General features: G+C 69.7%; 44 protein-coding genes (2 of these 44 running past the window's edge). 23 read left to right on the top strand and 21 right to left on the bottom strand.

The genetic code is table 11. The features are described 5' to 3' along the window. The 6 genes from ACFHYQ_RS07080 to ACFHYQ_RS07055 form a co-directional block, all read right to left on the bottom strand. Positions 1-34, bottom strand: partial view of a type IV secretion system protein gene (locus tag ACFHYQ_RS07080; RefSeq protein ID WP_394300265.1) — the beginning only. The gene continues 2,381 nt to the left of window position 1, outside the view; the window shows 34 of its 2,415 coding nt (coding positions 1-34); the start codon lies at positions 32-34; its stop codon lies beyond the left edge, outside the window. Then, on the bottom strand, positions 31-2,508 hold the full coding sequence (locus ACFHYQ_RS07075) for an ATP-binding protein (protein WP_394300264.1): 2,478 nt from the start codon (positions 2,506-2,508) through the stop codon (positions 31-33). The genes ACFHYQ_RS07080 and ACFHYQ_RS07075 overlap by 4 nt, the downstream gene beginning before the upstream one ends. A 3-nt stretch (positions 2,509-2,511) precedes the next feature. Further along, entirely contained in the window at positions 2,512-5,139 is a 2,628-nt protein-coding gene (locus ACFHYQ_RS07070; protein WP_394300263.1) for a TcpE family conjugal transfer membrane protein, read from the bottom strand. 29 nt (positions 5,140-5,168) lie between these two features. Then, positions 5,169-5,486 (bottom strand): hypothetical protein, encoded by a 318-nt coding sequence (locus ACFHYQ_RS07065; RefSeq protein ID WP_394300292.1) that lies wholly within the window; start codon positions 5,484-5,486, stop codon positions 5,169-5,171. Positions 5,487-5,551: 65 nt separating this feature from the next. Further along, entirely contained in the window at positions 5,552-6,568 is a 1,017-nt protein-coding gene (locus ACFHYQ_RS07060) for a conjugal transfer protein (protein WP_394300262.1), read from the bottom strand. A gap of 382 nt (positions 6,569-6,950) precedes the next feature. Next, positions 6,951-7,610 carry a hypothetical protein gene (locus ACFHYQ_RS07055; RefSeq protein ID WP_394300261.1) on the bottom strand — a complete coding sequence of 220 codons (660 nt, stop codon included), beginning with the start codon at positions 7,608-7,610 and terminating at the stop codon, positions 6,951-6,953. 629 nt (positions 7,611-8,239) lie between these two features. Here ACFHYQ_RS07055 and ACFHYQ_RS07050 point away from each other — a divergent pair. Beyond that, a complete protein-coding gene (locus ACFHYQ_RS07050) occupies positions 8,240-9,013 on the top strand; it encodes a lytic polysaccharide monooxygenase (RefSeq protein WP_394300260.1) in 774 nt (257 codons plus the stop codon). A 7-nt stretch (positions 9,014-9,020) separates the two neighbouring features. Here ACFHYQ_RS07050 and ACFHYQ_RS07045 read toward each other — a convergent pair whose 3' ends face one another. Continuing rightward, positions 9,021-9,770: a TetR/AcrR family transcriptional regulator gene (locus ACFHYQ_RS07045; protein WP_394300259.1), complete on the bottom strand. Its 750-nt coding sequence runs from the start codon at positions 9,768-9,770 to the stop codon at positions 9,021-9,023. A gap of 68 nt (positions 9,771-9,838) precedes the next feature. Between ACFHYQ_RS07045 and ACFHYQ_RS07040 the strand changes: the two genes are divergently transcribed. Then, positions 9,839-10,795, top strand: coding sequence for an NAD(P)-dependent alcohol dehydrogenase (locus ACFHYQ_RS07040; RefSeq protein ID WP_394300291.1), 957 nt, complete (start codon positions 9,839-9,841; stop codon positions 10,793-10,795). Positions 10,796-10,850: 55 nt separating this feature from the next. Here ACFHYQ_RS07040 and ACFHYQ_RS07035 read toward each other — a convergent pair whose 3' ends face one another. From ACFHYQ_RS07035 to ACFHYQ_RS07020, 4 genes are read right to left on the bottom strand one after another with little or no spacing between them, the layout of a single operon-like run. Further along, positions 10,851-12,794 carry a N,N-dimethylformamidase beta subunit family domain-containing protein gene (locus ACFHYQ_RS07035; RefSeq protein ID WP_394300258.1) on the bottom strand — a complete coding sequence of 648 codons (1,944 nt, stop codon included), beginning with the start codon at positions 12,792-12,794 and terminating at the stop codon, positions 10,851-10,853. Continuing rightward, positions 12,791-14,164 carry a condensation domain-containing protein gene (locus ACFHYQ_RS07030; protein WP_394300257.1) on the bottom strand — a complete coding sequence of 458 codons (1,374 nt, stop codon included), beginning with the start codon at positions 14,162-14,164 and terminating at the stop codon, positions 12,791-12,793. The genes ACFHYQ_RS07035 and ACFHYQ_RS07030 overlap by 4 nt, the downstream gene beginning before the upstream one ends. After that, positions 14,161-14,397 (bottom strand): acyl carrier protein, encoded by a 237-nt coding sequence (locus ACFHYQ_RS07025; protein WP_394300256.1) that lies wholly within the window; start codon positions 14,395-14,397, stop codon positions 14,161-14,163. The genes ACFHYQ_RS07030 and ACFHYQ_RS07025 overlap by 4 nt, the downstream gene beginning before the upstream one ends. Then, entirely contained in the window at positions 14,394-20,579 is a 6,186-nt protein-coding gene (locus tag ACFHYQ_RS07020; protein ID WP_394300255.1) for a non-ribosomal peptide synthetase, read from the bottom strand. The genes ACFHYQ_RS07025 and ACFHYQ_RS07020 overlap by 4 nt, the downstream gene beginning before the upstream one ends. A 315-nt stretch (positions 20,580-20,894) precedes the next feature. On the opposite strand from ACFHYQ_RS07020, the gene ACFHYQ_RS07015 reads away from it, so the two are divergent. The 7 genes from ACFHYQ_RS07015 to ACFHYQ_RS06985 are packed head-to-tail and all read left to right on the top strand — an operon-like array spanning position 20,895 to position 32,824. After that, complete coding sequence (locus ACFHYQ_RS07015) at positions 20,895-22,304, top strand: class I adenylate-forming enzyme family protein (RefSeq protein WP_394300254.1); 1,410 nt, start codon at positions 20,895-20,897, stop codon at positions 22,302-22,304. Further along, complete coding sequence (locus tag ACFHYQ_RS07010) at positions 22,301-23,863, top strand: condensation domain-containing protein (protein ID WP_394300253.1); 1,563 nt, start codon at positions 22,301-22,303, stop codon at positions 23,861-23,863. The genes ACFHYQ_RS07015 and ACFHYQ_RS07010 overlap by 4 nt, the downstream gene beginning before the upstream one ends. After that, a complete protein-coding gene (locus ACFHYQ_RS07005; RefSeq protein ID WP_394300252.1) occupies positions 23,860-24,834 on the top strand; it encodes a thiamine pyrophosphate-dependent dehydrogenase E1 component subunit alpha in 975 nt (324 codons plus the stop codon). The genes ACFHYQ_RS07010 and ACFHYQ_RS07005 overlap by 4 nt, the downstream gene beginning before the upstream one ends. Beyond that, complete coding sequence (locus ACFHYQ_RS07000) at positions 24,831-25,814, top strand: alpha-ketoacid dehydrogenase subunit beta (RefSeq protein WP_394300251.1); 984 nt, start codon at positions 24,831-24,833, stop codon at positions 25,812-25,814. The genes ACFHYQ_RS07005 and ACFHYQ_RS07000 overlap by 4 nt, the downstream gene beginning before the upstream one ends. Next, on the top strand, positions 25,807-26,961 hold the full coding sequence (locus ACFHYQ_RS06995; protein WP_394300250.1) for a 2-oxo acid dehydrogenase subunit E2: 1,155 nt from the start codon (positions 25,807-25,809) through the stop codon (positions 26,959-26,961). Before ACFHYQ_RS07000 ends, ACFHYQ_RS06995 begins: the two co-directional genes overlap by 8 nt. Then, positions 26,961-32,603, top strand: coding sequence for a non-ribosomal peptide synthetase/MFS transporter (locus tag ACFHYQ_RS06990; RefSeq protein WP_394300249.1), 5,643 nt, complete (start codon positions 26,961-26,963; stop codon positions 32,601-32,603). The genes ACFHYQ_RS06995 and ACFHYQ_RS06990 overlap by 1 nt, the downstream gene beginning before the upstream one ends. A gap of 2 nt (positions 32,604-32,605) precedes the next feature. Beyond that, complete coding sequence (locus tag ACFHYQ_RS06985) at positions 32,606-32,824, top strand: MbtH family protein (protein WP_394300248.1); 219 nt, start codon at positions 32,606-32,608, stop codon at positions 32,822-32,824. A gap of 90 nt (positions 32,825-32,914) precedes the next feature. Here ACFHYQ_RS06985 and ACFHYQ_RS06980 read toward each other — a convergent pair whose 3' ends face one another. The 3 genes from ACFHYQ_RS06980 to ACFHYQ_RS06970 are packed head-to-tail and all read right to left on the bottom strand — an operon-like array spanning position 32,915 to position 35,933. Then, positions 32,915-33,748, bottom strand: a complete 834-nt coding sequence (locus ACFHYQ_RS06980) for a carbohydrate ABC transporter permease (RefSeq protein WP_394300247.1) — start codon at positions 33,746-33,748, stop codon at positions 32,915-32,917. Next, complete coding sequence (locus ACFHYQ_RS06975; RefSeq protein WP_394300246.1) at positions 33,745-34,674, bottom strand: carbohydrate ABC transporter permease; 930 nt, start codon at positions 34,672-34,674, stop codon at positions 33,745-33,747. Before ACFHYQ_RS06975 ends, ACFHYQ_RS06980 begins: the two co-directional genes overlap by 4 nt. Then, the gene (locus ACFHYQ_RS06970; protein WP_394300245.1) at positions 34,671-35,933 is read right to left on the bottom strand and encodes an extracellular solute-binding protein; all 1,263 of its coding nucleotides are present in this window, start codon (positions 35,931-35,933) and stop codon (positions 34,671-34,673) included. The genes ACFHYQ_RS06975 and ACFHYQ_RS06970 overlap by 4 nt, the downstream gene beginning before the upstream one ends. 149 nt (positions 35,934-36,082) lie before the next feature. Here ACFHYQ_RS06970 and ACFHYQ_RS06965 point away from each other — a divergent pair, with 149 nt between their 5' ends. Continuing rightward, positions 36,083-36,862, top strand: a complete 780-nt coding sequence (locus ACFHYQ_RS06965) for an IclR family transcriptional regulator (RefSeq protein ID WP_394300244.1) — start codon at positions 36,083-36,085, stop codon at positions 36,860-36,862. Between the two features lie 39 nt (positions 36,863-36,901). Here the strand turns inward: ACFHYQ_RS06965 and ychF are convergent, their stop codons facing one another. Next, entirely contained in the window at positions 36,902-37,990 is a 1,089-nt protein-coding gene (gene ychF, locus ACFHYQ_RS06960; protein ID WP_394300243.1) for a redox-regulated ATPase YchF, read from the bottom strand. Between the two features lie 183 nt (positions 37,991-38,173). Between ychF and ACFHYQ_RS06955 the strand changes: the two genes are divergently transcribed. Both ACFHYQ_RS06955 and ACFHYQ_RS06950 read left to right on the top strand, forming a co-directional pair. Continuing rightward, the gene (locus ACFHYQ_RS06955) at positions 38,174-39,424 is read left to right on the top strand and encodes a DNA recombination protein RmuC (protein WP_394300290.1); all 1,251 of its coding nucleotides are present in this window, start codon (positions 38,174-38,176) and stop codon (positions 39,422-39,424) included. An 11-nt stretch (positions 39,425-39,435) separates the two neighbouring features. Continuing rightward, positions 39,436-39,984, top strand: coding sequence for a DUF6542 domain-containing protein (locus tag ACFHYQ_RS06950; protein ID WP_394300242.1), 549 nt, complete (start codon positions 39,436-39,438; stop codon positions 39,982-39,984). A 31-nt stretch (positions 39,985-40,015) separates the two neighbouring features. On the opposite strand, the gene ACFHYQ_RS06945 is transcribed toward ACFHYQ_RS06950, so the two are convergent. Beyond that, positions 40,016-40,981, bottom strand: a complete 966-nt coding sequence (locus tag ACFHYQ_RS06945; RefSeq protein WP_394300241.1) for a 4-hydroxy-3-methylbut-2-enyl diphosphate reductase — start codon at positions 40,979-40,981, stop codon at positions 40,016-40,018. Between the two features lie 214 nt (positions 40,982-41,195). Here ACFHYQ_RS06945 and ACFHYQ_RS06940 point away from each other — a divergent pair, with 214 nt between their 5' ends. Beyond that, complete coding sequence (locus ACFHYQ_RS06940; protein ID WP_394300240.1) at positions 41,196-42,032, top strand: DUF8129 domain-containing protein; 837 nt, start codon at positions 41,196-41,198, stop codon at positions 42,030-42,032. A gap of 116 nt (positions 42,033-42,148) precedes the next feature. Beyond that, positions 42,149-43,354 carry an exodeoxyribonuclease VII large subunit gene (xseA, locus tag ACFHYQ_RS06935; protein WP_394300239.1) on the top strand — a complete coding sequence of 402 codons (1,206 nt, stop codon included), beginning with the start codon at positions 42,149-42,151 and terminating at the stop codon, positions 43,352-43,354. 248 nt (positions 43,355-43,602) lie between these two features. On the opposite strand, the gene asnB is transcribed toward xseA, so the two are convergent. Continuing rightward, complete coding sequence (gene asnB / locus ACFHYQ_RS06930) at positions 43,603-45,447, bottom strand: asparagine synthase (glutamine-hydrolyzing) (protein WP_394300238.1); 1,845 nt, start codon at positions 45,445-45,447, stop codon at positions 43,603-43,605. 132 nt (positions 45,448-45,579) lie between these two features. Between asnB and ACFHYQ_RS06925 the strand changes: the two genes are divergently transcribed. Further along, complete coding sequence (locus ACFHYQ_RS06925) at positions 45,580-45,930, top strand: exodeoxyribonuclease VII small subunit (protein WP_394300237.1); 351 nt, start codon at positions 45,580-45,582, stop codon at positions 45,928-45,930. Positions 45,931-45,950: 20 nt separating this feature from the next. Here ACFHYQ_RS06925 and ACFHYQ_RS06920 read toward each other — a convergent pair whose 3' ends face one another. Beyond that, positions 45,951-46,502: a DUF4245 domain-containing protein gene (locus ACFHYQ_RS06920; protein WP_394300236.1), complete on the bottom strand. Its 552-nt coding sequence runs from the start codon at positions 46,500-46,502 to the stop codon at positions 45,951-45,953. A 105-nt stretch (positions 46,503-46,607) separates the two neighbouring features. Then, a complete protein-coding gene (locus tag ACFHYQ_RS06915; protein WP_394300235.1) occupies positions 46,608-47,246 on the bottom strand; it encodes a TetR/AcrR family transcriptional regulator in 639 nt (212 codons plus the stop codon). Between the two features lie 198 nt (positions 47,247-47,444). On the opposite strand from ACFHYQ_RS06915, the gene glpX reads away from it, so the two are divergent. Continuing rightward, positions 47,445-48,473, top strand: coding sequence for a class II fructose-bisphosphatase (glpX, locus tag ACFHYQ_RS06910; protein WP_204013367.1), 1,029 nt, complete (start codon positions 47,445-47,447; stop codon positions 48,471-48,473). 4 nt (positions 48,474-48,477) lie between these two features. On the opposite strand, the gene ACFHYQ_RS06905 is transcribed toward glpX, so the two are convergent. After that, positions 48,478-49,125 carry a DUF1707 SHOCT-like domain-containing protein gene (locus tag ACFHYQ_RS06905; RefSeq protein ID WP_394300234.1) on the bottom strand — a complete coding sequence of 216 codons (648 nt, stop codon included), beginning with the start codon at positions 49,123-49,125 and terminating at the stop codon, positions 48,478-48,480. Between the two features lie 102 nt (positions 49,126-49,227). Between ACFHYQ_RS06905 and ACFHYQ_RS06900 the strand changes: the two genes are divergently transcribed. After that, positions 49,228-49,545 carry an MFS transporter gene (locus ACFHYQ_RS06900; RefSeq protein ID WP_394300233.1) on the top strand — a complete coding sequence of 106 codons (318 nt, stop codon included), beginning with the start codon at positions 49,228-49,230 and terminating at the stop codon, positions 49,543-49,545. Here ACFHYQ_RS06900 and pdxR read toward each other — a convergent pair. Next, positions 49,472-50,956 carry a MocR-like pyridoxine biosynthesis transcription factor PdxR gene (pdxR, locus tag ACFHYQ_RS06895; RefSeq protein WP_394300232.1) on the bottom strand — a complete coding sequence of 495 codons (1,485 nt, stop codon included), beginning with the start codon at positions 50,954-50,956 and terminating at the stop codon, positions 49,472-49,474. The genes ACFHYQ_RS06900 and pdxR overlap by 74 nt on opposite strands. A 67-nt stretch (positions 50,957-51,023) precedes the next feature. On the opposite strand from pdxR, the gene ACFHYQ_RS06890 reads away from it, so the two are divergent. The 6 genes from ACFHYQ_RS06890 to ACFHYQ_RS06865 form a co-directional block, all read left to right on the top strand. Continuing rightward, a complete protein-coding gene (locus tag ACFHYQ_RS06890; RefSeq protein ID WP_394300231.1) occupies positions 51,024-52,004 on the top strand; it encodes a DMT family transporter in 981 nt (326 codons plus the stop codon). Between the two features lie 201 nt (positions 52,005-52,205). Continuing rightward, a complete protein-coding gene (locus tag ACFHYQ_RS06885) occupies positions 52,206-53,858 on the top strand; it encodes a fumarate hydratase (RefSeq protein WP_394300230.1) in 1,653 nt (550 codons plus the stop codon). A 98-nt stretch (positions 53,859-53,956) separates the two neighbouring features. Then, positions 53,957-55,348, top strand: a complete 1,392-nt coding sequence (locus ACFHYQ_RS06880) for a protein kinase domain-containing protein (RefSeq protein ID WP_394300229.1) — start codon at positions 53,957-53,959, stop codon at positions 55,346-55,348. A 54-nt stretch (positions 55,349-55,402) separates the two neighbouring features. Continuing rightward, positions 55,403-56,704: a serine/threonine-protein kinase gene (locus ACFHYQ_RS06875; RefSeq protein WP_394300228.1), complete on the top strand. Its 1,302-nt coding sequence runs from the start codon at positions 55,403-55,405 to the stop codon at positions 56,702-56,704. A 169-nt stretch (positions 56,705-56,873) separates the two neighbouring features. Then, positions 56,874-57,413, top strand: a complete 540-nt coding sequence (locus ACFHYQ_RS06870; RefSeq protein ID WP_204013354.1) for a flavoprotein — start codon at positions 56,874-56,876, stop codon at positions 57,411-57,413. Between the two features lie 10 nt (positions 57,414-57,423). Next, a protein-coding gene (locus ACFHYQ_RS06865) for a helix-turn-helix domain-containing protein (protein ID WP_394300227.1) crosses the window boundary here: on the top strand, positions 57,424-57,671 show its 5' portion. 967 nt of this gene lie beyond the right edge of the window; only the first 248 of its 1,215 coding nucleotides appear in the window; the start codon lies at positions 57,424-57,426; its stop codon lies beyond the right edge, outside the window.

Genomic DNA, 57,671 nt, shown 5'->3' with positions numbered 1-57,671 from the left:
CCAGCCTGCGCCGCCTGCGCCGCAATCGCTTCAAGACCGCACCTCCTGCGCGACCCCCGACCGACCGGAACCCCCGACATCGAGATCGTTTCCGTTCTCGCCTGGCTTTTCGTGCGTCGGATTCGTGTCCAGCCACCGCAGTAGCTCCGCCGAGATCAGGTCCACCCCGATGCGACCCGCCCGGCCGTCCAGATCACGGAACACGCACTCCCCGTTGCCCAGGGAGCGCAGCACCGCCTTGTGCTCCTCCGACGGGTCCACGCCGAGGAGCTCCATCACGTGCTCGACCTCCACCCGCTCGGTCGAGCGGAAAGCGAAGACCGACGACAGGCAGTTGGTGACCTGCTCGTTGAGCAGATCGCCCGCGTTCTGGGACACCAGGACGAGCGCCGTGTTGCGGGACCGGCCCATCCTGGAGACCTCGGGCACCAGCTTGGCGCCCTCCGGCGTGGACGTGATCGCCCAGGCCTCGTCAAGGAAGATCGCTTTGGGGGTGCGCCGGTCGAGCCCGTTCATCAGCCGCCGGGCGAACTGCGACACCAGGTAGAGCAGGGCCACCGACAACCGCTGCTCGTAGGAATAGTCGTCCCTCGGAGTCATGACGTCGGGCAGTGTGAGACCGCCGAGTGTGAACACCGTGGTCCAGCCCTCGGTGTCGATCTGCTCTCCGCCGGAGGGGTCGAAGCAGAGCCTGGCCAGATGCATCTCGGACATCGACCGCAGCACGGCCCCGAGGTTCTTCGACGCGGGGTCCTCCGACCTCTCCAGGTGGTCGACCACCTTGCCCAGCGACGGGTCGGGCTCGTTCGACACCGCGGCCACCGCCTGGATCATGACCGACTCGCGCTCCTCCGACATGCGCGGCAGCAGCAGCCGCAGCGTCTCGCTGGCCATCGTCTTCCTGGCCGCGATGTCGTCGCCGAACGAGAACGGATCGAGCAGGCCGGGTGCCGCCGACCCCAGCGGGATCATCCGCGCCTGGCGCCCGCTCCGCCGCAGGAGCCGTACGAGCGACTCCGCGTCGCCCTTCGGGTCGATCACCGCGACCGTCACACCGCGCAGCGCCATCTGGTAGATCAGCAGCAGCGCGAGCGTCGTCTTGCCGCCGCCCGGTTCGCCGGTGATCGCGATGGCCGTCGGGCGGTTGCGCGCCGCCGCGACCAGCGGATCGAAGTGCACGATGCCGCGCGCCCGCCCAAGGGTCTCGCCGATGTACGGCCCGGCCCATCCGGCGTTCGACTCGTCCACCCGGTCGCCGACCTCCACGGTCGCCGTCGCCATGCCGCCCGCGATCGTACGCAGCGGCTGCCGCTGGGCGTACGCGTTGACCCGCAGCCGCTCCCCGGGAAGGGCCTCGCAGAACAGCGAGAACTGGTCACCGGTGGAGTTGACCACGTCGATGCCGATGTCACGGTAGTGCTCCACGACGGCCTCGACCCGCTGGACGCAGATCTCCTCCGTCGGCGCGCTCACGCTCAGCCGGTGCCATCCGTACACGAAGGGCAGCCGCTCCTTGGTGATGCCGTGCTCCAGCATGCGGGCGGCGTCGATCTGCTCGGCCAGCGCGAGCGGCGCCTCCGCCCCGGCCTCGCGGATGTGGATGTCCATGTCGCGGGCGTGGGCCAGTTTGCGCGCCACGTCCTTGCTCGCCCGCACCGGCGGGATCAGCCGCATCCTGCTGGAGACCTCGACCGGGAAGGGCAACTGGTCGGCGAAGTGCAGCCACGGCTCCCCGTCGGGGAACGCCATGAGATCGGGGAACCGGGCGAACGACAGGTGCGCGACGAAGCTGTCACCCGCCGGCTGCTCAACGCGAAGCAGGGAGCGGCCGTTGTGGATCTGCCCCTCGACCAGCGACTCGATCTCGCCCCGGCCCCACCTGCGCCGCGGCGACGCCGACGGCGGCCGGTCGCCGAGCCCCCCGGAGGCGGCGTGCTGGAACAGCCAAGCGATCTCCGTAGAGGTGGCGTGGCGGGCGTAGAGGGCGCTGGAGGCAAGGGCCCGGCCGAGCCGCTGCGCCGCCTCGGTCCACCGCTCGATCTCGCGGGCCGGCACATGGTCGTCCTCGATCCCGAGCGCCCTCTCCCCGCGCTGGTAGAAGCCGAAGAGCTGGGCCAGCACGCCGGAGCCGAGCTGGGCGCCGCGCGGGCCGAGCCGTACGCCCAGGTAGACCTCCTTGCTCCAGAAGTCCTTGGCCCAGACGTGGCGATACATCTCCTCCAGGTACTCCCGCCAGCCCGGCCCCTCGTCGGAGGTCGTGTTGAGCGCCATCGCCCACTCGGCCGCCTGATAGGCCCGGTGCGCGATCCGCAGATGCACCTCGGCGTCGGGCATCCTGATCGCGGCGAGCGCGATCGTGATGTTGGTGGCGAGTGCCTCACGCTCCTCCGATGTGAGGAACTCGTAGCTCACCGTCGGCAGCCGGAAGTACGCCCATGCCGCCGACTCGGTGAGAAGGACGCGATCGTCGAAGTACCGCACCGCCAGGCGGCTTCGCGCCCTGCTCATCGCTCACTCACCCGCTTTCTCACCCGCGCGTTCTCGGACCCTGTGCGCGTCGCTCGGCCGGTTCGCGGCCAGGCTGCTCACGATCACTCCCGCAAGTGCAACGTACGCCCTGCGGCCCCCCGCGCGAAGGTTGTTGAGGTCAACAGGTCCCGGACGGCCGGGCGCGAGCTCGTCCTCCCAGGGCACGCGGACGATCGCCCGGCACCGGCCGCTGGCCACCGCCTCCGCCTGCTCCACCTCGGGCAGGCTGCGCCGGCTCACCCCGTTGATCACCATTACGCCCCGGCGCCGCAGGTCGGAGCAGCCGTGGCCGTCGAGCCACTCGTAGGTCATGGCGATCGCCTCCGGGGCGTCCGCGCTCGCGGGGGCCACCAGCACGAGCTGGTCGGTGTACGGCAGCAGCCGGGCCGCCAGCGCGGCGGCGGGGTCTATCACGGTGAGCCCGTAATGGCGATCGAGCACGGCCAGCGTCCGGCTCCAGTCGCCGAGCGACGCCCGGTCCGCCAGACGCTGCGCCGCCTGGTCGTCGATGTCCGCCCCGAGCACCTCCAGCCCCGACCCGCAGCGTGAGGTACGCGCGCCGAGGCCGAGGTAGCGGGTCAGCGATCCGGCGCCCTCGAGGAGTGAGCCCAGCCGCTCGGCGGGCTCGGCCGCGATCCGCTTGGTCATCGTGTCGTCGCCGCCGCTCGCGTCGAGGGCCAGCACGCGCTCTGCCCGGTAGCGGGCCAGCGAGTGTCCCAGCATCAGCGCCGTGGTCGTCTGTCCCGCACCACCCGTGCAGCCCAGCACCATGATCCGCTTGCTGTCGGCGAGCGGCGTACGGGCCCGTGCCTCGTCGATCTCCATCCCGTCTGTACGGCTTCCGCCCACGACGACCTGGGCTAGCCGCCGCCAGCCGCCAGCGGGGTCGCGGCCGACGACGGCCTCGACCCGGCGGAGCTTGGGCGGTTCCTCCCCCCTCGCCTTGGGCGGCTGGAGCTTCGGCGGCCGGATCGCCGTCCCCGGGACCTCCGGCCGCACCCGCGGCGGATGAGCGGCCTGCCCCGGCTGTACGGGCGGCGCGGGCTGTGCGGGTTGAACCGGCTGGATGGGTTGAACCGGCTGGACGGGCGGCTGCGTCGGCCCCGTCTCCCGCTTGGGCTGCTCGGGCCGCATGGGTTTCGGCGGCCGCCCCTTCCTGTGCTGCTCCCGGGCTCTGCGCTGCCAATCGTCGGAATCCCGCCGCCGGGCGGCCTTCGTGCCCGCTTCCCCACTGCTCGTGGGCTCCGGATCCCCCGTCCGCCGCGCTTCCGCGGTGTGCTCCACATCCCCGAGTTCGTCGCTCACGGCGGGCTTGCCGGGATCGGCCACCTCCTCGACGATGGCTCCGGTACCGCGACTCTCGGCGGCATGGCCCTCCGCGAGCCCGCCCTCTATGGGCCGGCTCTCTACAGGAGGGGCCTCGGCGGCGACGTGCTCCGCTGCCTCTTCCTGCCAGGCGGGTCCGTCCGGTCGCGGAGCCGGATCGGCCTGCCGTACGGCACGGCTCTCCGCCGACGCCGCGAGCCTGCGAAGGCGGCGGAGTGCCTCGGTCCCGATGGGCGGCACGTCCGAGACCGGCACGGTCGCCGCCACATCTGACGTCGAAACCTCCGAGACCTGGGCATCCGAAACCTGGGCGTCCGAAACCTGGGCATCCGAAACCTGGGCGTCCAGAGTCTGGGCTCCGGCGGAGGGCGGCGCTACCGACTCCGCCGCCTCCCGTGCCGTGGGCGTCGTCCCCGCCTCCGTGGTGGAGAACGCACGCTCACCACCCGACGCGACGCCCCTCCCGGACGCGGAAGCCGTACGCCATGAGACGGAGGACGGGACATCGGCGATGGGAGCGGCCGCCGCCGCGGCGGCGGCCACCGCCGGACGCACGATGCCCGACGGCACCTCGTCGGCCGACGGCATCGCGGCAGCCGACGAACCAGTGCCTGCCGACGAACCAGTGCCGACCGACGAACCAGTGCCGGCCGAATGGTCGACACCCCGGAAACCGCCGCGGGCAGGACGACCGGTGCCCTTGGCCACGGATCGGGCGGAATGGGCGAGCGCCGGAGGCTCGGCGGTCGGCAACGGCAACCCGGTCACCCGAGGGCGCTTCCCGACCGGCCCCGCCCCCGTGGCGGCGGCCTTGGCCTTCCCACTCGTCTTCCCCGCGGCCCTGACGGCGGCCCTCGCTGGGCCCCTCGCTGGGGCCTTGGCTGTGGTTTCGACGACGGTCGGAACGGCCTGCGGCGACGTGACCCGCCATACCCGGGCGGCGAAGGTGATCTCTTCGGGCTCGCCGATCGGAGCCATGCGGCACCAGGTGCGGGGCTCGGCCAGGTAGCGGAGCTGGGACTGCAGGAGCTCGGTGAGCCGTTTACCCTCGATCACCGGGCGGGTGGAGAGCCAGGTCAGCACGCCGGGCGGCACCAGGTAGACGACATGCCACGGAGGGCCGAACGGCAACCCGACCAGGGCGAGGAGGACACACCAGGGGACCAGCACGCCCACGAACACACCGATCCAGACGATGGGAAGCGGCATGGGCAGCCGAAGGTCGTACAGCTTGTACAGCCGCTTCTCAATGCGCCAAATATTGGTATATGTGGGCAGATCCACCCGATCCTCCTCTCCGCCCGATCACTCGGTCACTTGATGCCGAGTGCGCCCGCGATGGCCTTGGCCGTCACCTCGATGATGTTGGGCACATAGAAGATCACGCCGATTGCGATCGCCAAGATGATGAACTGCATAAATCTGGTGATCTCGCGGGTGAAGAGAAAGAAGATCGCCACTACGGAGACGACGGCGAGGAAGAGCGGGGCGAAGAAAGTCCGGAGGAAATCCGCCAGCCCCGCGGTGTTGATGCCCGTCGTCGGTTCGGGGGAAGGCGCGACGGCCAGATCGTGGACACTGCCACCGAAGCTACCGGAACCGACGATTCCATCGATGAAACTGTCCACCATGGTCTTCACAATCAATTCTCGCCCTCCCGGGGGTATGGATCAGCGATGACATGATCGGGCATGCGTCACCCCGCGGGCCGCTTCGCGCCCTGGACGTCCCTGACGAACCACTTGTCACCCTGCTTCTCGATGGTGAGCCGGTAGGCCTGCTCGAGTCCGCCCGGCTGTCGCGTCGGGTCGTCGATGGACGGGGTCTGCGTCGGAGCCGCACCACCCGAGGCGACCTCCCACACGACGACGGCGGTGACGTCCCTGCTGTTCGCCTCACCCGGCGGCACGATCACGTCCTTCAACTGGGTGAGTGTGAACTCCCCGTCGAAGCCCTCTATCGTCACCCCGTTGGCGACATAGCGCTGCAGATCCACCTGGTTGCCCGCGGCGTACGCCTTGAAGAAACCCTCAAGCTGGGGGCGCAGCTCGGCCTCGGCGGCGGAGTCGCGGTCGGGATCGGAGATCGGGGGCAGACCGGCCGGAGCCGCCTCCGGCAGCAACGCCGGCTTCTCCGACACGACGAACCCGGTGCCGTCGTAATAGACGGGCACGGAGAGCAGCCCGCGCCTGCTGCCGGACTGGTACGACACGGTGACGCGAGCGTTGTGCGCGTCGATCACGCTGATTCCGGCGAACTGGAACGCCCCGGCGGACATCCGTCCATATCCGTTCCAGCCGAACTGCTTGTCATCCTCGTCCTCGGGGAGGAACGACTTCAACCGCTCCGCTCGCTGCTGGGGATTGGCGGCGTCGTAGTTCATGTAGACGGCGGCGAACTGGTTGGCGAACGCGGACGCCTCGGTGACCGGGAATCCCAGGTCGCTCGGGCTACTGGTGGTCGTCGGGTCACCGCCCTGGCTCAGCCGTTCGAACGGGGCACGGACGCCGTTGACGACGATCACGATGATCAGAGCCCAGAGGACGACGCGGCCGATCCAGACGAGCCAGCGGCCTCCGCCGCCGCTCCACCCGCCTCCGCGCCGGGCGGAGACGCTCCGGCCGGTGGTCACCTCGTCAGGGCCCTCCGGAGGGTACGGCTCGGGGTCGCCAGCGATCCGCGGATCCTGCTGGACGTTTGACCTGCGAGCCATCACGCCTCCGCTCGCGCCGATCCCCCCGGCTGGCGCGGTTTCGTCTTACTCTCGATCCGGTTAAGCCAATTCAAGTAATCACCCTAGCGGTCCCGCCGATTCTTCCAGGTGAGCCACGCCCATGGTGCAAGCATCGCCGCGATCGAGCAAACCGGATCCGCGTCCCGCCGAGACGCCCCGCAATCAACCGATCCGCGGAAAAGCACGTTACGCCTGGCCAGCGGGGACATCGATTACCTAACCGCCACGTATTGGTTTCCCCGCAGCTCAGAGAGGTATCGAATGCGACGACGCAGGCGCGGGAACGTTCCGGAACCGCGAGTGGCCCCGCGCCGAAGCACGGGGCCACCTGAACGGACGGCCGGGTCCCTGGGTCGGGTCCCTAGCAGCAGTCGGACAGCCAGGACGCCTCCGCCATCCTGCTCTCGCTCCTCTGTGTCTCGCCTGTGATGCGACGCTCGGACTTCCGCACCTCACGGTTGATGCGTGCCTTGGCCACGTTCGCGTGGTGCTGGATGCGGGACTTCGCCTGGCTCGCCTCGGCCTCGACCTGCTCCTGGGCGCCGAGCGGGCTCTGCTCGCCGCGCTCGAACCGCGACGGCAGGAGTTCGCTCGAGAACCGCGCGCTGCGGTACTGGAACGAGATCGGCTCGCTCACGAACCGTTCGCTCTGGAAGTACCGCGGGCTTGAGAACTCGGGCTGGAAGCTGACCGAGACACTCATCGGCTCGGAGAGGACCGGCTGCGCGATCACGGGCTGCGAGATGACCCGCTGTGCGAGCACCGGCTGCGCGACGACCGGCTGTGAGATGACCTGCTGTGAGATGACCGGCATGGAGACCGTGGACACCTCGGACAGCTGGGACGCCGCCGAGAGCGGCAGCGCGATCTCGGAAGCCGAGTAGGACGACTCGGCGACTTCGGCGCAGTCTTCCCACCCGCTGGTCGCGGCGAAGGCGGGTCCGCTCAGCAGCGCGACGCCGCCGGCCGCCAGCGTAGAGGCGCAGAGAGCCAGGGCGAGTCGACTGGATTTCCGATGCATGTTCCCTCCTTTGGCCCGGGTCGGGCTCAGGCAGGTCAGGACGCCAGGTTTTCCTGGGCCCTGGAATGGCCGAGGAGTTTCCACCCCACTCTCCCGTCGCCATAATGGCGAAAATGATTGATCGGGACAAAAGGGGGTGAATTTCTCGGGCGCAATCACCCCCGAGCGGCCATATTCCGATCCTTAATCGTGCTGTCCCGGCGCGTCTAGGCCACTTGATGCAAGTGTTTCCACTGACATCCCAGGAAGTGACTTACCGTAGGCATGTCCCAAAGATCCTCCAGCACGCTCTTTCTGGGCTCTTGGCGGGCAGGGGAGACTGAGGTTGCTTTCGAGCCGCCGACCGATCAGACCTGCCGCCGGCGGCGGGGATACCGCGGCCGGCGGCGGCGAGGAACCCCGCATGGGCGGTGAGTGCGCTGCCCGGCGCCGCGTCCCCGAGGCGCCGCGCGCGCCCGTGCGACCTCGTGGGGGACGGGGCGAAAGAGCCGGCCCGACGGCAGACCCTCGTGACCGGCCATGAAGCCATCACGCTGACAGAGATCCATACCAGGGCCTGACAGAGGGTTTTTTGTTAGGAAACTTTCCTTTATATTGACCTCACTACCCCCCAGCGAAGGAAGCACGACATGCGCAAACTGTTCGCGCCCCTGGCGGGACTCGCCGTCGCCGCCACATCAGTGGTGGTCATGGCCTCACCCGCTTCGGCCCACGGCTACATCTCGGACCCGCCGAGCAGGCAGGCCTGGTGCGCCATGGGCAAGGTCCCCAACTGCGGGCAGATCATCTGGGAGCCGGCCAGCGTCGAAGGGCCCAAGGGTCAGCGCAACTGCAGCGCCGGCGATGCCCGGTGGTCTCCGCTCGACGACGACAGCAAGCCGTGGCCGGTCACCACGGTCGGCAACGTGGTGAACTTCCAGTGGCGGATCGAAGCCCGGCACTCCACCAGCACGTGGGACTACTACGTCGGCAACGAGCGGATCGCCCAGTTCAACGACCGCGGCAAGCTCCCCGGCTCCACCGTCTCGCACACGGTGGACCTGGGCGGCAGGACCGGCCGGATCAAGCTGCTCGCCATCTGGAACATCGCCGACACGGCGATGGCCTTCTACAACTGCGTCGACCTCCAGGTCGGCCCCGGCGGCCCGGGCACCCCCACGCCGACCCCGAGGCCGACTCCCACCCCGACCCCGACTCCGACCCCGAGCCCCACGCCGAGGCCGACCCCGACGCCCACGCCGACTCCTCCGACGACCCCCGGCGGCGCCTGGACCGCCGGCACGCCCTACAAGGCCGGCGACCTGGTCACCTACAGTGGCCGCACCTACCGGTGCGTCCAGGGGCACACCGCGCTGACCGGCTGGGAGCCGCCGAACGTCCCGGCGCTCTGGCAGGCCGTCTGACCTTTCCTCAATCGACCCGGTAGATCACCGAGTCACCGCCTGCGGGCGTCCCGTGTCCGCGCACAGCACGGGACGCCCGCTCGTGACTCAGCCTGTCGGGATGGTCCAGGCCGAGCGGGGGCGGCGGTGGCAGAGGATCGGCCGGGTCGGCGTGATCGGCCTGAAAGGACCGGAGCAGATAGGCGACGAGCCGGCGAGAGGCGGCCGGCGCAGTGTCTGTGGGACCGGCCGCGATGCCGCAGTTGGCCATGAGAACGAGCGTGAGGTCCGCCAGTTCGAAGTCGGCGCGCAGCCTCCCGGCCGCCTTGGCCCGCCGCGTCAACTCGGTCAGCCCGCGCTCGGCGCGCGTGCGCTCCCGTTCGTAGTCGATCGCGCCGGGGAAGGCCGTCAGAAACGCCGCGGTGAACCCCCGATCCACGACCTGCATGGCACAGACCCTCTCGATCACCGTACGGAAGCCCCGCCATGCGTCGGGGTCGGCGAGAGCGTCATCGAAGATCTTCGCGCATGCGGCGAACTGATCGGCGAACACTTCCGTGACCAGCGACTCCCGGGTGGGAAAGCGCCGGTAGAGCGTGGCCACACCGACCCCGGCCCGGCGGGCTATCGCGGCCATCGGCACGTCGATCCCGAGCTCGGCGAACGCCTCGCGGGCGGCTTGGAGGATGCGCTCGCGGTTGTGCCTCGCGTCCGCGCGCAGCCCCGTCGGTCCGGCGGGCGCGGCGGCATGCGACAACCGAGAGGAATTCGCTGGCATATTTCTCACATTAGCCTAAGTGGAAGCGCCTCTCCGTTTATGTGATTAGCCTGCAAGACATGAGTGAGATGCGCGCGGCGCTGTACGACAGGTACGGCCCGCCGGAGGTTCTGTACGAGGGAACGGTGCCGAAGCCGGTCGCCGGACCGGGCGAGGTGCTGGTGCGCGTCCATGCCACCAGCGTGAACGGAGGAGAACTCCTCGGCCGGGCGGGTCGGGTGCGGCTCGTGACGGGGCTGACGGGACGGGGTTTCCCGAAGCGCATCGGGATCGACTTCACCGGCGAAGTCGCCGCCCTGGGCTCTGCCATGCCCGGCCTCGCACTTGGCGACCGGGTATGGGGAGTGATGTCACGGACTTTCGGAAGCGCCGCCGAGTTCGTGGCCGTACGTCCCCGGCAGTTCGCCCTCGCCCCGGCCGGGCTCGACCTGGTCGAGGCCGCAGCCCTGCCCGTGGGCACAACAGCGATCACCGCGCTGCGGGACAAGGCCCGGCTCAAGCCGGGTGAGCGACTGCTCGTACGCGGTGCGAGCGGCGGAGTCGGCAATATCGCCGTCCAGCTCGGCCGGGCATACGGCGCGCGTGTCACCGCACTCGCCCGGGCCGCGAACCTCGACCTCGTACGGGAACTCGGCGCCGACGAAGCCTTCGACTACGCGACCACCGGCGCGGCCGACCTCGGCCCGTTCGATGTGGTTCTCGACACTGTCGGCACCGAGCTCAGCGCCTACCGACGGCTCCTGGCACCCGGAGGTCGCATGGTGTCCATCGCCTTCGACATCGACCACGCGGTCCCCTCAATCTCATACATCCTCGCGACCACCGCGTTCGGATCGCGACGCGTACGGTTCTTCAGCGGCCGCCCCACCCATCGGCTCTTCGCCGACCTGACCGAATATGTGGAGCGCGGAGCGCTGCGACCGGTCGTGGACGCGGTGCATCCGCTCGCTGATATCGCCACGGCGCATCGCGCACTGGAGGCGGGCGGCGTCCGCGGAAAACGCGTCATCCGAATCACCGGCTAGAGCGGTCATGGGCCGCTGATCGGCAGCCGACCCAGACAGGCGAGCATCACCCCGATCAGATTGGTCGCCAGCGGAGCGGAACGCCACGACCGGCGGCGATGAACAGCCCGGAATGGGCGGTGCACGTGCTGCCCGGCACCACGTCAGCGTGCGGCTCCCATCCGGTTCCAACTCCCACGATCCCGGCCTCTTCGTCCGCGCCCCCTTCGGCCGCGCCCCCTTCGGCCGTGCCCTCTTCGGCCGTGCCCCCTTCGAACGGGGCGGGGGGAAGCCGGGTCGACAGGCGCCCATCGGAGTCCAGGGCGAAAAGCCTGCCGTTCATCCCGCCGAGGGCGACCGCGCCGCCCGACGAACCGGCGGGCTCCCACGTACCGGTGCCGAAAACCTGTCGCCACAGCTCGCCAGATGAGGTGGCCGCCCAGAACGTGCAGTCGGCCACGGCCAGGCCGATCGCGGACTCGGGCGCGGGACCGGCCTCCCGCCACCGCGACTCCTCGAGACGGAGAAGCCTCCCCTCGGGCGTCACGCCGTACAGGCCGAGGGGCACGCCGTTGGCGGCCTCACGCGGCACGGCCAGTCCACGTACGCCGTCGGCCGGGCCGACCGGCTGCCAGGGCAGGTTCTGGCCGCACAACTCCCGTGCCAGCAGCATGCCGTCGGCGCTCACCGCGTACAGCGTCCGGCCGAGCACCGCGAGCGCCAGCAGGTCGGAGGTCGGGCCGATCACGTCCCAGTGTCTGCCGTCCGCGGACGACAGCCGATCGATCACGTTGCGGGTGATCCGGTCGACCACCGGGTCATCCATTCCGTTGCCCCAGTTCACCGTGGCCGCCGTGAAGACGGTCCCGAGGCCGCTGGTGAACACGCCCATGGTGGCCATGCCGCCCTGGCCGTACGAGTTCCAGTGCCGAAGGTCGGCGGTGGCGAGGACGACGAACGACGACGGGGTGCCGTCGCGTCCGGTCACCCGGGGCACCCCCGCCACCTCCGTGAATTCGGCGGCGTCCGTCTCATAGCCCAGGCAGCCCTGGCCGAACTTGTCGCCGTCGGTCAGCCCCGTCCCCTCGAACACCCAGTGGGCCGCGAAACGCGTGCTGTAGGACTCCTCCAGCATCCGCGGCATGTACGGTCCCCAGGCTCCGGCGCCCGCGCGGAAACTCACCCCGGTCAACGTGTTCTCCGGGCGATTCACCGGCGCCGCCGACCATTCGACGGTCGTCAGGCGCGGGTCGACCGCTGCCCCATCCGATGCGGTTCCGGCGGAGGCGGCCATCGGGTCGGAAACCGCGTCCCGGTAGCAGACCATGGTGCGGCCGCCGTCTTCGAACCTGATCTGCCACCAGCAGGTGTTGCCGGAGAAGAACGCGACGTTGCCGCCGCGCCGTACGAACTCCTCCACGGCGTCCCGCATCCCCATCGACCAGTACTCGTCGTGCCCGTTGACGATCAGCATGCGGTGCTGGGACAGCAGGTCCAGGCCGTCGTGCAGGTCGAGGTTGGAGCACCAGGCGACGTCGTAGCCGGTGCGGCGCAGCCAGCGCGTCAGCCCCTCCTCCCAGCGTTCCGGGGAAGGTCCGCCGCCGGGCCGGTCGAAGGTAACGCGCGCGGCCCGGGTGGCCGACTCGGTCCAGTAGATGCTCTGGCCGGGTTCACCGGCCCGGTTGTACGCCTGCCAGGTGGTGAACGGGACGCTCAGCAGCACCGGCGAGCTGGGAACCGCCTGCCGTACCACGAAGTAAACCTCGTTGTCCGGGCACGGCGCGTTCCCGGGCAGCGTGCGGGGCCACGGCACCTCGGGACCGAAGCGGGCGCGATACAGCGAACTGCGCCAATCGGCGGGGATGTCCAGTTCCCACCGTGGTGCGGACGCGATGCCTTCGAACACCACCCGGTCGTCGGTGGCGTCGGTCACCACCACAGGCGCCCCCCGGTCGAGGACGAAGCCGAGTGAGGCCCCCTGCGGGCAGGAGGTCGCGGTGGCGTAGGCCCGTACGATCATCGGACGGCCGCCCCGACGAGGAAGGACTCCAGCTCCAGCAGAAAGCGCTCGATGTCCGGCCGGGACAGATACCGTGTGTCGGCGGTGAGCGAGACTCCGTCCACGGTGAGGTGGACACAGAAGCGGCAGTTCAGCTTTTCCTGACTCATCGGCCACGACAGCGAAGTCCGGGCCAGTGCCGTCGTAATCTCGTCGGGGTCGCATGCGACGGGTCCGGGGTCGGCGAAGCGCATGTCGTTGAAGCAGCAGTACGGGCGGATCGACTCACCCCGCTCCAAGTCGATCGTCGTGGTGACCCGGTTCCGGTCGGCAGGGTCGTGGTAGGCGCTGCGATAAGCGCGCAGGGCGGCGGGTCCGGCGGCTCGCAGCAGATCGGTGAAGGACGCGCCTCCCGCGCCGCCGAGATCGAGGTCGAGCGTGAACAGACCCTCCTGCGACATCGTGGTGACGATGTCCGCGGTGCCACGTCGGACTCGGTTGGCGGAGATCGGCAGCATCGCACACGTCTCATGGCCGGTGAACCGGCCGACCAGTGCCGCCACGGCCGTCAGCAGCACAGTCGAGGTCGAGGCTCGGCGAACGTGAGCGATCGACCGGACCGCGAGCTCCAGAGCCGGGGAGCGCAGCAGCGCCCGCCAGATCGGCGGGTCCGCGGCGGAGCCGGTCGGTGCGGAGAACATCGTCGGGGGGATGCGCCGGAATTCCCGCTCCCAGTGCGCCGCGGCCGTCTCCGCCGCCTTCCGCCCCTCCGGGCCGGCCTGCCAGCGGGCGAGATCGAGCGGCTGCAGAGCACCGGGTCGCCGGATGGCGCCCCCTCCCCGGTCACCCCTGAGCAGCAGCATGCGCAGGTCGCGCAGCGCGATCTCGGCGCCGAACCCGTCGGCGGCCAGATGACAGAAGACCAACACCACGTGGGTGACTCGATCGCCGTCGAGGACCAGCGCCACCCGCAGGGGCCACTCACCGACGTAGTCGAACGGCCGCGCCGCCAGCTCGTCCAGCACCCGGTCCGGGTCGTCGTCGGTGATCACGACCGGCAGCCGTCCCCGCTCCGCCAGCCGCTGGTACGGCTCGCCGCCCGCTTTATCTGGCAGGACTTCACCGGGCAGGCCGGGCTCGCTCAGCCGGGTCCGCAGCGCGCCGTGCCGTTCGACCAGGGCGGCCAACGCCGTACTCGCCTCGGCGACGGTACGACGGGGGCCCGGCACCTTCAGCACGTGGCCGAAGTTGAAATAGTGATCGTCTGGAGCAGTGCGCACGATCGTCTCCCAGATGGCCCGCTGGCCCCAGGTGAGCGGCGCGGTGAGCGGCGCGGCGCCGGAGTCCGGCCCGGCGAACTCGATATCCAGGGTGTGGTCGGCAACGCTCATCGGGAAGCCAGGTACCCGGCCAACCGGTCGAAGTCGTCGAGCAGTTCCATACCGTCCTCGCTCAGATCGAACTCCACCCCGAACTCCGACTCGATCGCGTCGATCAGTCGCAGCAGTGCGATCGACGTGACGCCGAGCGCCGACAGCGGCACGGTCGCGGCCAGCACCTCATCCGGCGTGACGGCGCCGTCGGAGGACTGCGCGATGAGTTCAGCCAACCTTTTCTTGATCACGTCAACTCCCTGGCGAGGCGTTCCGCCTCTTCTTCGGACATCTGATCCAGCTCGGCGATCAGGAGCTCCTCAACCGCCCGTGCCAGCCCTTCGACCGTGGGTTGGGTGAACAGGGTGCGGATCGGCAGCTCCAGGCCGATCATGCCGCGTAACCGGGCGACGATCCGTACGGCGAGCAACGAGTGGCCTCCGAGCGCGAAGAACTCGTCATAAGCGCCGACCTTCTCGACGCCGAGCACCTCGCCGAAGACCTCGGCCACCAACGCCTCGGCGTCGGTGCGGGGCGCGACGTACGCCTCCCGGTGTGCCTCCGGAGCGGGCAGCGCGGCCCGGTCCACCTTGCCATTCGGGTTCAGCGGCAGCCGGTCCAGCCGCGCCCAGGCGGTCGGCACCATGTGCGGCGGAAGCGCCGCACCCGCGAACTCGGCCAGTTCGGTGAAGGCGGCAGGACCGGTGACGTAGCCGACCAGCGTGTCGCCGAGCGCGACGACCGCCGCCTCGCCCACCTCGGGGTGGGCGAGCAGCCGCGCTTCGATCTCGCCCGGCTCGATCCGGAATCCGCGCACCTTCACCTGGTCGTCGAGCCGGCCCAGAAACTCCAGCTGCCAGGGCTCCGGCTGCCCAGGCCCCGGCTGCCCAGCCGGCCGCCACCGCACCCGGTCGCCGGTCCGGTAGACGCGCTCGCCGTACCGGTCGACGAATCGGTCGGCGGTCAGCGCGGCGGCCGACTCGGTGTCGCCGAGGTAGCCCCGGGCCACACCGGTTCCACCGATTGCCAGTTCCCCCGCCGCGCCGGGCGGTGCGAGCCGTCCGGCCGCATCCAGGATGAGGACGCGGGTTCCGCCGATGGGCCTGCCGATCGGCGGACGTCCGGGTGAGCCGTCCAGCTCGGCGAGCGTAGCGATGATCGTCGCCTCGGTGGGGCCGTAGGTGTTGACGAGCCGCACCCGGCCGCCGAACCGCGCCTGCCATCGGGCCACCGCGGCCTCGTGCACCTGCTCCCCGCCGAGGATGACCAACCGCAGCTCCGGCGGCCAGGCGATCGAGTCGATCTGGTCGACCAGGTGGTGCCAGTAGGCGGTCGGCAGGTCCAGGACGGTGACGCCTTCGAGGTGGTCGGTGAGAGTGACCGCACCATCCGGCAGTAGCTCCAGGCAGGCCCCGGCTGCCAGCGTCGGATAGATCTCCTCGGCGTGCGTGTCGAAGCCGAGCGAGGCGAACTGCACCATCCGGTCCCCCGGCCCCAGGCCGTACTCCCGGCGCATCCACGCGACTCTGGCCGCGAGGTTGCGATGTTCGACGACGACACCCTTCGGCGTCCCGGTCGAGCCGGACGTGTAGAGCACGTACGCCGCGGCGTCGCCCCTGACCGGCACGGGTGTGGGGCTGCTCGCGGGGACGGCCTGGGCCGGGTACGCGACCGGCACAGCCGGCGGCAGACCGCCGTCGGCATCGGTGGAGGCCGGATCAGCGGCGGACAGCACGAGTACGGCTCCGCTGTCGGCGAGCATGAACGCCAGCCGCTCCCGTGGATATCCCGGGTCGAGCGGCAGATAGGCCGCCCCGACGCGCCAGACCGCGAGCAGCGCCGCGATCGCGTCCGGCGTCCTGCCGAGGTGGACCCCCACGATGTCGCCGACTGTGACGCCGTGCGCCTGGAGCAGCGCGGCCAGCTCATCGGCCCGCGCGTCCAATTCGCCGTAGTCGAGGCCACCTACCGCCCGCGCATGCCGATGTGCGCTTACCGCCGAGGCCACCAGTTCCGGCACGTACGGCTCGGCGGAGACATCGGGCCCTTGGCCGATCTCCAGGAGTCGTTCCTCCTCCGCCGTGGTGATCAGCCGCGGCGACGCGGAACAGTCCTGCCGCAGCACTCGCTCCAGCCCGTCGGCCATCACCTCGATGGTGCCCGGATCGAACAGCGCGGCATCGTAGGAGAGCACGACGAGTAGCTCTCGCTCGTCCTGCCAGGCCTCCAGCATCAGGTCGAACTTGACCTGGTCGAAGCCGTGCGCGAACGGCTCGGCCGTAAGCCCGGAGAAGTCCGTCGGGGTGGTGTCGGTGTCCTGGTTGTGCAAGATCGCCATCGTCTCGAAGGCGGGGATGCGCAGCCGTTCGAACGGGATGCCCTGGTGTTCGAAGGCCGACAGGACCGTGTCGCGGGTCCGCTCCAGCAGCTCGCCGAAGCTCGGGCCCCCGTCGGACGACCCGCCGGACGACCCCGCGGACAGGTCCGTTCGGATCAGCAGGACGTCGGCGAAGTAGCCGACCACCGTTTCGAGTTCGACCCGGTCCCTGCCTGAGGTGACGGTGGCGACGGTGATGTCGCTACGGCCGCTCCACGCGGCGAGCAACGTCTGATAGGCGGCCAGCAACGTCATGAACAGCGTCGCGCCGCGTTCCCTGCCCCGCTCGACCAGCTCTGCCACGTCGTCGGCGGGAAGCCGGAACGTGTGGAAGCCGCCCTTCCTGGCGGGCGGGGAGGTGCGCGGCCGATCAGCCGGCAGATCGAGCTGGGCGGCGCCGGCCAGCCGCTCACCCCAGTAGGCGGCCAGTTCGTCCAGCTCGTCCTGGCTCCGGTCGCGCTGCCATCGGGCCACATCGCCGAACTGCAGCGGCACCGGGCCGAGCCGTTCGCCGGAGTAGAGCCGGGCCAGCTCGTCCAGCATGACGTTCAGCGACCAGCCGTCGCCCAGGATGTGGTGGAGGACCACGCACAGCACGTGGTCGTCGGCGCCGAGCTCGATCAGCGTCACGCGCAGCGGCGGACTCGCGGCCAGGTCGAAGGGTGCGTTCGTCCGCTCGGCGACCAGCGCCTCGGCCTGCGCGACATCGGTGGCGGCGACGGCCTCGACCGGCACGGGCCCCGGTGGATCGATTTCCGCGACCGGAACGCCGTCTACCTCCGGGAACCTCGTGCGCAGGCTCTCGTGCCTGGCGACCAGCGCGGACAGGGCCTGGTCCAGGGTGGTGCGGTCCAAGGGGCCGCGCAACCGGCGGACGAGCCACATGTTGTACGACGCGTCGCCGGGGTCGAGCCGATGCAGGAACCAGAGCCGTTCCTGGCTGGGAGAGAGCAGCGCGGGCTCTCCGGCGGGGCGGGGGCGTGGTCCGTCGTCGCTCCCGGTCGAGGCCCGGTCCCACGCGGCGAACCCCGGCTCGGCGATGGTCTCGAGCACCTCGGCCAGCGCGGCGACGGTCGGACGGGTGAACAGTTCGCGCACCGGGATCCGTACCGGCAGCCTGGCGGTGACCATGGTGGCCAGCAGCGAATGCCCGCCGAGCGCGAAGAAGTCGTCTTCGGCGCCGATGTCCTCGATGCCGAGCACCTCGGCGAAGACGCCGGCCACCAGCCGCTCGGCCGGGGTGCGCGGCGGAGTGCCCCGCGTCCTGGTGGGCTCCGGGTGGGGCAGCGCCTTCCGGTCCACCTTGCCGTTCGGGGTGAGCGGTAGCGCGTCGAGCGTCACAACGGTCGCGGGGACCATGTAGCCGGGTAGCTGTCCGGCGACGTGTCGCCGGAGGTTCCACGGATCGCCGTCTCCGGTCGGAGCCTCGGCATCGGCGGGGACGACGAAGGCCGTCAACAGGTCGTCGTGTATGGCCACCACGGCCTGGCGCACGGCGGGATGGGCTTCGAGCACGGACTCGATCTCACCCGGTTCGATCCGGTGCCCGCGCAGCTTGACCTGGTTGTCCGTGCGGCCGATGAACTCCAGCGTGCCGTCCGCCGACCATCTGACGACGTCGCCGGTGCGGTAGACCCGTTCGCCGTCGTGTCGTACGAACCGTTCGGCGGTGAGGTCGGGGCGTCCGAGGTAGCCGGTCGCGACCCCGGCGCCACCGATGAGTAGTTCGCCGGGCACCCCGATCGGCACCCGCAAGCCTTCGGCATCGACGACGTGGATGGTGGTGTTGACGATCGGATGGCCGATCGTCACCCGCTCGGGGCGCTCGGGCACCTCCCAGGAGGTCGACCAGATCGTGGTCTCGGTGGGGCCGTACATGTTGATGAGCCTGTGTACCCGTGCCCGCAACTCGGTCGCGAGCGCGAGCGGGAGGGGCTCGCCGCCGACGAGGGCCACCACCGGCGGGAGGTCACCCGTGAGCAGCACCCGCCAGCCCGACGGGGTGGCCTGTACGTGGGTCACTCCCGTGTCTGCGATCAGCCTGGTGAGGGCCGCGTCGTCGCGCGCCGTGTCCGCGCCGGCGACGACCAGGCGGCCGCCGGTGACCAGCGGCAGGTAGAGCTCCAGCGCGGAGATGTCGAACGACAGCGAGGTGAGCGCGAGCCAGACGTCCGACGGCTTGGAGCCGACGAGGTCGCGCATCCCGAACAGGAAGTTGGCGAGCGCGCCGTGCGGCACCATCACCCCCTTCGGCCTTCCGGTGGAGCCGGAGGTGTAGAGCACGTAGGCGGTGTCGTCGGGCGACGGCCGCTCGACGGCTTCGATTCGGGCCGAGGCGACGCCCCCAAGCGGATCGGCGTCGGCCAGGTCGGCGTCGGTCAAGATCCGGGCCGCGTCCGAGTCCTCGATCATGTACTCGACCCGGGCCGCCGGGTAGTCGGGGTCCACCGGCAGGTAGGCCGCACCCGACATGGCGACGCCGAGCAGCGCGACGACCATCTCCGGTCCGCGCGACATGCGCACCGCGACCACGCGGCCGCGCCCGATGCCCTCCTCGCGCAGCCGTGCCGCCAGCCCGGCGGCCCGTCCGGCCAGATCAGCGTAGGTCAGATGATCGTAGTTCGGCTTCCACCCGGTCGGCGATGTGCCCTCGAAGACCACCGCCACCGCGTCGGGTGTGGCGGCGGCCCGGTTGAGCACCAGGTCGACCAGGGTGAGTTCGGGGAGCTCGACCGCGGTGTCGTTCCATCCGTCGAGCCGGGTGCGTTCGGGCCTGGCGAGCAGGTCGAGCCGCCCCACGGGCAGCGAAGGATCGGCGACGGCGGCGGCGAGGAGCACGAGGTAGCGCCCCATCATCAGCTCGACCGTCTCGTGGTCGAAGAGTTCCTCGCTGTAGATGGCGACGCCGAGCATGCCGTCGTCGTCCTCGTCGTAGAAGTCGAGCGACAGGTCCACTCTGGCGGAGTGCCAGCCGAGCGGGAACGGCTCGGCGTCCAGTCCGGGCACCGGGTCGGCCACATCGCCGTGGGTGTGCAGCGCGAACATGGTCTGGAACAGCGGGGTCCTGCTCGGGTCGCGGACCACGCCGAGCTCGCCGATCAACCGCTCGAACGACACATCCCGATGGGTGAGCGCACCCAGGACCGACCGGCGGGTACGATGGAGCAACTCCGCGAAGCTCGGCGAACCGGACAGGTCGCAGCGAAGCACCATGGTCGTCGACAGATAACCGATCATCTGCTCCAGCTCGGTGCTGTCGCGCCCGGCCGAGGGGGTGCCCACGCAGAAATCCAGCTGTCCACTGTGCCGGTGGAGCAGCACCTGATATGCCGCGAGCAGCAGCATGTACGGCGTGCAGCGCGCCCGGCGTGCCGACTCGGCCACCTTCGCGGCCAACTCGGGCGGGATACGGAACCGCACCTCACCGCCCGCCGTGCCACGCTGGGCGGGCCGAGACCGGTCGGTGGGCAGTTCGAGCACGGGAGCACCGGCCAGTCGCGACACCCACCAGTCCAGGTCGGCCCGGTGCGGATCAGCGGAGTCTTCGCACCCGAGCACGTGATCGCTGTACTGCGGCGGGAGCGCCCCGGGACGGGCCCGGCCCGCGTAGTGGTCGGCGACCTCGGCCCTGAGCACGTTGAGCGACCACCCGTCACCATTGATGTGGTGCAGCACGACGCAGAGTACGTGGTCGTCGGGGCCGAGCCGGACCAGCGTGATCCGGAATGGCGGCCGCTCGGCGAGGTCGAAGGCGGCGTTGGTCCGGGCGCCGACGATCCGTCTGGCCTCGTCCTCCGACCCCGCCGTGACCTGCTCGACGGTTATCGGAGTCGGAGGACCGACGACGGCCGCCGGTCGCCCGTCGACCTGGACGAACCGCGTGCGGAGCGCGTCATGTCTGGCGGCGACGGCGGTGAACGCGGCTTCGAGAGCCGGGATGTCAAGCCGGCCACGTAACCGGTACGCGTAGGCGGTGTTGTACGAGGAATCGGCCGGATCGAGCTGGTTGAGAAACCAAAGACGTTCCTGACCATGGGAAAGCGGACCTCTCTTCACGTACCTCTTCCCCTAAGCAGGTCGTTTTCGGAAAGACTCTTTACTGTTTTCGGGTGGCCGCAGTTTTCCACGGACCTTCGGCGGTTCGCAAGGATCGGGCGAGGAATGACTCCCCGGCCGGCCGACGCGGGAGACTTGCCGCACGCGGCGGGCTCGTGCCACACTGACGACCGATCATTAATAGGAAAGTTTCCTATTAGAGGTCGTGTCGGCAAGCGTGCACCCACATTGCCGCATGCCCTATGAGCTGGGAATTCTCGTCCCCGTTTAGGTACAGGCGCGTGCCCGCGCTCGACCATTTCCCGGGGGGGGTTGATGGTGAGCATAATTCTTCCCGGCCTGCTCAGAGAGCGGGCCGCCGCCGATCCCGATGAGATCGCGATGACCGTCCACGGTCGCGGCTCGCTGACCTTCGGCGAGTGGGAGCGCCGATCGTACGGCTTGGCCCGCGCGCTGCGAAGTCGGGGGGTGGAACCCGGCGATCGGGTGGGCCTCGTGTTCGGCAACGGCGCCTGGCTGGACTACTCGGTCGCGTTCTTCGGCGTGCTCCGGGCGGGGGCGGTGGCCGTACCGATCTCCGACCGGTCGCCGGACGCCGACGCGATGCTCGCGCACTGCGGCGCCGCCATGGTGCTGCGGCCGGGCGAGGTGCCGCCGTACACCGAGGACGGCGGGGGTGAGGACGACCTTCCTCCGGTGGGGGCCGGTGATCCGGCACAGATCCTCTACACGTCCGGCACCACGGGCCGCCCCAAAGGGGTGGCCGCCACCCACGCGAACCTGGCCTACGGCTGCGGAGGCCGCCGTAAGCCGTTCATGCACTCCAAGCACCTGGCCCACGCCTTCCCCATCGGGACCAACGCCGGGCAGTGGATGCTGGTCAACGCGGTGGACGCGCACCCCGAGGTGGTCACGCTGCCGCGTTTCACCCCCGGCAGGTTCGCCGCGCTGATCGAGCACTACCGGGCGGGCACGGTCTTCGTGGTCCCCGCCATGGCGATCGAGATGCTCGCGGCCGGAGCGCACACCGGCCACGACCTGTCGAGCGTGCTGCTGCTCGGCTCGGCGGCGGCGCCGCTGCCCGCGCGGGTCGCGAGCGATCTCGGCACCGCGTTCCCCAACGCGACGATCACGAACTACTACACCTCGACCGAGGCCGCGCCCGCGCAGACCGTCATGATTTTCGATCCGGACCGTCCATCCAGCGTGGGTCGCCCGGTCTCCGGAGGAGCCGTCCGGATCGCCACGGCGGACGGCGAGGCGCTGCCCCCCGGGGTCACCGGCGAGGTGTGGATGCGCTCACCTACCGTTACCCGCGCCTACTTCGGCGACGAGGCCGCCACCGGCGAGGTCTTCCGCGGCGGCTGGGTAAGGATGGGAGATCTCGGATACATCGACGACGACGGCTACCTTTACCTGGTCGACCGGGAGAGCGACGTGATCAAGACGGGCGCCTACAAGGTGTCCACGATTCACGTCGAGGAGGCGGTCCACCGGCACCCCGACGTCGTCGAGGCGGCCGCGTTCGGGGTGCCCCACCCCACCCTCGGCAAGGCGGTCGCGGTCGCCGTCGTCGGCGCCGTCTCACCCGAGAATCTGCGGATCTTCCTGAAGGACCTGCTGGCCCCACACGAACTTCCCGTACGGCTGATCACCCTCGACGCCCTGCCACGCAACCACGGCGGCAAGGTCGACAAGCGCGCACTCCGAAAGGTCGGAACATGACGCAGGTCTCGTTCGCCCAGCATGGAATGTGGGTCACCGAGCGGATGGGGGCGGGATCGGCCTACCACATGCCGATCTTGATCCGCTTCGATGGTTCACCGATTCCGGATCCGGCCGTGCTGGCGAAGGCGTGCGCGGGCGTGGTGGCACGTCATCCGCTGCTGGGCAGCGCCGTACGGGCGCTTGACGGCGTACCACACCTGGTACCGGCCACTCGAATCCCGTCGTTGGAGACGGGTGAGTCGGTGGCGGAGGCGATCAGGCGGCCGTTCGATCTGGAGAACGGCCCGCTGATCCGCTTCACGCTCGTCGGCGACACCTTCGTGATCGTCGCGCACCACCTGGTCTTCGACGGCGCGTCGAAGGACATCCTGGTCGCCGACCTCGCCGCCATCGCGAACGGTGCCGAGCCACCCCTGCTCGGACCCCTCACTCAAGCAGACCAGGCTCAGGTGGATCACGCCGCCGGTCAGCGGGAGCGGGTGGCCGCCGTGCTCGACGAGGCTCGCGTCTTCTGGGCGGACAGGTGGCGTGAACCAGGCGGGACGCTCGTGCCCGGCGGGGAACTCCGCTCCCGCCGGGGTCACCCGGGTCAGGTGCTGGAGTTCGCGCTCGACGTCCCCGGACTACCCGGTCTGACCAGGTTTGAGGTGCTGCTGGCGGCGCTGCACGCGCTTCTCATGTCGTACGGCAACGCCGACGTCGTCACCGCGGTCGACCTGTCGACCCGCACCGCCGCGTCGGAGGGGCACATCGGCCCCTTCGTCAACGAACTGCCCGTCTTCTCCAGCCCACCGCCCGGCGCGCCGTTCACCACGTTCGCCGCGGGCCTGCGTGCCGAGCTCAGGAGCCTGTACGCCTATCGCGAGGTCCCGCTGGCCAGGGCGGTCTCCGGGCTGAAGCCGCACGCGGCGCTCACTCCCGTCTCGATCAGCTACCGGCGCGGATCGCAGACCCCTCGCCCCGATCCGGACAACGCGCTCGGCCAGGTCGACTGGCTGGCGTTCAACTATGCGGTGCGGGGCGCACTGCAACTCCAGGTCCTTGACCAGACGGCGGAGACCACGCCGGGAATGGAGTCCGTGCCGGGAATGACGGTCAGCCTCCGGTACGACCCGGACGAGCTGACCGACCCGATCGGGTTCGCCGACGACCTGCGGGCGGTGCTGGCAGCGGTCGCCCAGGACCCCACCCGGCCCCTGGACGCGTCGCCGACCCGGGAAACCATGGCCGCCCGGCCCGTCCAGAGCGCCGCACCGGCCACGGCGGGCCTCAGCACCGCCGGCGACGGAGCCGCGTCCGGTTCGACGGGGGTGAGCCCCCCGGCAGGGGCGAACCTGAACGATCCACTGGCCGCCGAAATCCGCACCATCTGGGAGGAGGTGCTCAAGCTTGCTCCCATCGAGCCGCACGACGACATCTTCGATCTCGGCGGCCACTCCCTGACCATCACCCAGATCATCGCCCGCATGCGCAAGCGGCTGGGCGTGGAGGTCGAGTTGGACGACTTCTTCGACAATCCGACGATCGCCGGCGTGCTCCAGGTGATCCGCCGATGACGCGCCCGTTCACCGGTTTGATGAGTGAGACGACGGCCGCACCTGCCGTCGCGACGATGGCGGTTTCCCCGGTGGAGTCGATCCGCCTGGACGAGGAAGACCTCTCACTCATGCTGACGATCCGGGCATTCGAGCTGAAACTGCTCGATCTGTACGGCAGGGGCCTGCTCAACGGCACCACCCACACCTGCCTGGGCCAGGAATACATCCCGGTCGCGATGGAGGGGCTGCTCGACCCCCGCGACCACGTGTTCAGCAACCACCGCGGCCACGGCCACTACCTGGCGCGCTTCCGCGACCCCGCCGGGCTGTTCGCGGAGATCATGGGTCGGGAGGGCGCGGTCTGCGACGGGGTCGGCGGCAGCCAGCACATCCGCAGGGAGCGCTTCCTGTCCACCGGAGTCCAGGGGGAGAGCCTGCCCGTGGCCGCGGGTGTGGCGCTGCACCTCAAGCGCGCCGAGCCCGGCCGGCTCGCCTGCGTCTACATCGGGGACGGCACGTTCGGTGAGGGAGCGGTCTACGAGACGTTCAACATCGCGTCGCTGTGGGCGTTGCCGCTGCTCGTCGTCGTCGAGAACAACGGCATCGCCCAGTCGACGCCCACCCCCCGGCATCTGGCGGGAAGCATCGCGGGCCGGGCGGCCGCCTTCGACGTCGACCACCGCCTGATCGAGACCTCCGACGTCGCCGGGATCCGCCACACGCTCGAACCTCTGGTCGCATGGGTGCGTTCCCATTCCGCGCCCCTCGTCGTCGAGTTCGTCACCCGGCGCCTCGGACCGCACAGCAAGGGTGACGACACCCGGCCCGACCAGGCCGTCCAGGACTTGCGCGAGCGGGACTGGTACGCACGGTGCGCGGCGGTTGACCCGGAGCGCTTCCGCCGGTTGGACGCGCGGGCCCGCGCCCACATCGACGAGATCGCGGCGGAGGTCGCGGCTCGGCCGCCGTCGCGATGGGAGCGACCGTGAGGGTCGGCGAGAACCTCAACACGGCGCTGGCCACCCTGCTCGCCCGAGAGTCGGACCTCTATGTGCTGGGAGAGGACGTCGTCGATCCGTACGGCGGCGCCTTCAAGATCACACGCGGGCTGTCCACGCGTTTCCCCGATCGCGTCCTGTCGACTCCGATCAGTGAGAGCGCCATCACCGGGGTCGCCGCCGGGCTCGCGCTCTCCGGAGACCTAGCGATCGTCGAGATCATGTTCGGGGACTTCGTCGCGCTCGCCTTCGACCAGTTGCTCAACTTCGCCTCGAAGTCCGTCTCCATGTACGGCTCCCGCCTGCCGATGCGCATGGTCGTACGCTGCCCGGTCGGCGGTGGACGCGGCTACGGGCCGACGCACAGTCAGAGCCCGCAGAAGCATTTCGTCGGCATCCCCGGGCTGCCGCTCTACGAGCTGTCGCCGTTCCACGACAACCTGGCCGTGTTCGAGGAGATGTTCGCCCATGCGGAACCGTGCGTGTTCTTCGAGGACAAGGTTCTCTACACGCGCCGGATGGGCGAGGTGGAGCCGCCGTTCTCCCTGGAGACGACCGGCGGCGTGGCCAGGGTGTTCCTTGACGCCTCTCCCGACTGCGTGATCATCGCACCCGGCGGGGTGGCGCATCGGGTGCTGGCCGCGATGCGCTCGCTGCTGGTGGAGGAGGAGATCGTCTGCACGTTGCTGGTGCCGTCCAGGCTGTATCCGTTCGACGTGTCCGACACGTTCGACCGGGAGGTGACCACCGCGCGCAACGTGTTCGTCGTCGAGGAGAGCACCGGCGGGGGGACGTGGGGCGCCGAGGTGGCGCATCTTGTGCATCAGCGGCACTGGGGACGCCTGGCCCGGCCGGTCTCGTTGATCCACTCCCCCGGCGGTGTCATTCCCACCGCGGCCCATCTCGAACGGGCGGCTCTGGTGAACGAGACCACGATCCACAGCGCGATCAGGAAGACCCTCCGTGGCTGAACTCCGTGTGCCCAAGCTGAACAACAATGACACCGAATATCTCCTCGTCGAGTGGCTGCTCTCCGATGGTGCGCAGGTGCACGAGGACGACGTGGTCGTGCTGGTGGAGACCTCCAAGGCCGCGGAGGAACTCGTCGCAGGTTCCTCCGGCGTCCTCCGCCATGTGCTGCGGGCGGGCGTCTGGTGCCATCCGGGCGATGTGTTGGCCAGGATAAGCAGCGCAGGCGAGGAACAACCGACCGGTCCGCACGCCGCGGCAACGGACACCGGCGCGGGTGACGGCGCGGGTGACGGGGCTTCGCCGCTCATCACGGCCCCCGCGCAGGCGCTCATCGATGAGCTCGGCATCGACATCGAACGCGTCAGGGCCCTCGGGATCCCCGTCGTCAGGCGGGCCGACATCGAACATCTTGATCACCGGCGTGGCGGGAGCGAAGGCCCGGGCACCGGGGAAACTCCGAGTCCACGAGAAAATCCCGCTGCCGGAGACCCCGCCTCGACCACGGCGGGAAACGGGCGGGAGGAGCACCGGCTCCCGCGGGTCCAGCGGGCGGTCGCCAGATCCGTCGAGCTCTCCCATCAGACCATTCCCGCCGCGTACGCCGTCGTACGCATGGACCTCGGGCCGGCTTCGGCGTACGCGCGGGCCAAGACAAAAGAGATTCGCCGCCCGGTAGGTCTCGCCGAGATCTTCGTCCAGGCGGTCGCGGGCCTGCATGAACGGTTTCCGCTGTTCTTCGCCACACCCGACGGCACCCGGGCCCTGCTGGCCGAGGCCCCCGACATCGGCGTCACCATCGACCTGGGCGAGGGACTGTACGTCCCGGTCATCCATGACGCCGCGAGCCGTACCACCAGGGACATCGCGACCACGCTGATGAAGCACCGGCTCGCCGCCACCACCGGCGAGTTCAAGGAGAGCGACCTCACCGGCGCGAACTTCGTCGTCACCCTGCACACCGACCACGGGGTCGTCCTGGCGATCCCGTTCGTCTTCCCCGGCACCGTGTGCGCGCTCGCCGTCACCGAAGCACGTGACGGCGCCCTCGCCGACATCGGCCTGGCCTACGACCACCGCCTGATCAACGGCAGGGACGCCGCCCTCTTCCTGAACGCGCTCAAAGCCACCGTCGAAGGGCTGACCTGATGTCCGTAGCCGACCTGTCCCCCGGCGGTCTCTCGCCGGCGAAACAGGCACTGCTGGCCCAGCGGTTGAAGGCCCGGCGCGAGACGACCACCGTGCCCAGGCGTCCGGCCGGTGTCCACCCGCCGCTGTCACACGCGCAGGCACGGCTGTGGTTCCTCGAACAGTACGCCCCGGGCACCACCGCGTACACCGTCGCGTTCGCCGTCCGGCTGGAAGGCGACCTCGACGCCGCCGCCCTGGACCACGCCCTCGTCGAGGTCGCCCGCCGCCACGAGAGCCTGCGCAGCAGGTTCGTCACCACCGACGACGGCACGCCCGAGATCGTGCTGGACGACGAGCCGGTGGTCGAGTCGCGGCGGTCGGACGACCCGGCCGCCATCCGGGAGGAGCTGGACCGGCCGTTCGATCTGGCCGAGGGCCCACCGCTGCGGGCGCTGCTCGTCCGGCTCGGCCCCGGCGACCACGTGCTGCTCCTGACCATGCATCACGCCGTCACCGACGGCTGGTCCTGCGACATCGTGCTGGAGGAACTCCTCGCCCTGCACGAGGCGTACCGGACCGGGACCGACGCCGCCCTCGTGCCGCCGCCCGTGCAGTACGGCGACTACGCGCTCTGGGAGCGTGACCGGTCCTACGAAGACGACATCCGCTACTGGCGGAAGCAGTTGGCCGGGCTGCCCCCGCTGGCGCTGCCGACCGATCTGCCGCGCCCGCCGGAGCAGGGCTGGGAGGGCGCGGCCCACGGCATGACGCTGGATCGCGAGCTGGCCGACGCGCTGGAAGCGCTGGGCCGCAGGCATGGCGCCACACCGTACATGACGCTGCTCGCCGCGTTTCAGGTGCTCCTCGCCCGCTACTCCGGTCAGCACGATTTCGCGGTCGGATCGCCGACGTCCGGACGCGTCCTGCCCGAGCTGGAGCGGGTGGTCGGGCTCTTCATCAACTCCCTGCCGATGCGGGCGGACCTGTCCGGCGACCCCACCTTCACCGGGTTGCTCGCCCGGGTACGCGAGACGGCGCTCGACGCCTACGCGCACCAGGAGCTGCCGTTCGACCGGCTCGTCGACGAGTTGGCCGTCGAGCGCGACGTGAGCAGGTCGCCGGTGTTCCAGGTGATGTTCGCACTGCAGAACTACCGGTCGGCGCCGCTGCGGACCCAGGGGTTGGCCATGTCGGCCTACCCGTTCGAGGTACGGGCCAGCAGGTTCGATCTCGCCCTGTACCTGACGGACATGGGCGATGATGGTCTGCACGGCAACTTCACCTACCGCACGGAGCTGTTCCGGCCGGAAACGATCGTCCGGCTGACGGAGTGCTTCGAGAACCTGCTCAGGTCGATCGTCGCCGATCCCGCGGCGAGGATCTCCGATCTGGAAATCCTCCCTCCACAGGAGCGCGACCGGGTGCTCGCGTTCGGTCAGCCGGCAGAAGGCGATCCGCGGCACGAGTCGACGCGGTTGGATGAGGCGATCGCCGAGCAGGCCGCGCGCACGCCGGCGGCCACCGCCGTGGTGTGCGGTGCGCACTCGCTCACCTACCGCGAACTGGACGCGGCGGCCGACGGACTCGCGCGGCGGCTACGGCGGCTCGGAGTGGGCCCGGATGAGCGTGTGGCGATCTGCCTGGAGCAGTCGGTTGACCTGGCGGTCGCGGTGCTCGGCGTGCTGAAGGCCGGCGCGGCCTACCTACCGCTCGATCCCGAGCATCCGGAGAGCCGGCTCGCCTACCTGCTGTCCGACGCGGACACCCGCATCGTGATCACCGATGCCGACCTGTGCGACCGCCTGCCCGGCGAGGTCACCACCGTCTTCCTGGGCGGTCCCGACGAAACCCCGCACACCGCGGAGACCGCGGAGACCGCGGAGATCTCGAACGTCGCGCGATCACCGGACGATCTGGCCTACGTGATCTACACCTCCGGGACCACGGGGAAGCCGAAGGGCGTCGCCGTACAGCACCAGGAGGTACTGACCTACCTCGCCGGGGTACGCCGGCGGCTGGGCGTGGAGCCAGGGTCGTCCTTCGCGCTACTGCAGTCGTTGGCCTTCGACTTCGGCGTCACCACTTTCTACCTGTGCCTGCTGACCGGCGGCACACTGCATCTGGTGCCCTCGCGCACCGCGGGCCCCGAGTTGGCGGAGATCTTCCGGCGGGCCGAGGTCGACTACCTGAAGATCACCCCATCACATCTGGCCGCACTGCTGGCCGATGCCGGCCCGGCCGATCTACTGCCCAGGAAGCTGCTGATCTTGGGGGGTGAGGCCGCGCCGCGCGGGTGGGCCGCCGAGTTGGCGGCGTCGGGCCGATGCCGGGTGGTAAACCACTATGGCCCGACCGAGGCGACGGTCGGCATCACCACCTACGACGTGGGTACGATGCCCGCCCCGCACGGCCCGGCCGAGGCGGCCATGAGCCTGCCCATCGGCTCGCCACTGCCCGGCGCGCGGACGTACGTGCTGGACGAGCGGCTGCGCCCGGTTCCGATCGGCGTCCCCGGAGAGATCTACCTCGGCGGCGACCGGCTGGCCCGTGGCTACCTCGGCAGGCCCGGCCTGACCGCCGACCGGTTCCTCCCCGACCCCTACGGCTCACCGGGGGCGCGGATGTACCGCACGGGGGACCTCGGCCGGTGGTCCGCCTCCGGAGACCTGGAGTTCCTGGGCCGCCGCGACCTGCAGGTGAAGATCCGCGGCTACCGGGTCGAGCTCGGCGAGATCGAAACCGTGCTCGCCGATCACCCCTCCGTCGCCCAGGCGGTCGTCGAGCCGCGCGGGGAGCAGCTCGTCGCGTACCTCGTCGCCCGGCCCGGGACCAACGCTCCCGGCGGCGCCACCGACGGCGTTCCCGATGCCCGTGTTCCCGATGCCGTTGTTCCCGATGCCGTTGTTCCCGATGCCGTTGTTCCCGATGCCGCGGACGTGCGTGCCTGGCTGGCCGACCGACTGCCGGCTTACATGATCCCTGCCCGGTACGCCTGGCTGGCGGAGCTGCCGCTCAAATCCCATGGCAAGGTGGACCGGGCCCGCCTGCCCGAGCCGGAGGCCGACGTCCCGGCCGCCGCCTACGTCGCCCCGGCGACCGAAGCCGAGGAGACCGTGGCCCGGGTCTGGACGGAGATCCTTGAGGTGGAGCGGGTCGGGGCACTCGACGACTTCTTCGCGCTCGGTGGTCACTCGCTGCTGGCGATGCGGGTCATCGCCCGGCTGCGCAAGGCGTACCCCGACCGCCCGATCACCGTGCTCGACGTGTTCAAGCACCGCACGGTCCGGGAGCTGGCCCGGCTGCTGGAGGCCGGGAGCGACGCGCCGCGCACATTGCTGCACCGGCTCACCGCCGCCCGGCCGGCCACCACCACGCTGGTCTGCGTTCCCTACGGCGGCGGCAGCGCGGTGGTGTACCAACCGCTGGCCGACGCCCTGCCCGACGACTGGGCGCTGTACTCCGTCGCCGTGCCCGGCCACGAGCTGGGCGAGGAGTCCCGGCCGTTCGACGAGGTCGTCCAGGGCTGCGTCGCCGAGATCACCGAGATCATGGGCGGCTCGCCCGGTCCGCTCGTGCTGTACGGGCACTGCGGCCTCGGAGTCATGCTGACCACTGAGATCGCCCGCAGGCTGGAGGCCGTCGGACGCCCGGTGGAGGCCGTTTATCTGGGGGGTATCTTCCCCTTCGCCCGGCCGGGTCGCGGTCTCGCCTGGCTCGGCACGCTCATGGACCGCCTGGCCGGCGACCAGGCACGCGTCAACGCGCTCACCGCCGCCGGGCTCGACGTGGACGATCTCGACCGAGATCAGATCAAGCTCATCGTCGAGAACCGCCGTCAGGGCACCCGGGACGCGGAGCGGTACTTCACCCGGCTCTTCGAGCAGCAGGAGGATGGTCCGCTGGTGGCGGCACCGGTGATCTCCGTCGTGGGAGAGCGGGATCCGGCGGCCGAGTTCTACCAGGAGCGCTACCGCGAGTGGCACCGCGTCGCGGAGACGGCGGCCTGCGTGGTGATTGACGAGGCCGGACATTTCTTTATGAAGTACCGAGCCGCCGAACTCGCCGAGATCATCACCACCACACACGACACCATCGCCGAGGGCCGTACGGAGACGATCGAACGGGACGAGGCCCGCACCTGGTGGCTCCAGGGCGTCTCACAGGAGGACTCCGAACCGGGGAACGAGTCAGCGGACGCGCCTACGGGCGGGTCGGCCGAGATCTCATCCGGGGAGACGCCGCCCGGCAGCCGGCAGGGGCCCCGGCCGAGCATGCGGCGGTTCCTGCTCGTCGCAGCGGGTCAGCTCGTCTCGATCACCGGCTCGGCGCTGACCGAGTTCGCCATCCCGATCTGGATCTACCTGACCACCGGCTCACTCGCCAGGTTCGCGCTGTTCGCCGTGCTCGGCCTGGTGCCCGGCATGTTGGTCGCCCCGCTCGCCGGCGCCGTCGTCGACCGCTACGACCGACGGAAGGTCATGCTCGCCGGAGACATCGGCGCAGGCGGCACCCAGCTGGCACTCGGGATCCTGCTCTGGACCGGAAACCTGCAGATCTGGCATATCTACCCGCTGCTCGTCTGCCTGTCGATCGCGCTGACCTTCCAACGACTCGCGTACGGCTCGGCGATCCCGCAACTCGTGCCCAAACGATTCCTCGGCCACGCCAACGGCGTCGTCCAGATGGTCACGGGCACCGCGCAACTCATCGTGCCGCTCATCGCGGTGGGCCTCATGGCGGTGATCGGCCTGGAGGGGATCCTCGTCATCGACGTGATCAGTTACGTCGTCGCCACGCTCACCGTGGCGCTGATCCGATTCCCCCGGACGATGGCCTGGCGGCGGCGCGAGAGCGTGCTCGCCGAGATGATGGGCGGCGTCCGCTACTCCTGGGGCAACCGCGGCTTCCGCGGCATGCTGTTCTACTTCGCGGCGCTGAATGTCTTCCTGTCCCCCCTGTTCTTGATGATCTCGCCCCTGGTGCTGTCGTTCGCCTCCCTCGCCGACGTCGGCCGGGTGTCTTTCGCCGGTGGTCTCGGCGCCTTCCTCGGCGGCCTGACGATGGCCGCCTGGGGCGGGCCGCGGCGTCGCCGCCTGTACGGTGTGTTGCTGGCCACGCTCACCCTGTCGGTGTTCTGCCTGCTGACCGGGCTGCGGCCGAATCTGTTCCTGATCGGCGTCGGCGCGTTCGGCATGTCACTGTGTCTCACCCTGCTCAACGGCGTCTACGCGACGATCATCCAGGTCAAGGTGCCGCAGCGGTTCCACGGCCGGGTCATCGCGCTGAACACGCTGGTCGCATGGTCCACCCTGCCCATCGGGTTCGGCCTGGTCGCGCCGTACGGTGCGAGCGTCCTCGAACCGCTGCTCGCCTCCGACGGGCCGCTCGCCGGCACCGCGGGAGTGCTGCTCGGCACCGGCCCCGGCCGGGGCATCGGCTTCATGTACGCCTGCTTCGCGATCGCGATCGCCGCCATCGCGCTCGTCTCCCTGCGGATCCGAGCACTGCGCCGCTTCGACACCGAGGTGCCCGACGCGCTGCCCGACGATCTGGTCGGCTATCAGGCCCTCACCGACCGTCTCGCGGCCGGGACGGCGGCGCACGCTTCGCCCCACCGCGACGTGCCGGCCCCGCTCAGCGAACAAGCCGCAGGAAGGTGAACATGTCAGACGCTGTGCTGCGTGTGGTGGTCAACGGCGAAGAGCAGTACTCGATTTGGCCGACCGACCGCGAACCCCCTGATGGCTGGACCGACACCGGCTTCGTGGGGACTCGGCAGGAATGCCTCGACCATATCGAGACGGTCTGGACCGACCTGCGACCGCTGCGGGCACGGGACCGGCGACGCGGGACCGCCGTCGCCGTACCCCGATCGGAGTAGTCCGTACGCCATCGACGCGGGCTCAGATGACGCGCCGAGGGCGACTGGCGCTTTACGGCGGCGGACCACTCCGGGGCGGCGCGTGCCGGGTCAGTCCTTGACGGCGCCTGCGAGGCCGGAGACGAGCTTGCGCTGCACCGCGATGAAGAAGACGAGAACCGGGATCGTCATCAGCGTGGAGGCCGCCATGATGCCGCCCCAGTCGTTCTCGTCGGGCTTGAAGAAGACGAGGAGGGCGGCGGGGAGCGTCTGGTTGTCCTTGGCGGAGATGATGAAGGTGCGGGCGAAGATGAAGTCGTTCCAGGCGGCGATGAAGGAGAACACGCTGGTGGCGACGAGTCCGGGGGCCACGAGCGGGAACAGCACCCGCCACAGGATGGCCCCCCGCCCGGCACCGTCGATCATGGCCGCCTCCTCCAGGGCCTCGGGGACGGCGGCGACGAAGCCGCGCATCATCCAGATCGCGAACGGCAGGGAGAAGGCCAGGTGCACGAGGATGAGGGCACCGAGGGTGTTGAGTCCCACGCCCGGCACGACCGTACCGATATCGCGGACCAGGAAGAACAGCGGGATGGTCAAGGCTTCGACGGGAACCATCTGAGCGACGAGGAACATCAGCAGGACCGTGGTGCGGAACCTGAAGGAGAAACGGGTGACGGCGACGGCGGCGAGGAACGCCACCAGGGCCGACAGGACGACCACCGACAGCGCGACGATCAGGCTGTTGACGAAGTAACGGCTGAAGTTCTCACCGGAGAGCACCCGCTGGAAGTGTTCGAAGGTGGGTGACAGGGTCCAGGGCCGTGCGTCGAGGGACTGGATCTCGCCCGCGGGTTTGAGCGCCGACAGCACCATCCAGTAGATGGGAAAGAAGGTCGCGAAGGCGGCGACGACCGCGATGATGTTCGCGACCGGCCGCCTCACAGCCGCTCTCCCGTACGGTACAGCGCCCGGATGTAGAACAGGGTGATCACCAGCAGGATGAGGGTCATGACGACGCCGATGGCCGAGCCGAGGCCGTACTCCGAGGAGCCGAACGCGGTCTGGTAGGCGTAGACGTTGAGCACGGAGTTCTGGCCGGCGATGCCGCCGCCGTTGGTCATCACATAGATCTGGGTGAAGATCTTGAAGTCCCAGATGACCGACTGGATGACCACGATGGTGATCAACGGCCGGAGCATGGGGACGACGACCCGCCAGAACGACTGCCATTCTGAGGCGCCGTCGAGGGAGGCGGCCTCACGCACGGACGGCGGGATGGCCTGGATGCCGGCGTAGAGCACGACCATCACGAACGGGAACGAGTGCCAGACAACGGTGGCGCCGACGACGCCGAAGGTCACCCATTTGTCGTAGAACCAGTTGAAACCATCGATTCCGAGCACCTGGTTCACCAGGCCGAGGTCGGCGTCGAACAGGAACATCCAGACGGTGGAGCCGGTCATCGCCGGCGCGGCCCAGGCGGCCATGGCGGCGAATGACAGCAGCAGTCTGGGCCAGCGGCCGGCTCGGGTGAGCACTACGGCGAGCGTCGCACCGACGGCCAGGGTGGCGATCACCAGGGCGGCCGCGAAGAACACCGTCTGAGCGAGGATGGACCAGAACTTGTCGTCTTCCAGCAGCGTGAGGTAGTTGGCGAGGCCGATGAAGCTGGTCGGTTCGCCGCCGCTGACCTGAGCCTGCCGGTAGTCGAAGACGGACAGCAGGCCCAGCATGTAGATCGGGTAGCCGAAGATCGGCAACAGCACGGCCGCGGCGGGCAGCAGGTAGAGCCAGGGCGCGAACCTCCTGGCTCTACCTGAGCGCGGCCGTGGGTGACGAACTCCGGCGGGAACGACGACCTGGGTCATGGCCGCCCGAACGCGGCGTTCACCGCCGTAGCCGCCTCGCTCGTGGCCTCTTCGAGAGTCGCCTGCTTGGTCACGATCTTCTGCAGCATCGTGGGGATGACCTTCTGGTTGTCGATCTTCACCCACGCGGGGTCGATCGGCACGAACTTGGTGCCGGCCGAAACCGTGGCGAGGAACGGCAGCAGGAACTCGTCCGAGGCGGCGATCTGGTCACGGGCCGAGGTGAGCGTCGGCAGGTTGCCCATGGCCCCGTACAGCTTGGTCTGGTAGGTCCTGCCCGCGAGAAGCTGGAGGAACTCGACGGCGAGCGAGCGGTGCTTGCTGCTCTTCATCACACCCAGGTTGTTGCCGCCGGCGAAGGCGGGTGCGACCGAGCCGGCCTTCGCTCCGGGCAGCGGGATGACGGCGTACTTCCCGGCGGCGGGGCCCGCGTCCACCGCCGACCGGTTGAAGTTGCCGAGCAGGCCCATCGCGGCCTTGCCGCTGGCGAACAGTTCGACGGTCTTGCCACCGGTCAGCGAGGCGCAGGTCTGCGGCGGACAGTTGTCGTCGGAGAAGAGGTCGGTGTAGGCGCGCACGCCCTCGCGTGACTCGGCGGAGTCGAGTTTCTCGATGTCGCCGCCGGCGTCCCAGACGAACGGCAGCGCCCCGAAGGTGTACTCCCCACCGACCGCCATGCCGTACATGTCGGGCTTCTCGGCTCTGACCTTGCGGGCCGCGGCGGCGAGTTCCTTGATCGAGGTGGGCGGTGCGAGGCCCAGTTCCTTGAAGACGTCGGTGCGGTAGTAGAGGGCGCGGACGCCGATGAACCACGGCACGCCGTACAGCTTGCCGTCCACGGTCGCCGACTGGAGCAGGTCGGGACTGATGTCGGAGCCCTCGGACCACGCCGACACGTCGGCGCTCAGATCGGCGAAGCCCCCCGCGGCGGCGTACTCCGCGAGGTCGGTGTTGCCGTACTCCGCCACGTCGGGCGCGCTGGCCGGGTCGTTGAAGGCGCCCTTGAACTTCTCATGCCTGGCCGGGGTCGTCGGGATATAGGTCACCTCGACCTCGACACCCGAGTTGGCGGTCTCGAACTCCTTGATCGCCTCCTGGATGACCTTCTCCTTCGGAGCCCGATTCGGCTCGTCGAAAAGCCACACCTGGAGCGTGCCGGACTTCTCGTCACCCCCCTCGGCCTGCGGAGCGGTGGACGGCGCACACGCCGCCAGCGTCAGTACGGCCAGGCCGGCGGTCACCCAGTTAAAGATCTTCACTAGCACCTCCTAATTGGGGCAAACCTTAGGAGGACCACCGCGATCTTCGGAATGACAAGGGTGACTTGTTGTGCAATGCAGCATGATGTACCGCAAAGACAACCTAACGTCCGTCTCTACCGTAATTTGACAGGGCGCGAAAGGAAGCCATGCACGAACCCCCCGCGGCGCGCAACCGGTCGGTGTCCCTGCGGCGTGCGCTCGCCGTATTGGAGCATGTGCGCGATCATTCCGGCCAGGACCTCTCCCTCACCAGGCTGGCCGAGGCGCTCGGCATGTCCAAGAGCACCGTGTTACGTCTCACCGTGCCGCTCGTCGAGGCGAACCTCCTGGCCAGAGACAGGAAAAGCGGCGCCTACCGGCTGGGTCTCGGTGCCCTGCGCCTCGGCCAGGCGTACCTCACCCGACTCGACCTGCGGACCGTCGCCGCCGAGGAGTCGCACCGGCTGATGTCACAGGCCAAGGAGACCGTCCACCTGGTGCTGTACGACCCACCGCACGTTGTTTACATCGACAAGGTGGAGAACGCCACGAACGTCAGGATGGCCTCGCGGATCGGCAGCCGTGCGTCCATCCACTGCACGGCCGTGGGGAAGGCGATCCTGGCCTGGCAGGCCGAGGACGTCGTCGAGGAGGTCGTGGCAGCCGGTCTGCCGAGCGTCACCCGGTTCACGATCACCGACGCCGGCGCGCTGCGCACCGAACTGGGTCAGATCAGACAGCGCGGCTACGCCGTCGACGACCGCGAGAACGAGCCCGAGGTGCGCTGTGTCAGCGCACCGATCTTCAACCACCTGGAGGCTGTGACAGCCGCCATCTCGGTCTCCGGGCTCACCTCGCGCATCACCGCCGCCCGGGTGCGCACCCTGGGTCCGCTGGTGGCGGACACCGCCCGGCGGATCTCCAGAAAACTCGGCTCCACCCGCTGACCGTCCCCACACGCGGGCCGGCTGGACCCGTTTTCCGCGCTAGACGTTGAAGCGGAACTCGACGACGTCGCCGTCGCGCATCACGTAGTCCTTGCCCTCGATCCGCGCCTTGCCGGTGGACCGCGCCGCCGCCATGGAGCCGGCCTCCACGAGCTCCTCGAACGAGATGACCTCCGCCTTGATGAACCCGCGCTGGAAGTCGGTGTGGATGACGCCGGCCGCCTCCGGGGCGGTGGCGCCCCTGCGGATCGTCCAGGCCCGGGCCTCCTTGGGCCCGGCCGTCAGGTACGTCTGCAGGCCGAGCGTCTCGAACCCGACCCTTGCGAGTTGCGCCAGGCCCGACTCCTCCTGACCGACCGACTGCAGCAGCTCCAGCGCCTCGTCATCCGGCAGCTCGACCAGCTCGGATTCGATCTTCGCGTCGAGGAACACCGCCTCGGCCGGGGCGACGACCTGCGACAGCTTGGCCCGCAGGTCGGCATCGGTCAGCTCGTCCGCGTCGAGGTTGAAGACGTACAGGAACGGCTTGGCCGTGAGCAGGTGCAGCTCGCGCAGGTCCGCGAGGTCGATCCCGGCGTCCCTGGCCCCCGCGTACAACGTCGTACCGGTGTCGAGCAGCTTCGCCGCCGCCTCGACGACCTCCAGGAAGGCCTTGCGGTCCTTGTTGCTCTTGGCCTCCTTCTGGAGGCGCGGCACCGCCTTCTCGATCGTCTGCAGGTCGGCGAGGATCAGCTCGGTGTTGATCGTCTCGATGTCCCGCTCGGGCCCGACGCCGCCGTCGACGTGGGTGACGTCGGGATCGGAGAAGACCCGGATGACCTGGCAGACGGCATCGGTCTCGCGGATGTTGGCGAGGAACTTGTTGCCCCGCCCCTGCCCTTCCGAGGCGCCCCTGACCAACCCGGCGATGTCGACGAACTCCACCTTCGCCGGGAGGATCCGTGCGGAGCCGAAGATCTCCGCGAGCTTCTCCAGCCGCGCGTCGGGAACGCCGACGATCCCCACGTTGGGCTCGATCGTGGCGAACGGATAGTTCGCCGCGAGGGCGTTGCCGCTCTTGGTCAGGGCGTTGAAAAGCGTGGACTTGCCGACGTTGGGCAGGCCGACGATGCCGATGCTCAGGCTCACGTAGGCCGAGTTTACGGGCCGGGGCGGGTAAGCCGGACATCAGCCGAGCCGCTGAGACCTGAGAAGAACCCGGGCGCGCCTCCCCCGCAGGGGCGGCCTTGCCTGAAATCATGCCAAACCGTGGACGTAGTGGCTCTCTTGCTGGGACTCGCCATCGGCGCGGCCGCCGGGCTCGTGATCGGGATGGTCCTCGCACGGGCCAGAAGCGCCCAGCAGGCGGCCGAGGCCACGGTCGAGCTCGCCGAGGCGCGGGCGCGCGCGGGGGCCGCCGAGGACAAGGTCGCCTACGTGGAGAACCAGCTGTCCGAGCGGTTCCAGGCCATCTCCGCCCGCGTGCTCGACGTCAACAACCTGCGTTTCCTGGAACTCGCCGAGAACCGGCTGAACACCACGAGAGCCGAGGCCGCGGGCGATCTCGACCAGCGCAGGCAGGCGGTGGAGAATCTGGTCGGGCCGCTCCGCGAGACGCTCGCCAAGGTCGAGCAGCAGCTCCGGGAGAGCGAGTCCGGCGCCCGGGCCGCCCGCGCCGAGCTGAACCAGCAGATGGAGTTCGTACGGCGCAGCTCCGACGAGCTCAGGAAGCAGACGGCCGCGCTGGTACGGGCCCTGCAGCGGCCGGAGGCACGCGGCCGGTGGGGTGAGCTCCAGCTTCGCCGGGTCGCGGAGATCGCGGGCATGGCCCGGTACTGCGATTTCGACGAGCAGGTGACCGCGACGACGGGTGAGGGGACGATCCGCCCCGACATGGTCGTGCGGCTCAGCGGCGGCAAGCACATCGTCGTCGACTCCAAGGTGTCGCTGGCCGCCTATCTGGAGGCCGCCGAGACCGACGACCCCGGCTTCGCCGCCAAGCGGCTGGACGCGCACGCCCGCCACCTGCGGGAACACGTCGACCAGCTGGCCGCCAAGTCCTACTGGCAGGCGTTCAGCCCGGCGCCCGAATTCGTCGTGCTGTTCATCCCCGGTGAGGCGTTCCTCGCGCCGGCGCTGGAGCGCGACCCCGGGCTCCTGGAGCACGCGATGAAACGGCGCGTCCACATCGCCACCCCGACCACACTGATCACCATGCTGCGCACCGCGCAGTACGCCTGGCGGCAGGCCGCGATCAGCGAGAACGCCAAGGCCGTCTTCGAAGTCGGCAAAGAACTCTACGAACGGCTGGGCGGCCTGGGCCGGCACGTGGAGGACCTCGGCAAGGCGCTGTCGAGAGCCGTCGCGACGTACAACCGGACCGTGGGGTCGCTGGAGAGCCGGGTGCTGGTCAGCGCGCGCAAGCTGAACGACCTCGATCTCGTGGACTCCCCCCTCGAATCGCCGAATCCCGTCGAAGCCGTCCCCCGGTTGGTGTCGATGCCTGAGCTTGAAGGTGAAGACGAGGTAAGCCCCCCTCGTTTTCCTCGCCAGAACGGTAAATTGGCGCGGGACTTGTCGTAAGGGGGCTCCGAATGGTCGGCGCCGATCGAGCAGGGCTCAGGTTGACCGCCCGGGGAGCGATCGCCCTGCTCTTCGTGATCACACTGCTGGGTCAGGCCATCCTGCCGAGCGGCGTCGGCTTCGTCGCTGGGTGCCTCGCCGCGGCTCTGCTGGTGCGGCCACGAGATCTGCTGCCGCTCGTGGTCACTCCCCCACTGGTCTTCTTCATCGCGGCGCTGCTCGTCGAGGGCGTGCATTCGCTCGCCTCGGGGTCCGTACCGCAGACGCTCGGCGTGGGATTGTTCACCGCGCTCTCGTCGGGTGCGCCGTGGCTGTTCGCCGGGACCGCGCTGGCCCTGCTGATCGCATGGCGGCGCGGGCTGCCGGCCAACGTACGCGAACTGCGCGGCGGCGGCGCCGAGCCGGCCCGACCGGATGCACCGGACGCGCCGGGGACTGCCCGCGGGCGAGGAACCGGCCGGGCGTCGTCCCGTACGCGCCGCGGCCGCACCGCGGTGTTCGACCCCGAGCCGGAGGGCTACTTCGAACCCCGTCTGTACGGCAAGGCCGCCGACGAGTGAACACGACCGGCGGCCCTGCCGTGAACGGCGGCTATCTGGCGCGCAGGTCCCGGCGCAGCTCGTGAGGAAGGGCGAAGCGCATGCTCTCCTTCACGGCCTCCACCTCGTGGACGTCGGCGAAGCCCAGCTCGGACAGCTTGGCCAGCACCCCTTCGACCAGTTCCTCGGGGACCGAGGCGCCACTCGTGACACCGACCGTGGTGACGCCCTCCAGCCACTCGTCACGTACGAAGGACGCGTCGTCCACCAGGTAGGCGGCATCGGCGCCGTAGTCCTTGGCCACCTCGACCAGGCGCTTCGAATTCGACGAGTTCGTCGAGCCGACCACGACGACCAGCTCCGACTCCGCCGCGATCTGCTTCACGGCCGCCTGACGGTTGGACGTGGCGTAGCAGATGTCGTCGCTCGGCGGATCGATCAGGTTCGGGAAGCGCGCACGCAGCCGGGCGACGGTCTCGTCGGTCTCGTCGACCGACAGCGTCGTCTGGGAGAGCCAGACGACCTTCTCCGGGTCGCGTACGGCGACCCCGTTCACCCCGTCGAGACCGTCGACGAGCCGGATGTGGTCCGGCGCCTCGCCGGCGGTGCCCTCGACCTCCTCGTGCCCGTCGTGGCCGATGAGCAGGATGTCGTAGTCCTTCGCCGCGAACCTCTTGGCCTCGTTGTGCACCTTGGTGACCAGTGGGCAGGTCGCGTCGATCGTCCTGAGCCGCCGGGCCGCCGCCTCCTCGTGGACGCTCGGCGCCACGCCGTGCGCGGAGAAGACCACGATCGCGCCCTCGGGGACGGCCTCCGTCTCCTCTACGAAGACCGCTCCCTTCGCCTCCAGCGTCTTCACGACGTGGGTGTTGTGCACGATCTGCTTGCGCACGTAAATCGGCGCGCCGTACCGCTCCAGCGCCTTCTCGACCGTCTCGACCGCGCGGTCCACGCCGGCGCAGTATCCGCGTGGTTTGGCGACGAGGACACGGCGAGTCGCAGGGGTCTGTGCGTCCATGTTCCTATGCTATGTGCAACGCCAGCCGCCTCTTGACCCTAGGGAGTGGCCGAAACTCCCTGGCCAGGTCGCGTTTCGAAGATCACCCCCAGCTGCGCGTGGCCCTGACGGCGCCTCGCTCACTCACTACGGGCAACCGGGGGCAGTATTTTTGAAACACTCCCCGGGTCTTGGGACACTGGACAACTGAGAGCAAATCTCCCCAGGAGCCGCTATGTCCGTCCTTAAAGCCATAACGAGTAAGGCCAAGGACCTGCCTGTACTCGTCTTCCAGACGGCCCTTCAGGGGGCGGGAAGGGCGCTGCAGTTCGGCGACCGTCTCCGACTCACCGTCAAGCGCCTGACCGGCGGCGAGGGCCCGAACGCCGAGCAGCCCGCCGAGGCCCCGACCCCCACCGCCCAATCCACCGCCGAGACGGCGGAAGCCCAGCAGGCACGCCCTGCACCAGTTATCTACGCGCCCCGCCCCGCCAAGTCGGAGCCCGAGGCCGAGAAGGCCGAGAAGGCGGAGCCGTCCGCCGTACCGCCCGCGACCGAAGCCCCCGCCGAAACTCCGGCCGAAGCTTCGGGCGCGGCGGCGGAACCCGAAGCCGCCGCACCTGAAGTCCCTGAAGTCCCTGAAGTCAAGGCGCCCGAAGCCGAGGCAGAGGTGCCGAAGCCGGCTGCCGCCGAACCCGCGACCCCCGAACCCGCGACCACCGAACCCGCGACCACCGAACCCGCGGCTCCGGCGAAGCCCGCCCGGGCTCCGCGCAAGAAGAAGGCCACCGAGTCCGCCGAGTCCGCCGAGCCGAAGCCCAAGCCGGCTGCCAAGCCTGCTCCCAAGAAGGCCGCGAAGCCCGCCAAGCCGGCCGAGGCCGTGACCGCGACGTCCGACGAACCGATGCCGAACTACAGCGAGCTGACGATCGCCTCGCTGCGCGCGAGGCTGCGCGGCAAGTCGCTCGAGCAGGTGCAGGCGCTGCTCGACTACGAGCAGGCGAACCTGAACCGGCCGGAGGTGGTCCGGCTGTTCCAGAACCGCATCACCAAGATCCAAGCCGAGGCGTGACCCGCGTCTCCTCGCATCCGGCCGCCGGAATGTCGGTCGAAGTGGTTAGTGTGCGGGTGCGGTCCGGCGGGGCGTGACGCGCACCCGCCGCCGCACCACCATGCGAGGAGGCCCCTGTGGGCGCGAAGACGTCACCGGAAGCGCCGCTGCCGATCCGGTCGGTCCTGCAGATGGTCGCGCAGTGGATCGGCAAGCTCGGCACCGTCTGGGTGGAGGGACAGATCACCGAGTTGACCGCGCGCGGCGGCACGGTGTTCCTCACCCTGCGCGACCCGGTGGCCAACGTCTCGGCCAGGATCACGTGTACGCGTGCCGTCTACGAGGCGAGCGTCCCGCGCCCGGCCGACGGTGCACGGGTCGTCATGCACGTCAAGCCGGATTTCTGGGTCAACAAGGGGTCTTTCGCCTTCACCGCCCTGGAAATCCGGCCGGTCGGCATCGGTGAGCTGCTGGCTCGGCTCGAACGGCTGCGCCAGGTGCTGGCCGCCGAGGGCCTGTTCAACGTCGACCGCAAGCGGCGGCTGCCGTTCCTGCCGGGCACCGTCGGGTTGATCTGCGGACGCGACTCGGCCGCCGAACGCGATGTGCTGGAGAACGCCCGCCGACGCTGGCCCGCCGTCCGCTTCAAGGTGGAGACCGTCGCGGTGCAGGGGTCCTATGCCGTGGGAGAGGTCACCGAGGCGTTGCACAGGCTCGACGCGGACCACGAGGTGGATGTCATCGTGATCGCGCGGGGCGGCGGATCCCTGGAGGATCTCCTGCCGTTCTCCGACGAGTCGCTGGTGCGTGCCGTCGCGGCCTGCCGTACCCCCGTGGTCAGCGCCATCGGCCATGAGCAGGACACCCCGCTGCTCGACCTCGTGGCCGACGTACGGGCCTCGACGCCGACCGACGCGGCCAAGAAGGTGGTCCCGGACGTGGGCGAGCAGTTGACGCTGGTCCGCCAGCTGAGGGACCGGGGCCGCCGCGTCGTCCGGGGCTGGCTCGAGCGGGAGATCGCCTGGCTCGAGTCGGTCCGATCACGGCCATCGCTCGCTGATCCGGTGCGGGAGCTCGACCGGCGCGCCGAGCAGGTCGACGCGCTGCGCGAGCGGTCCAGGCGCTGCCTGACGGCCTCGCTGGACCGCTCGGCCGACTCTCTGGAACACCTGCGCGCCCGCCTGGTCGCGCTGTCGCCCGCCGCCACGCTGGAGCGCGGCTATGCCATCACGCAGCGGCCCTCGGGTGAGGTCGTACGGCTGGCCGCCGACGTGAAACCCGGCGACGAGCTCACGATCCGCTTCTCCGACGACCGCATCAGCGTCACAACCTCCCCGTCGTAATCCCCCCACCCCCGGCGTGATCTTGCAGAAACTCGCACGACCACATGCTGACCTGCGCATTCACCTTCCGTGATCTTGCACTTGCCACTGCAAGATCACGGAAGGCGAATGCGCAGGTGAGGGCACATCCCTGCCAGCTTCTGCAAGATCACGAAGAGAATCCGCACAGGTCACAACGGATGCGTGCGAGAATTCGCAAGATCACCGCGGGAAGGGTCGGGGGCCGCGGGGTTATTCAGCGGGGTCCTTCAGAGGGCGAGGCGGGCGTCGTAGCTCTCCAGCCATGCGTTGAACTGGAGGATGCCCTCGATCGCGGACCGGGCTCCCTGGAAGCTGACCGCGCCCACGGGCTGATCGAGCACGTTGCGGATCTTTCCGATGTCGACCAGGGGCGCTGCGGCGAAGTCACCGCCGGCGACCAGACCGGCCAACTCGGCGCGCAGCGCGTGCTCGTAGGCCGGATCCTGGGTGGAGGGGTAGGGGACCTTGCGGCGCTCGATCACCGAGCGCGGCAGCACGTCCTCGACCGCGGCGCGCAGCAGGCTCTTCTCCCGCCCGTCGAAGGTCTTCATCGCCCACGGCGTGTTGAAGACGTACTGCACGAGCCGATGGTCGCAGAACGGCACCCGGACCTCGAGGCCGACGGCCATGCTCATCCGGTCCTTGCGATCCAGCAGGATCTGCACGAACCGGGTGAGGTGCAGGTAGCCGACCTCCCGCATGCGCTTCTCCAGTCCGGTCTCGCCCGGCAGCCGCGGCACCTCGGCGAGGGCCTGCTGGTAGCCGTCGGCACGATAGGCGGGTAGGTCGATCTTGCGGAGCAGGTGCTCGTCGAGGAAGCGGCCCCGCGTCGACTGATCGGCGATGCCGGGGATGGCGAGCCAGGGGAAGGTGCCGGCGTTGACCGCGGCCGGGTCGTGGAACCACCGATATCCGCCGAACACCTCGTCGGCGGACTCTCCCGACAGCGCCACCGTCGACTGGCGGCGGATCGCCTTGAACAGCAGGTAGAGCGAAGTGTCCAGGTCGCCGAGGCCCATCGGCAGGTCGCGAGCTCGCAGTGCGGCGGCACGCACACCCTGGTCCATCAGGTCGGCCGGGTTCAGCACGATGTCGCGGTGATCGGAACCGACGTGCCGCACGACGTCCTGGACGTACGGAGTGTCGGGAGTGTCGCGCATGTCATCGGGCTGGAAGTTCTCCTCGTAGCCGGTGAAGTCCACGGCGAACGACCGGACTCCTCCCTGGCCTTTCAGCGCCCGGGCGGCCAGCGCGGTCACCGCGCTGGAGTCGAGGCCGCCGGACAGCAGCGTGCACAGCGGTACGTCGGAGATCAGCTGGCGGGTGATGATGTCGTCGAGCAGTTCCCGGATGGTGCGGACGGTCGTGGGCAGGTCATCGGTGTGCTCGCGGGCCTCCAGCCGCCAGTAACGGCGTTTGCCGAGGCCGTCCCGGCGCACCCTGACGATCTGGCCGGGGCGCACCTCGTACATGTCCTTGAAGACCGCGGTCTCCGGCGACTTCACGAAGGCCAGCAGCTCGCGCAGGCCATCGGCGTCGACGACCCGATCGGCGAGCGGGTTGGCGAGAATGGCCTTGGGCTCGGAGCCGAACAGCACCCCCTGCGGCGTCGGGTAGTAGTAGAGCGGCTTGATCCCCATCCGGTCGCGGATCAGCAGCAGCTCCTCACGTCGGGTGTCCCAGATGGCGAAGGCGTACATGCCGCCCAGGCGGTCGACGAAGTCCTCGCCCCACTCCAGGTAGGCCTCCAGGACGACCTCGGTGTCGCTCTGGGTCCTGAAGCGGTGGCCGAGCCCGGTCAGCTCGGCTCGCAGCTCACGGAAGTTGTAGACCTCGCCGCTGTAGGTCAGCACGGCCGCGATCTCGCCGTTCCGCTCGGCGACCATCGGTTGCCTGCCGCCCTCGATGTCGATGACGGCCAGCCGCCGGTGACCGAACGCGACGTGCGGAGCGAACCAGGTTCCCTCGGCGTCGGGGCCTCGGCACGCCATCGTGTCCGTCATGGCCTGTACGGTCTCCCGCTCCAGCCGGAGGTCGCGCCCATAGTCAACCCAGCCGCTGATGCCGCACATACGACTACTCCCGTTCCACGCGGATCCGAGAACCGTATAAACAACCATATACATACCCAAAGCCGACACTCTTAAGGGTGGTGGCTCCACTACTGAAAGTGACATGTCGGCGGCGGCCTCTATCGTGGGGACGTGGCCCAGGAAACGAACATGCCGAAGAACACGACGAAGAGCCCGACGAAGAGCACCGCCAAGAATGCGGCGAAACAGGCCCCTCAGCAGGCCCCTCAGCAAGCCTCGGAGGAGCAGTCGCCCGAGCGGACGCCGTCGTACGAGCAGGCACGCGAGGAACTGACCGAGGTTGTACGCCGCCTGGAGACCGGCGGGCTGACGCTCGAGCAGTCCATCGAGCTATGGGAGCGCGGCGAACGGCTCGCCGCCATCTGCGAGGAGTGGCTCCAGGGAGCACGCGCGAAACTGGCGACCGCGATGGCCCAGCGGCAGGAACCCCGGCAGAACGGCCCGGTGGACGCCCCCTTCTGATTTCGCCCGCAGGGCGACTCTCAGGACGTGGCCGACGCGGTGGTCTCGGGCCTGGGCTGCGCGATCAGGGACTGGGCGAGAGCGGTGAGCTCCGCCCAGTCGGCGGTACCTGTGACGACGACGGTGTGATCGGGGAGGATCCGTACCAGCGACCGCTGGTTCTTGTCTTGGCGGAGCCGCTCCTGCCAGGTCTCTCCGTTGATCTGGCGGCTGCCGGTGACCTTGTCGGAGTTGGCCATCCGGTTGGCGAACTCGCCGGACGGCGGCTCGTCGCTCTGCGCCAGCATCGCGTGCTGCCGCTGCGCGGTGGCGAAGCCCAGCCGCCACGTCACGGCGCCGGCGTTGTCAGTGAGGTTCGAGCTGTTCGGCACCCAGTTGGGCAGCACCTCACGCGGCGACACGATCTCGTACGACGCGGCCCGGGCGGCGTTGACCTGGTCGATCGAGAAGTCCACCCGGGGGATGTGCTCGGTCCGGCTCTGCGGCGTGACGAGCAGGAAAAGCCCGGCGCCGGCGAGGCAGACGAGCAGTGCGAACACGTAACCGTAGATTCCCTGAGTGAACCGTCCCACGCGAGGGAGACTACCGGTCTCCTGCACCGGTGGCCGTATCAGCGTGGTTCGCCGAAGGCACCGAGGGCTCCGGAGGACGCCGGCCCTTGAGAGGCGGGGAGGAAGTCAAGGGCGCCTGATCCCGCCGATGAGCGCGAGGGCCTCCTCAGCGATCCGCCGGGCCGCCTCCGGATCCTCCGAGAGGGTCACCTCCTGCACGACGGCCGCCAGCGCTCCCGTGACGACCACGACCAGGGCGTCCTCGTGCTCGAAGAGCGCGGCCGTCCGCCTGGCCCACTGTCGCAGCCGGTCGCGCATCGTGACCTCGAAACCGGGCGGGGCGTCCCCCTGGAGGAACAGCGCGGCCAGATCGCGCTCGTTGAGACAGCCCTCCAGGTAGGCCCGGGCTCCCGCCAGGAACTGCGGCATCGGGTCGGTCTCTCCGGCGGCGCGCGCGGCCTGGACCGCGTCCCTGGTCCGCTGCGTCTGCCGCTGCTGGAACTCCTCGAACAGCGTGAGATAGAGATCGGCCTTGCCGGAGAAATGGTGATAGAGGCTGCCCACACTGGCCTCGGCCCGCCGCACCACGTCGGTCACCCCGGCCTCGGCGAACCCGCTGGTGATGAACACCTCCTTGGCCGCCTCGAGGAGCGCGACGCGGGTGGCCGCACCTCGGGTGGCCGCGCCGTGGTCGGGCGCCCGCGGTGTCGCCACGCCATGGACCGACATGCGCTTCGCCGCCGTCCGCTCGATATCGCCGCTCATGACGGCGACGATATCCCGGTCCCGTCAGATCCCGAGTCGCGCGACGGCAAATGGCCCTCGACCAGCGACAACAGGTTCAGACCAATCGGACAAAAAACCCTTAAAGAACTATGATCAATAATTACCCCTACTGTCCGCGACAGAATAAAGCGCGGCGGGAGGGGCAGCGAGAGAGTGAATCCAACTTTAAGGGGATCGATGTCTGATCACGTTCCGGCCCCGCTGGCAACCGGCGAGCACGCTCCCGACCGCAACCTGGCCCTCGAACTGGTCCGGGTGACCGAGGCGGCCGCGATGGCCGCCGCCCGCTGGGTGGGCCGCGGTGACAAGAACGGGGCGGACGGCGCCGCCGTCAACGCCATGCGGCAGCTCATCAACACGGTCTCCATGAACGGCTCCGTGGTGATCGGCGAGGGCGAGAAGGACAACGCCCCGATGCTGTACAACGGCGAAGATGTCGGCGACGGCACCGGCGCCGACTGCGACGTGGCGGTCGACCCGATCGACGGAACCCGGCTGTGCGCCCTCGGCATGAACAACGCGATCTCCGTCATCGCGGTGGCCGAGCGCGGCTCGATGTACGACCCGTCCGCCGTGTTCTACATGGAGAAGCTCGTGACGGGCCGGCAGGCAGCCGACCAGGTGGACATCGAGGCGCCGGCCGCGGACAACATCAGGGCGGTCGCCAAGGCCAAGGGCGCCAAGCCGTCCGACGTGACCGTGGTGATCCTCGACCGCCCGCGCCACGAGAACATCGTGAAGGAGATCAGGGAGACCGGGGCGAGGATCAGGTTCATCACCGACGGCGACGTGGCCGGTGCGATCATGGCGGCGCGCCACGGGACCGGTGTCGACCTGATGCTGGGGATCGGCGGCACCCCCGAAGGCATCATCGCGGCCTGCGCCATGAAGTGCATGGGCGGCGTCATCCAGGGCAAGCTGTGGCCGCGTGACGACGACGAGCGGCGCCGGGCGGCCGACGCCGGACTCGACCTGAAGCAGGTGCTGACCACCGACGACCTGGTGCGCTCCGACGACGTGTTCTTCGCGGCCACGGGGATCACCGACGGCGAGCTCATGCACGGCGTACGCTTCCAGGCCGGCGCCGCCGTCACCCACTCCCTGGTCATGCGCGGCCGGTCCGGAACGATCCGCAAGATCGAGAGCGAACACCAGCTCTGGAAGCTGGGCGCCTACAGCTCGATCAACTTCGACACGGCCGTATGAGGCCCTAGCGCCGAAAGAGGCCCTTTCGGGGACGTTTCGGTGAGCGGGCGACCACTTTGCCGGCGAAGACGAATCCCGCCAGTTCGATGACGGGCGCCTCCGGGGCGTAGTCCGCCGCGCCCGGTGGCAGCCGTACCTCGTTCTTGAACGAGCCCACGCGGGCCGAGGGCGCGGTCACGATCTGGACGCCCTCCGGAACGATCAGCGTGACCGTGCCCGCCACCACGGCGAGCTGGACCACGACCCGGCGTGACCGCAGCAGGGCTTCGCACAGGTCCATGGTCACCTTTCCGCCGAGAGACGTGATCGGCACCTCGGAAGGCACGACCCACCGGCCCGTACGGCTCTCACTACGGAACATGGCCGTCACGGGGCGGGAGTCCATGCGGAACGGCTGGCTCTCCGGCGGCAGCAGGTCGGTGGTGAGCCCGGCCAGCTCGCCCAGTGTCCGGGCCGCCCAGGCCTGGTCCACACGCTCCTCGTGCTCGGCGAGGGAGAGCCGCCCATCGGCGACCGCCTCGGTCAGGACGGCGATCACCCGCTCCCGGTCCCGGTCCGAGGCGCGCAGCTCACCCGGGTCCGGCCCCTGCGGCACGCGCGGCGTCAGGAACGCGGAGATCCACCTGCTCGGCTGGGACTGGAACTCGCTCACACCATCGAGGGTAAAGGGGCGGGCCCAAGAACGCATTGACCTTGTGAGCCGGGAATTCTAGTCTGACGAAACCCGAACCATCCTCATGTTCGCGGAGGGCCCGTGGTTTCAGAGGAAGCAGTGCCGATCCCGCGGGACCGACGGGCACGGCTGGCCGCGTTCGTCGTCTTCGCCGTCCAGGGCCTCACCTTCGCCACCCTGCTCACCCAGGTGGCCGTGTTGCAGAAGAACCACGGTCTGACCGATGGAGGGCTCGCGGTCCTGCTGCTCGTCGCGCCGGTCATCGCGGGCGTGGGAAGCGTGCTCGCCGGGATCGCCGCGGACGTGCCGACACTGGTGGCCGCCATCACGGCGTTCGGCCTCGGACTGGGCGGCGTGGACGGCCCAGCAGCGTCGCGAACTCGCGTACCGCCGATGTGATGCGGTGCGCGGGCAGGCGGGCGAAGCCGACGACGAACGCGCGCGGCGACCGCTCCTCCGATGCCGCGGTCTCCACGACGTCGGCGGTGAGACCGGCCGTACGCGCCGCGGCGGTCAGCACCCCCGCACCCCGCCCTTCGGACTCGGGGAACTCGGCGTAAACGTGCAGACCGGCGGAGATGCCGTGGACCGTGATCCAGGGCAGGTGCTCGGCCAGTGCGAGGACCATGGCGTCCCTGCGGATCCGGTACTCGCGACGCATCCGCCTCAGGTGCCGGTCGTATCCTCCGGTCCTGATGAGGTGCGCGAGCGCGTACTGGTCGATGACCGGTGAGCCGAGATCGATCTCCCCCCGCGCGAGCCGTACGGACCGGGCGAGCCTCGGCGGCGCCACGATCCAGCCGAGCCGCAGCCCCGGGGCGAGCGGCTTGCTGACGCTGCCCGCCAGCACGACCCGGTCGGGCGCGAGGCCCTGCAGGCAGCCGACCGGGTCGCGGTCGAAGCGGAACTCGGCGTCGTAGTCGTCCTCCAGGATGAGCGCACCGGTCTCGGCGGCCCAGGCGATCAGCTCGGCACGGCGGCGCGGGGAGAGCACGACCCCGGTCGGGTACTGATGGGCGGGGGTCACCAGGACGGCCTCGGCCCCGGTCCCGGCGAGTGCCTCGACGAGGATGCCCTCCCCGTCCACCGGCACCGGCGCCAGGTCGGCGCCCGCCCGCCGGAGCAGCGGTATCTGGCGTGGGCTGGTCGGGTCCTCCACCGCGAGGACGATCCTGCGGCCGCTCTCCGCCGAGAGCACCTGGATGATCACGCTCAGGCCCTGGGCCACACCCGTGACCACCGCCACGTTCTCCGGCGCCGCGTCGCAGGCGCGCACCCGGCGCAGGTAGGCCGCGAGCTCTTCACGCAGTTCGGGTACGCCTCCGGGGTCGCCGTAGTCGAACGCGTCGTTCGGCAGCGTCGTCAGCGCATGCCTGATCGCGGCCAGCCAGGCCCGCCGCGGGAAGGCGCCCAGATCTGGAGAGGTCACCCGATGCCCGTGATACGACAGCCGGTGCCGGTCCCGCCGGATCTCCGGAGTCTCGGCACGGCCGACCGTCGGGGGCCGCGCCTTCGCGGGCGGAACACCCGCGGCCGAGCCCTTCCCCGGCATGGGTGCGGACCCGGGCGCGGCGGCGACCCGGGTGCCCGCGCCGACCCTGGCCTCCAGGAAGCCCTCGGCCACCAGTTGCTCGTACGCCTCCACGGCGACGCCACGGGACACGCCGAGATCCCTGGCCAGTTCCCGGGTGGCGGGAAGCCGGGTGCCGTGGACGAGCCGCCCGGACCTGATGGCATCCCGCAGTTCGCCGGCGATCTGGGCGGCGATCCCGCCCCTGCCGCGGTCGATGACCAGGTGAAGATCCGTCATTGGCCCAAAATAACGCCAGCTGATTGGACCAGTTGAGGGAACCATTGCGTTCCTAGCATCATCTGACGTGAGCACCCCTTCGGACGCCTCCCCGTCCGCCGTCCTACGGCGCGTCGACGCGACTGTCCCCGCCCGGAGCCGTACCCGTTATGTCGTCTGTGCGGCCACCGCGATGTTTCTTGTCGGGACCCTCGCCGCGGTCTCGGACGTGATCGAGAGCTATCCGGTCTACGGCGGCCAGGCGCTGCGCTATCTCGCCGCCGCCGTCATCCTGCTCGTCGTCGCCCGCCTGCGCGGCCTCGGTCGCGTACGGCTCGGCCTCCGCGAGTGGGCGTTGCTCGCGGCGCTGGCGCTGACCGGCCTTGTCGCGTTCAACGTCTGCGTGATCGAGGCGACCCGGGCGGCCGGCCCGTCCCTGGTGGGCATCATCCTGGGGACCGTGCCGCTGGCGCTGGCCGTCCTCGGCCCGCTGACCGGCACGCTGACCGGCCTGCTGACCGGGCAGCCGACCTCCGGCAAGGCCGGTGGGGGCCGGCCTCTGCCGTCCCCGCGGATCGTCGTCGCCGCACTCGTCGTCGTGGCGGGCGCGACCGTGGCGACGGGGGCCGGCAGCGGAAACCTCTCCGGACTGATGTGGTCGCTGGGCGCGCTGGCCTGCGAGGTCTGCTTCTCACTCCTCGCCCTGCCGCTGCTGCCGAAGCTCGGACCGGTCCGGGTCTCGGCCTACTCGGTCGCCCTCGCCGTACCGTTCCTGCTGGTGATCGGGCTTGTCGTGGACGGCCCGGGCATCCTGCGCGTCCCGACGCCGGCCGAGGCGCTCGGGCTGGGCTATCTCGCGATGATCGTGACGACGGTGGCCTTCTTCCTCTGGTACACGGCGCTGCCCGGCCTGGGTGCGGACCGGGCCGGGTTGTTCGCCGGGATGATCCCGATCGGAGCAATCATCACGGCCGCGGTCCTCGGCCTGGGCCTGCCGTCGGCGGCGGACGTCGCCGGGGCGGCCATCGTCATCGGCGGCATCCTCCTCGGCCTGAAACCCCCGAAATAAGCCGTAGGTCGTGCTCCCCGGCGTGGCCACGGCCGACAGCCGGGATTCCGGCCGGCCCGCTCTCGCCCGCAGCCTCCCTCCCAGGGGGTAACCGGAGCCCCGCGAGGCGGGCCGTACCCTTTGGTGGGGCGTCGTTCCGCTGCCGGGAGGCCGGGCGGCGGCCCGATCGACTCACATGAGCAGACGCAGAGGACCGAGGACATGCCGGAGTTCGACTACACCGACCTGCTGCCGCTTGGGGCGGAAGACACCGAGTACCGCCTGATCACCGCCGAGGGGGTGCGGGTCATCGAGGCGGCCGGGCGGAGGTTCCTGGAGGTCGAACCGGAGGCCCTGCGGCTGCTCACCGAGACCGCGATCCACGACATTTCCCACTATCTCCGATCATCCCACCTGGCCCAGCTCCGCAAGATCATCGATGACCCGGAGGCCAGCGGCAACGACCGCTTCGTCGCGCTCGACCTGCTGAAGAACGCGGGCATCTCGGCGGGCGGCGTGCTGCCGATGTGCCAGGACACCGGCACCGCGATCGTAATGGGTAAGCGCGGCAGGCACGTGCTGACCGACGGGCGGGACGCCGAGCACGTCAGCCGGGGCGTTTACGACGCCTACACTCGCCTCAACCTGCGCTACTCCCAGATGGCCCCGCTGACCATGTGGGACGAGAAGAACACCGGCAGCAACCTCCCCGCGCAGATCGAGCTCTACGCCGAGGACCCCCTGGGCCACCCGGACGAGTACAAGCTGCTGTTCATGGCGAAGGGCGGCGGCTCGGCCAACAAGTCGTTCCTCTACCAGGAGACCAAGGCCGTGCTCAACGAGAAGCGGATGCTCCAGTTTCTGGAGGAGAAGATCCGCTCGCTCGGCACCGCCGCCTGCCCGCCGTACCATCTGGCGATCGTCGTCGGCGGCACCAGCGCCGAGTACGCGCTGAAGACCGCGAAGTACGCCTCGGCCCGCTACCTCGACAGCATCCCGACGGAGGGATCGGCGAGCGGGCACGGCTTCCGAGACCTGGAGATGGAGAAGAAGGTCTTCGAGCTCACCCAGCGGCTCGGCATCGGGGCCCAGTTCGGCGGCAAGTACTTCTGCCACGACGTCCGCGTGATCCGGTTGCCGCGCCACGGCGCGTCCTGCCCGGTCGCGATCGCGGTGAGCTGCAGTGCCGACCGGCAGGCGCTGGCGAAGATCACACCGGAGGGCGTCTTCCTGGAGCGGCTGGAGACCGACCCGGCCCGCTTCCTCCCCGACACGACGGAGGAGCACCTCTCGGATGATGTCGTGAGCATCGACCTCAACCGCCCGATGCCCGAGATCCTCGCCGAGCTCACGAAATATCCGGTCAAGACGCGGCTGTCGCTCACCGGACCCCTCGTCGTGGCCCGCGACATCGCCCACGCCAAGATCGCCGAACGACTGGACGCCGGCGAGGAGATGCCCGACTACCTGAAGAACCATGCCGTCTACTACGCGGGGCCGGCGAAGACGCCCGAGGGGTACGCCTCGGGGTCGTTCGGGCCGACCACGGCCGGGCGGATGGACTCCTACGTGGAGCGGTTCCAGGCGGCGGGCGGCTCGCTGGTCATGCTGGCCAAGGGCAACCGGTCCAAGCAGGTGACCGATGCCTGCCGCGAGCACGGCGGCTTCTACCTCGGCTCGATCGGTGGTCCGGCGGCCCGGCTCGCCCAGGACTGCATCAAGAAGGTCGAGGTCCTGGAGTATCCGGAGCTGGGGATGGAGGCCGTCTGGCGGATCGAGGTCGTGGACTTCCCCGCCTTCATCGTCGTGGACGACAAGGGGGAGGACTTCTTCACCGACTCCTCTGGACCGGTCCTGACCATCGGCCGCCGCTGACCTCTCACCTCTCTGTCAAAACTTTTGACAGAAGATCGCAACAATTTCCCGGCATGGTCTCTACAGGTCGCATCGCACAAATAGGTAAGCTGCCACCCATGCGTGCGCCCTCCGGATACCAGCTAGCCGCGCGCTACCGGCTTTTGGAGCCGGTCGGCCGCGGCGGAATGGGCACCGTCTGGCGCGCGAGGGACGAACTTCTCGATCGTGACGTGGCTGTCAAGGAGGTGCGGCTGCCGCTGGTCCTCGACGAGGACCTGCGCACCGAACTGTGCGCCAGGACCGAGCGGGAGGGCCGGGCGACCGCCATGGTCGCCCACCCCTCGGTGATCACCATCTTCGACGTGATCACCGAGGACGACCGGCCGTGGATCGTCATGGAGCTCCTCAAGGCGCAGTCGCTGGAGGAGGTCGTCAGGCTGGAGGGGCCGCTGCCCCCGCGCCAGGTGGCCGAGATCGGCCGGCAGGTCCTCGGCGCGCTGCGCGCGGTCCACGCGAAGGGCATCCTGCATCGGGACGTCAAGCCCAGCAACGTCCTCGTCACCGAGGACCGTGCCGTGCTGACCGACTTCGGCCTCGCCGCCGTGGAGGGCGACAAGTCGATCACCCAGGCCGGGATCGTGCTCGGGTCGGCCGGCTACATCGCCCCGGAGCGGGTGCTCGGCGACAAGGCCAGCCCCGCCGCCGACCTGTGGTCGCTCGGCGCGACCCTCTACACCGCGGTCGAGGGACGCGGCCTGCACGGCCGCCGTACGGCTGCCGCCGCGCTGGCCGCCCTCACGAGCGGCGCGCCGATCCCGATGGAACGGGCCGGTCCGCTCGCCCCGGTGCTGCGCGGGCTGCTCCAGATCGATCCCGCCGCGCGGCTCGACAGCGTCCGCGCGGCGCTCATCCTCTCCAGGATCGCGTCCGGCGGGACCGTCGAGGAGTACGGCCCGCAGCCCCGTCGTGCCCCGATCCCGCCCGTCGCGTCGTTCGCGCCGACCCGCAAGTCACCGCACCGCGGACAGCACCGGGCGGAGTCACGGCCGCGGCTGCGCATGTTCCCGCACCCGTCACCCTCCCAACCCCAGAACATCCAGCCCCAGAACGTCCAGCCCCAGTACGTCCAGCCCCAGTACATGCAGCCCCAGTACGTCCAGCCGCAGCATGGTCAGGCCCAGCACGGGCAGACACAACCCCAGCAGACACAACCCCAGCACCCGCAGCCGCGCTCGCGTGCGTTCCGGGAAACCGCCACGACGCCGAACAACGACCCCGCCTGGCAGTACGGCCAGCCGTACTCGCATCCGCAGCAGCACTTCGGACACCAGCACGATCACATGGCGGCGACGGCCCCGCCCCGACGGCGTCCGGCTGAAGGCGTGCACCGCAAGCCCACGGAGCCGACCCTTCACCAGATGGTCCACAGCCCGTTGATGCGGCGCCTGGCCACAGTGATCAAGCTGGTCGTCCCCAGACGATTCTGGCCCCGCATTTTTCTCAGGTGAGGACCAGGTCGCGTCCCAAGCGGTTGCGAACGGAAAATCGCTATCTTTCTTCACATGGCGGGACTTCAACCACGGCTGCTCGCGCACCGCTACGAACTTCGCATACCGATCGGCCGGGGGACGATGGGCACCGTCTGGCGTGCCTTCGACCGCTCGCTGGGCCGGGAGGTCGCGGTAAAGGAGATCCGGCAGGATCCCGGACTCAACCCGGTGCAGCGGCGGGAGTTGCGGGAACGCATGCTGCGCGAGGGCCGCATGGCGGCCAGGATCGCCCATCCCTCGGTCGCCACCATCCACGACGCCATCGAGGTGGACGGCATCCCCTGGATCATCATGGAGCTGGTCGAGGGCCGGTCGCTCGAGCAGGTGATCGACGAGGAAGGCCCACTCCCGCCCCGGTTGGTCGCCGAGATCGGCTACGACCTGCTGGGCGCGCTGCGGGCCGCGCACGCCCGGGGCATCCTGCACCGGGATGTGAAGCCGAGCAACGTCCTGTTGACCAGGACCGGGAGGGTCGTGCTGACCGATTTCGGCATCGCCAAAGCGGCGGGCGACATCGCACTCACCCAGACCGGCATGGTGATCGGCTCGCCCGGCTACACGGCCCCCGAGCGAGCGCGCGGCGAGCACGCCGGTCCCGAGTCGGACCTGTGGTCACTCGGCGCCACCCTGTACTTCGCCGTCGAGGGCAGGCCCGCCTACGAGCGCGGGTCGCTCAGCGCGACGTTGAGCGCGCTGATGACCGAGACCGCCGATCCGCCGACCCAGGCCGGCCCACTCCGTCCGATTCTGGACGGGATGCTGGAGAAGGACCACAGAGCACGCCTCACCGCGGAGAGGGCCTCCGCGATGCTGCGGATCGTGGCCGACACCCCGACCGGCGGCACCCCGGCCGCGAGCGTCCCGCAGGAGGAGAAGACCGCCCCACTCCCGGACGGCGACCGGACGATGACGATCGTCCGCCCCCCTGACGACCCGCGGGTCGCGCCGGCCCCCCGCCCGTCGCCGCCCCCCGCGGGGCCCGAGGGCTCCGCTGCCTCCGACGAGGACGAGGTGACGGCTCCCCGGCGGTTGCCGGGCCCCCGCAGGCCGCTGCCTCCGAGGCCGGGCATGGGCCTCGGGCACGCCGCCGAGCGGCCCTCCGGGCTGAGTGCCATGGGACCTGCCGCATCGGACGGCGCCCGGTTCGGGGAGCAGGGCCCCGATCGGCCGCACGGGCTGGGCACCGACCTGTTCTCCGTGCAGAGCCCGTCGGCGCCCGACACCTCCGCCCGGGTCCGCGTGCTCCTGGTCGCCTTGGCCGCCTTCGCCGCGTTCATCGTCCTCGTAATCGTGATCGTGACAGCGTACGGCTGACCGCCGAGACGGACGCGCAGCCACCACGCCTGGCCGTACGGCCAGGCAGGAAGAACACTTGCCCTACGCGTTCGTTAAGCGATATTCGGTGAGCAATAGCTCACGCACTGCATCACCCTATGACGCTTCCTCTACCTGGCGGCGAGCGCGACGTCTAGGATCACACGATATGGATGTCCCCGCACAGGCTCGTGGTGTGCTGTATGTCATTGTGTGCGCCGCGCCTGCGGCTGCCGATGTGCACGCACTGGTGGTGCTCGCGCGGGCTGCCGGATGGCAGGTGCACGTTGTCACGACGCCGATGGGGGCGGGGTTCGTTAATGCCAAGAAGCTGGAACGCCTCACGGGTGATCTGGTCCGCAGCACCTACCGGACACCTGACCAGCCCAAGGGGCTGCCACCCGCCGACGCGGTGATCGTAGCTCCGGCAACCTTCAATACGATCAACAAGTGGGCGGGTGGGATCACCGACACGTTCGCCGTAGGGCTGCTGTGTGAGGTGATGGGCTTCGACGTTCCGATCGTGGCCGTGCCGCTGCTCAAGGACGTCCTCGCCCGCCATATCGCTTTCGGCCGTAGCCTCGCCGACCTGCGGCGGATGGGGGTCCGGGTGCTCTTCGATCCCGCTGCGCCGCCCAATGCGCGCATGCCATCCTGGGGGCAGATCCTGCAAGAACTCCATGACCTGATCGAGGTCGGGCCCTCTTAGGAGTGGTGACGTGGATGCCCGCAACGAGATCGGCCAGCGAATCGCCCGGGCGCGTCGCCGCCGCGGCCTCTCTCAGTCGGTCCTAGCTGGATTGATCGGTCGTTCAGAGAGCTGGCTCAGCCAGGTCGAGCGGGGCCAGAGATCTGTGGACAACCACTCGGTGATCAATGCTCTGGTGGGGGCCCTCGGCTTGACGGTTGACGAGCTCACGATGAGGAAGACGGAGGCGGCCACGCGCTACCAGGCGGCATCCGAGAT

Origin of the sequence: Sphaerimonospora cavernae (assembly GCF_042435035.1) — a bacterium.
GTDB classification, from domain to species: domain Bacteria; phylum Actinomycetota; class Actinomycetes; order Streptosporangiales; family Streptosporangiaceae; genus Sphaerimonospora; species Sphaerimonospora cavernae.
The sequence above is the reverse complement of the archived record's forward strand: the minus strand, read 5'-3'. Positions and strand labels throughout refer to the sequence as shown.

What these genes read in the sequence shown, in the direction of transcription:
- ACFHYQ_RS07075 (WP_394300264.1), bottom strand. Translation starts at nt 2,508, where the DNA reads ATGAGCAGGGCGCGAAGCCGCCTGGCGGTGCGGTACTTCGACGATCGC.
- ACFHYQ_RS07065 (WP_394300292.1), bottom strand. Translation starts at nt 5,486, where the DNA reads ATGGTGGACAGTTTCATCGATGGAATCGTCGGTTCCGGTAGCTTCGGT.
- ACFHYQ_RS07060 (WP_394300262.1), bottom strand. Translation starts at nt 6,568, where the DNA reads ATGGCTCGCAGGTCAAACGTCCAGCAGGATCCGCGGATCGCTGGCGAC.
- ACFHYQ_RS07055 (WP_394300261.1), bottom strand. Translation starts at nt 7,610, where the DNA reads ATGCATCGGAAATCCAGTCGACTCGCCCTGGCTCTCTGCGCCTCTACG.
- ACFHYQ_RS07050 (WP_394300260.1), top strand. Translation starts at nt 8,240, where the DNA reads ATGCGCAAACTGTTCGCGCCCCTGGCGGGACTCGCCGTCGCCGCCACA.
- ACFHYQ_RS07045 (WP_394300259.1), bottom strand. Translation starts at nt 9,770, where the DNA reads ATGCCAGCGAATTCCTCTCGGTTGTCGCATGCCGCCGCGCCCGCCGGA.
- ACFHYQ_RS07040 (WP_394300291.1), top strand. Translation starts at nt 9,839, where the DNA reads ATGCGCGCGGCGCTGTACGACAGGTACGGCCCGCCGGAGGTTCTGTAC.
- ACFHYQ_RS07035 (WP_394300258.1), bottom strand. Translation starts at nt 12,794, where the DNA reads ATGATCGTACGGGCCTACGCCACCGCGACCTCCTGCCCGCAGGGGGCC.
- ACFHYQ_RS07030 (WP_394300257.1), bottom strand. Translation starts at nt 14,164, where the DNA reads ATGAGCGTTGCCGACCACACCCTGGATATCGAGTTCGCCGGGCCGGAC.
- ACFHYQ_RS07015 (WP_394300254.1), top strand. Translation starts at nt 20,895, where the DNA reads ATGGTGAGCATAATTCTTCCCGGCCTGCTCAGAGAGCGGGCCGCCGCC.
- ACFHYQ_RS07010 (WP_394300253.1), top strand. Translation starts at nt 22,301, where the DNA reads ATGACGCAGGTCTCGTTCGCCCAGCATGGAATGTGGGTCACCGAGCGG.
- ACFHYQ_RS07005 (WP_394300252.1), top strand. Translation starts at nt 23,860, where the DNA reads ATGACGCGCCCGTTCACCGGTTTGATGAGTGAGACGACGGCCGCACCT.
- ACFHYQ_RS06990 (WP_394300249.1), top strand. Translation starts at nt 26,961, where the DNA reads ATGTCCGTAGCCGACCTGTCCCCCGGCGGTCTCTCGCCGGCGAAACAG.
- ACFHYQ_RS06985 (WP_394300248.1), top strand. Translation starts at nt 32,606, where the DNA reads ATGTCAGACGCTGTGCTGCGTGTGGTGGTCAACGGCGAAGAGCAGTAC.
- ACFHYQ_RS06975 (WP_394300246.1), bottom strand. Translation starts at nt 34,674, where the DNA reads ATGACCCAGGTCGTCGTTCCCGCCGGAGTTCGTCACCCACGGCCGCGC.
- ACFHYQ_RS06965 (WP_394300244.1), top strand. Translation starts at nt 36,083, where the DNA reads ATGCACGAACCCCCCGCGGCGCGCAACCGGTCGGTGTCCCTGCGGCGT.
- ACFHYQ_RS06955 (WP_394300290.1), top strand. Translation starts at nt 38,174, where the DNA reads ATGGTCCTCGCACGGGCCAGAAGCGCCCAGCAGGCGGCCGAGGCCACG.
- ACFHYQ_RS06950 (WP_394300242.1), top strand. Translation starts at nt 39,436, where the DNA reads ATGGTCGGCGCCGATCGAGCAGGGCTCAGGTTGACCGCCCGGGGAGCG.
- ACFHYQ_RS06945 (WP_394300241.1), bottom strand. Translation starts at nt 40,981, where the DNA reads ATGGACGCACAGACCCCTGCGACTCGCCGTGTCCTCGTCGCCAAACCA.
- ACFHYQ_RS06940 (WP_394300240.1), top strand. Translation starts at nt 41,196, where the DNA reads ATGTCCGTCCTTAAAGCCATAACGAGTAAGGCCAAGGACCTGCCTGTA.
- asnB (WP_394300238.1), bottom strand. Translation starts at nt 45,447, where the DNA reads ATGTGCGGCATCAGCGGCTGGGTTGACTATGGGCGCGACCTCCGGCTG.
- ACFHYQ_RS06915 (WP_394300235.1), bottom strand. Translation starts at nt 47,246, where the DNA reads ATGAGCGGCGATATCGAGCGGACGGCGGCGAAGCGCATGTCGGTCCAT.
- glpX (WP_204013367.1), top strand. Translation starts at nt 47,445, where the DNA reads ATGTCTGATCACGTTCCGGCCCCGCTGGCAACCGGCGAGCACGCTCCC.
- pdxR (WP_394300232.1), bottom strand. Translation starts at nt 50,956, where the DNA reads ATGACGGATCTTCACCTGGTCATCGACCGCGGCAGGGGCGGGATCGCC.
- ACFHYQ_RS06885 (WP_394300230.1), top strand. Translation starts at nt 52,206, where the DNA reads ATGCCGGAGTTCGACTACACCGACCTGCTGCCGCTTGGGGCGGAAGAC.
- ACFHYQ_RS06880 (WP_394300229.1), top strand. Translation starts at nt 53,957, where the DNA reads ATGCGTGCGCCCTCCGGATACCAGCTAGCCGCGCGCTACCGGCTTTTG.
- ACFHYQ_RS06875 (WP_394300228.1), top strand. Translation starts at nt 55,403, where the DNA reads ATGGCGGGACTTCAACCACGGCTGCTCGCGCACCGCTACGAACTTCGC.
- ACFHYQ_RS06870 (WP_204013354.1), top strand. Translation starts at nt 56,874, where the DNA reads ATGGATGTCCCCGCACAGGCTCGTGGTGTGCTGTATGTCATTGTGTGC.